At 68.4% G+C, this 57,521-nt stretch carries 54 protein-coding genes (1 of these 54 running past the window's edge); 45 read left to right on the top strand and 9 right to left on the bottom strand.

The annotated features are described in order from the left end of the window. Both dapB and E3T40_RS11275 read left to right on the top strand, forming a co-directional pair. Positions 1-617, top strand: the 3' portion of a protein-coding gene (dapB, locus tag E3T40_RS11280; RefSeq protein ID WP_104170122.1) for a 4-hydroxy-tetrahydrodipicolinate reductase. The gene continues 166 nt to the left of window position 1, outside the view; 617 of the gene's 783 nt are visible here — the last part of the coding sequence; the start codon falls outside the window, past its left edge; the stop codon is at positions 615-617. Further along, positions 614-1,051 (top strand): hypothetical protein, encoded by a 438-nt coding sequence (locus tag E3T40_RS11275; RefSeq protein ID WP_134543563.1) that lies wholly within the window; start codon positions 614-616, stop codon positions 1,049-1,051. Before dapB ends, E3T40_RS11275 begins: the two co-directional genes overlap by 4 nt. Before the next feature lie 262 nt (positions 1,052-1,313). On the opposite strand, the gene E3T40_RS11270 is transcribed toward E3T40_RS11275, so the two are convergent. The 4 genes from E3T40_RS11270 to E3T40_RS11255 all read right to left on the bottom strand — a co-directional run bounded on the left by E3T40_RS11270 (position 1,314) and on the right by E3T40_RS11255 (position 3,723). Then, complete coding sequence (locus tag E3T40_RS11270) at positions 1,314-2,204, bottom strand: TIGR01777 family oxidoreductase (protein WP_134543561.1); 891 nt, start codon at positions 2,202-2,204, stop codon at positions 1,314-1,316. A 16-nt stretch (positions 2,205-2,220) separates the two neighbouring features. Beyond that, complete coding sequence (locus tag E3T40_RS11265; protein WP_104170119.1) at positions 2,221-2,646, bottom strand: OsmC family peroxiredoxin; 426 nt, start codon at positions 2,644-2,646, stop codon at positions 2,221-2,223. Positions 2,647-2,744: 98 nt separating this feature from the next. Beyond that, on the bottom strand, positions 2,745-3,269 hold the full coding sequence (locus E3T40_RS11260) for a DUF4395 domain-containing protein (RefSeq protein ID WP_104195283.1): 525 nt from the start codon (positions 3,267-3,269) through the stop codon (positions 2,745-2,747). Further along, positions 3,250-3,723 (bottom strand): thioredoxin family protein, encoded by a 474-nt coding sequence (locus tag E3T40_RS11255; RefSeq protein WP_104170117.1) that lies wholly within the window; start codon positions 3,721-3,723, stop codon positions 3,250-3,252. The genes E3T40_RS11260 and E3T40_RS11255 overlap by 20 nt, the downstream gene beginning before the upstream one ends. 78 nt (positions 3,724-3,801) lie before the next feature. On the opposite strand from E3T40_RS11255, the gene thyX reads away from it, so the two are divergent. From thyX to dapF, 13 genes are all read left to right on the top strand, one after another. Continuing rightward, a complete protein-coding gene (gene thyX / locus E3T40_RS11250; RefSeq protein ID WP_104170116.1) occupies positions 3,802-4,539 on the top strand; it encodes an FAD-dependent thymidylate synthase in 738 nt (245 codons plus the stop codon). Positions 4,540-4,590: 51 nt separating this feature from the next. Beyond that, complete coding sequence (dapA, locus tag E3T40_RS11245) at positions 4,591-5,568, top strand: 4-hydroxy-tetrahydrodipicolinate synthase (RefSeq protein ID WP_104101302.1); 978 nt, start codon at positions 4,591-4,593, stop codon at positions 5,566-5,568. 28 nt (positions 5,569-5,596) lie between these two features. Continuing rightward, on the top strand, positions 5,597-7,273 hold the full coding sequence (locus tag E3T40_RS11240; protein WP_194088387.1) for a ribonuclease J: 1,677 nt from the start codon (positions 5,597-5,599) through the stop codon (positions 7,271-7,273). Between the two features lie 124 nt (positions 7,274-7,397). Next, a complete protein-coding gene (locus E3T40_RS11235) occupies positions 7,398-10,343 on the top strand; it encodes a DNA translocase FtsK (RefSeq protein WP_134543555.1) in 2,946 nt (981 codons plus the stop codon). 3 nt (positions 10,344-10,346) lie between these two features. Continuing rightward, positions 10,347-10,946: a CDP-diacylglycerol--glycerol-3-phosphate 3-phosphatidyltransferase gene (gene pgsA, locus E3T40_RS11230; RefSeq protein WP_104170113.1), complete on the top strand. Its 600-nt coding sequence runs from the start codon at positions 10,347-10,349 to the stop codon at positions 10,944-10,946. Further along, positions 10,939-11,496 carry a CinA family protein gene (locus E3T40_RS11225; RefSeq protein ID WP_104170112.1) on the top strand — a complete coding sequence of 186 codons (558 nt, stop codon included), beginning with the start codon at positions 10,939-10,941 and terminating at the stop codon, positions 11,494-11,496. Before pgsA ends, E3T40_RS11225 begins: the two co-directional genes overlap by 8 nt. Positions 11,497-11,685: 189 nt before the next feature. Continuing rightward, positions 11,686-11,991: a helix-turn-helix domain-containing protein gene (locus tag E3T40_RS11220; RefSeq protein ID WP_104195278.1), complete on the top strand. Its 306-nt coding sequence runs from the start codon at positions 11,686-11,688 to the stop codon at positions 11,989-11,991. 9 nt (positions 11,992-12,000) lie between these two features. Next, complete coding sequence (locus E3T40_RS11215) at positions 12,001-12,222, top strand: DUF3046 domain-containing protein (protein ID WP_104101179.1); 222 nt, start codon at positions 12,001-12,003, stop codon at positions 12,220-12,222. Between the two features lie 259 nt (positions 12,223-12,481). Then, positions 12,482-13,615 carry a recombinase RecA gene (gene recA, locus E3T40_RS11210; RefSeq protein WP_134543553.1) on the top strand — a complete coding sequence of 378 codons (1,134 nt, stop codon included), beginning with the start codon at positions 12,482-12,484 and terminating at the stop codon, positions 13,613-13,615. 3 nt (positions 13,616-13,618) lie between these two features. Next, on the top strand, positions 13,619-14,404 hold the full coding sequence (locus E3T40_RS11205; RefSeq protein ID WP_134543550.1) for a regulatory protein RecX: 786 nt from the start codon (positions 13,619-13,621) through the stop codon (positions 14,402-14,404). A gap of 61 nt (positions 14,405-14,465) precedes the next feature. Then, the gene (gene miaB / locus E3T40_RS11200; protein WP_134543548.1) at positions 14,466-16,169 is read left to right on the top strand and encodes a tRNA (N6-isopentenyl adenosine(37)-C2)-methylthiotransferase MiaB; all 1,704 of its coding nucleotides are present in this window, start codon (positions 14,466-14,468) and stop codon (positions 16,167-16,169) included. Between the two features lie 4 nt (positions 16,170-16,173). Further along, positions 16,174-17,163, top strand: coding sequence for a tRNA (adenosine(37)-N6)-dimethylallyltransferase MiaA (gene miaA / locus E3T40_RS11195; protein WP_233194198.1), 990 nt, complete (start codon positions 16,174-16,176; stop codon positions 17,161-17,163). A gap of 10 nt (positions 17,164-17,173) precedes the next feature. Beyond that, on the top strand, positions 17,174-18,055 hold the full coding sequence (gene dapF, locus E3T40_RS11190) for a diaminopimelate epimerase (protein ID WP_104195275.1): 882 nt from the start codon (positions 17,174-17,176) through the stop codon (positions 18,053-18,055). A 33-nt stretch (positions 18,056-18,088) separates the two neighbouring features. Here the strand turns inward: dapF and E3T40_RS11185 are convergent, their stop codons facing one another. Beyond that, positions 18,089-18,700, bottom strand: coding sequence for a class I SAM-dependent methyltransferase (locus E3T40_RS11185; RefSeq protein ID WP_104195274.1), 612 nt, complete (start codon positions 18,698-18,700; stop codon positions 18,089-18,091). A 41-nt stretch (positions 18,701-18,741) separates the two neighbouring features. Between E3T40_RS11185 and hflX the strand changes: the two genes are divergently transcribed. The 3 genes from hflX (at position 18,742) to metE (ending at position 23,910) form a co-directional block, all read left to right on the top strand. Beyond that, positions 18,742-20,280, top strand: coding sequence for a GTPase HflX (gene hflX / locus E3T40_RS11180; protein ID WP_134543545.1), 1,539 nt, complete (start codon positions 18,742-18,744; stop codon positions 20,278-20,280). Between the two features lie 295 nt (positions 20,281-20,575). After that, on the top strand, positions 20,576-21,571 hold the full coding sequence (locus tag E3T40_RS11175; RefSeq protein ID WP_104170103.1) for a methylenetetrahydrofolate reductase: 996 nt from the start codon (positions 20,576-20,578) through the stop codon (positions 21,569-21,571). Further along, the gene (gene metE, locus E3T40_RS11170) at positions 21,568-23,910 is read left to right on the top strand and encodes a 5-methyltetrahydropteroyltriglutamate--homocysteine S-methyltransferase (protein ID WP_134543542.1); all 2,343 of its coding nucleotides are present in this window, start codon (positions 21,568-21,570) and stop codon (positions 23,908-23,910) included. Before E3T40_RS11175 ends, metE begins: the two co-directional genes overlap by 4 nt. Positions 23,911-24,143: 233 nt before the next feature. On the opposite strand, the gene lexA is transcribed toward metE, so the two are convergent. Beyond that, the gene (gene lexA, locus E3T40_RS11165) at positions 24,144-24,848 is read right to left on the bottom strand and encodes a transcriptional repressor LexA (RefSeq protein WP_134543539.1); all 705 of its coding nucleotides are present in this window, start codon (positions 24,846-24,848) and stop codon (positions 24,144-24,146) included. Positions 24,849-25,131: 283 nt separating this feature from the next. Here lexA and E3T40_RS11160 point away from each other — a divergent pair, with 283 nt between their 5' ends. The 8 genes from E3T40_RS11160 (at position 25,132) to E3T40_RS11125 (ending at position 35,207) form a co-directional block, all read left to right on the top strand. Next, a complete protein-coding gene (locus tag E3T40_RS11160) occupies positions 25,132-25,488 on the top strand; it encodes a LysM peptidoglycan-binding domain-containing protein (RefSeq protein WP_134543536.1) in 357 nt (118 codons plus the stop codon). A 49-nt stretch (positions 25,489-25,537) separates the two neighbouring features. Then, positions 25,538-26,617 (top strand): histidinol-phosphate transaminase, encoded by a 1,080-nt coding sequence (locus E3T40_RS11155; protein ID WP_369828400.1) that lies wholly within the window; start codon positions 25,538-25,540, stop codon positions 26,615-26,617. Positions 26,618-26,643: 26 nt separating this feature from the next. Beyond that, positions 26,644-27,267 carry an imidazoleglycerol-phosphate dehydratase HisB gene (gene hisB, locus E3T40_RS11150; protein WP_104101207.1) on the top strand — a complete coding sequence of 208 codons (624 nt, stop codon included), beginning with the start codon at positions 26,644-26,646 and terminating at the stop codon, positions 27,265-27,267. Continuing rightward, positions 27,264-27,896, top strand: a complete 633-nt coding sequence (gene hisH, locus E3T40_RS11145; protein ID WP_104170099.1) for an imidazole glycerol phosphate synthase subunit HisH — start codon at positions 27,264-27,266, stop codon at positions 27,894-27,896. The genes hisB and hisH overlap by 4 nt, the downstream gene beginning before the upstream one ends. 57 nt (positions 27,897-27,953) lie before the next feature. Next, a complete protein-coding gene (priA, locus tag E3T40_RS11140; protein WP_134394610.1) occupies positions 27,954-28,700 on the top strand; it encodes a bifunctional 1-(5-phosphoribosyl)-5-((5-phosphoribosylamino)methylideneamino)imidazole-4-carboxamide isomerase/phosphoribosylanthranilate isomerase PriA in 747 nt (248 codons plus the stop codon). After that, positions 28,684-29,484 carry an SseB family protein gene (locus E3T40_RS11135; protein WP_134543533.1) on the top strand — a complete coding sequence of 267 codons (801 nt, stop codon included), beginning with the start codon at positions 28,684-28,686 and terminating at the stop codon, positions 29,482-29,484. Before priA ends, E3T40_RS11135 begins: the two co-directional genes overlap by 17 nt. Positions 29,485-29,701: 217 nt before the next feature. Continuing rightward, the gene (locus E3T40_RS11130; RefSeq protein WP_134543530.1) at positions 29,702-34,435 is read left to right on the top strand and encodes an ATP-dependent helicase; all 4,734 of its coding nucleotides are present in this window, start codon (positions 29,702-29,704) and stop codon (positions 34,433-34,435) included. After that, positions 34,428-35,207 carry a DNA-formamidopyrimidine glycosylase family protein gene (locus E3T40_RS11125; protein WP_104101222.1) on the top strand — a complete coding sequence of 260 codons (780 nt, stop codon included), beginning with the start codon at positions 34,428-34,430 and terminating at the stop codon, positions 35,205-35,207. Before E3T40_RS11130 ends, E3T40_RS11125 begins: the two co-directional genes overlap by 8 nt. A 135-nt stretch (positions 35,208-35,342) precedes the next feature. On the opposite strand, the gene E3T40_RS11120 is transcribed toward E3T40_RS11125, so the two are convergent. Further along, positions 35,343-35,690, bottom strand: a complete 348-nt coding sequence (locus E3T40_RS11120; RefSeq protein ID WP_104101224.1) for a DUF1844 domain-containing protein — start codon at positions 35,688-35,690, stop codon at positions 35,343-35,345. A gap of 286 nt (positions 35,691-35,976) precedes the next feature. Between E3T40_RS11120 and infC the strand changes: the two genes are divergently transcribed. The 18 genes from infC (at position 35,977) to E3T40_RS11030 (ending at position 54,030) form a co-directional block, all read left to right on the top strand. Next, positions 35,977-36,603 (top strand): translation initiation factor IF-3, encoded by a 627-nt coding sequence (gene infC, locus E3T40_RS11115; protein ID WP_104101226.1) that lies wholly within the window; start codon positions 35,977-35,979, stop codon positions 36,601-36,603. Continuing rightward, on the top strand, positions 36,596-36,790 hold the full coding sequence (gene rpmI, locus E3T40_RS11110) for a 50S ribosomal protein L35 (RefSeq protein WP_104101228.1): 195 nt from the start codon (positions 36,596-36,598) through the stop codon (positions 36,788-36,790). The genes infC and rpmI overlap by 8 nt, the downstream gene beginning before the upstream one ends. Positions 36,791-36,817: 27 nt before the next feature. After that, positions 36,818-37,204 (top strand): 50S ribosomal protein L20, encoded by a 387-nt coding sequence (gene rplT / locus E3T40_RS11105; RefSeq protein ID WP_104101231.1) that lies wholly within the window; start codon positions 36,818-36,820, stop codon positions 37,202-37,204. A gap of 152 nt (positions 37,205-37,356) precedes the next feature. Then, a complete protein-coding gene (locus tag E3T40_RS11100) occupies positions 37,357-38,157 on the top strand; it encodes an RNA methyltransferase (RefSeq protein ID WP_104170095.1) in 801 nt (266 codons plus the stop codon). A gap of 67 nt (positions 38,158-38,224) precedes the next feature. Further along, the gene (locus tag E3T40_RS11095) at positions 38,225-39,013 is read left to right on the top strand and encodes an amino acid ABC transporter ATP-binding protein (RefSeq protein ID WP_104101236.1); all 789 of its coding nucleotides are present in this window, start codon (positions 38,225-38,227) and stop codon (positions 39,011-39,013) included. Between the two features lie 37 nt (positions 39,014-39,050). Next, positions 39,051-39,920 (top strand): glutamate ABC transporter substrate-binding protein, encoded by an 870-nt coding sequence (locus E3T40_RS11090; RefSeq protein ID WP_104170094.1) that lies wholly within the window; start codon positions 39,051-39,053, stop codon positions 39,918-39,920. 135 nt (positions 39,921-40,055) lie between these two features. After that, complete coding sequence (locus tag E3T40_RS11085) at positions 40,056-40,703, top strand: amino acid ABC transporter permease (protein ID WP_104170093.1); 648 nt, start codon at positions 40,056-40,058, stop codon at positions 40,701-40,703. Continuing rightward, entirely contained in the window at positions 40,700-41,623 is a 924-nt protein-coding gene (locus E3T40_RS11080) for an amino acid ABC transporter permease (RefSeq protein WP_134543527.1), read from the top strand. Before E3T40_RS11085 ends, E3T40_RS11080 begins: the two co-directional genes overlap by 4 nt. Before the next feature lie 20 nt (positions 41,624-41,643). Beyond that, positions 41,644-42,684, top strand: coding sequence for a phenylalanine--tRNA ligase subunit alpha (gene pheS / locus E3T40_RS11075; protein ID WP_134543525.1), 1,041 nt, complete (start codon positions 41,644-41,646; stop codon positions 42,682-42,684). Next, complete coding sequence (pheT, locus tag E3T40_RS11070; protein ID WP_134543522.1) at positions 42,684-45,218, top strand: phenylalanine--tRNA ligase subunit beta; 2,535 nt, start codon at positions 42,684-42,686, stop codon at positions 45,216-45,218. Before pheS ends, pheT begins: the two co-directional genes overlap by 1 nt. A 151-nt stretch (positions 45,219-45,369) precedes the next feature. Beyond that, positions 45,370-46,413 carry an N-acetyl-gamma-glutamyl-phosphate reductase gene (gene argC / locus E3T40_RS11065; protein WP_134543520.1) on the top strand — a complete coding sequence of 348 codons (1,044 nt, stop codon included), beginning with the start codon at positions 45,370-45,372 and terminating at the stop codon, positions 46,411-46,413. Further along, positions 46,410-47,582, top strand: coding sequence for a bifunctional glutamate N-acetyltransferase/amino-acid acetyltransferase ArgJ (gene argJ / locus E3T40_RS11060; protein WP_104170088.1), 1,173 nt, complete (start codon positions 46,410-46,412; stop codon positions 47,580-47,582). Before argC ends, argJ begins: the two co-directional genes overlap by 4 nt. Continuing rightward, positions 47,579-48,514 carry an acetylglutamate kinase gene (argB, locus tag E3T40_RS11055; protein ID WP_104170087.1) on the top strand — a complete coding sequence of 312 codons (936 nt, stop codon included), beginning with the start codon at positions 47,579-47,581 and terminating at the stop codon, positions 48,512-48,514. The genes argJ and argB overlap by 4 nt, the downstream gene beginning before the upstream one ends. A 32-nt stretch (positions 48,515-48,546) precedes the next feature. After that, positions 48,547-49,740 carry an acetylornithine transaminase gene (locus E3T40_RS11050; RefSeq protein WP_134543517.1) on the top strand — a complete coding sequence of 398 codons (1,194 nt, stop codon included), beginning with the start codon at positions 48,547-48,549 and terminating at the stop codon, positions 49,738-49,740. Positions 49,741-49,778: 38 nt separating this feature from the next. Further along, complete coding sequence (gene argF, locus E3T40_RS11045; protein WP_104170085.1) at positions 49,779-50,708, top strand: ornithine carbamoyltransferase; 930 nt, start codon at positions 49,779-49,781, stop codon at positions 50,706-50,708. Positions 50,709-50,772: 64 nt separating this feature from the next. Then, positions 50,773-51,972, top strand: a complete 1,200-nt coding sequence (locus E3T40_RS11040; RefSeq protein ID WP_104170084.1) for an argininosuccinate synthase — start codon at positions 50,773-50,775, stop codon at positions 51,970-51,972. Between the two features lie 7 nt (positions 51,973-51,979). After that, positions 51,980-53,422, top strand: coding sequence for an argininosuccinate lyase (gene argH / locus E3T40_RS11035; RefSeq protein ID WP_134543514.1), 1,443 nt, complete (start codon positions 51,980-51,982; stop codon positions 53,420-53,422). Then, on the top strand, positions 53,419-54,030 hold the full coding sequence (locus tag E3T40_RS11030; protein ID WP_134543511.1) for a DNA-3-methyladenine glycosylase: 612 nt from the start codon (positions 53,419-53,421) through the stop codon (positions 54,028-54,030). The genes argH and E3T40_RS11030 overlap by 4 nt, the downstream gene beginning before the upstream one ends. A gap of 229 nt (positions 54,031-54,259) precedes the next feature. Here E3T40_RS11030 and E3T40_RS11025 read toward each other — a convergent pair whose 3' ends face one another. Together E3T40_RS11025 and E3T40_RS11020 are read right to left on the bottom strand one after the other, a co-directional pair. Further along, positions 54,260-54,946, bottom strand: a complete 687-nt coding sequence (locus E3T40_RS11025; RefSeq protein ID WP_134543508.1) for a hypothetical protein — start codon at positions 54,944-54,946, stop codon at positions 54,260-54,262. Further along, entirely contained in the window at positions 54,943-55,605 is a 663-nt protein-coding gene (locus E3T40_RS11020) for a winged helix-turn-helix transcriptional regulator (RefSeq protein WP_134543505.1), read from the bottom strand. Before E3T40_RS11020 ends, E3T40_RS11025 begins: the two co-directional genes overlap by 4 nt. 146 nt (positions 55,606-55,751) lie before the next feature. Between E3T40_RS11020 and tyrS the strand changes: the two genes are divergently transcribed. Further along, the gene (gene tyrS, locus E3T40_RS11015; protein ID WP_233199087.1) at positions 55,752-57,053 is read left to right on the top strand and encodes a tyrosine--tRNA ligase; all 1,302 of its coding nucleotides are present in this window, start codon (positions 55,752-55,754) and stop codon (positions 57,051-57,053) included. Positions 57,054-57,521 lie beyond the last annotated feature (468 nt).

The following is a 57,521-nucleotide window of genomic DNA, read 5'->3' as shown; positions in this document are numbered from 1 at the left end:
GGGTCAGTCAAAGCGTGGTCGACTTCGCGGTGGACCACGGCCTGCGCGTGCTCGTGGGCACCTCCGGCTGGTCGCAGTACCGCATCGACGCCCTCTCCGCCCGCCTCGCCGGGCAGAATGAGATCGGCGTCGTCATCATCCCCAACTTCTCGATGGCGTCGGTCATCGCGACCGGCCTGTCGGTGCTCGTCGCCCGCTTCTTCGACTCGATCGAGATCGTCGAGGCCCACCGGGCCGGCAAGGTGGACTCTCCGTCGGGCACGGCCGTGCGCACCGCCGAACTGATCGGGCGGGCCAGGGCCGAAATCGGGCCGGTGTCGGCGCCGCACACCGACCAGCGCGCCCGTGGCCAGCAGGTGTCGAGCATCCCCGTGCACAGCCTGCGCCTCGACGGCATGCTCGCCCGCCAGGACGTGTTCTTCGGCGGTGCGGGGGAGACCCTCACGATCAGCCACAACACTCTGTCGGCCGCATCCTACGAACGTGGCATCCTGCTGGCCCTGGCGGCCACCCGCACGGCCGTCGGCGTCACCGTCGGGCTCGACCAGATCATCGATCTCGGACTGGGTGCGCCGACGACGGCCACAACTGCCCACCCGGGTGAGGCCGCCGTATGAAGGGCCGGCTTGCCGCCGGCCTGATGGCCCTGCTGCTGGTCTTCTACCTGGTCCTCGTCGGCTGGCGAGCGGTGTTGTTCCTGCAGAGCGGCGAAATCATCGGCATCGTGATCGGGGTGGCGCTTCTCGTGCTCCCGTTGGTCGGAGTCTGGGCGCTGGTCGCCGAACTCCGGTTCGGGCGCAACTCCGAGCGGCTCGTGCGCCGGCTGGAGGCCGAGGGCGGGCTCCCCGTCGAAGAACTGCCGATCAGGCCGAGCGGACGCCCCATGCGGGACGAGGCTGACGCCGAATTCCCGATCTTCCGGGCGGCCGTCGATGCCGCCCCCGACGACTGGCGCGCCTGGTTCAGGCTTGGCCTGGCCTACAACTCCTCGGGGGACCGCCGTCGCGCCCGCGGCGCCATCCGTACCGCGATCTCCCTCGAGCGCGCCTAGCCTCCACCGGTGCGTGAGCCCGCCGAAATGCGGTGACCCGGCCCTCGAACCAGCTCACCGGCATCCATCACCGCGCGCTAAATGTGGAGTTTTTCGCGACACGCCGCCGAAGCAACCGAAAAATGCGGCGTGTCCCGATTTTCTCCGAGTTTACGTCGCGACGGATGCCTTCGGCCCGCTGCGACCGCGCCCGAATCCCCGACCGCGCCCGAACCCCGGGCGGGGTGGCGCCTCGGCCGTCCAAGGCCGCGAACCGTCAGATCTACGGGCGGCTGAGCATCCAGGCCACGGCCTCGGCCGCGGTTTTGTGGGTGAAGACGAAACCGTCTGTGTGCAGCCTCTCCGGCACGATCTGCTGGTCGGCGAGCAGCAGTGCGCGAGCGGCATCCTGCAGTGCGAGCGTCAGCACGAATTCCGGCACCGGCACCAGGAACGGGCGGTGCAGCCCGGCTGAAACGGCCCGGATGACGTCGTTCGCGGTGGCCGGTGTCGGGCCGACCAGGTTGACCGGACCCGACAGCGTCGAGGTGAGCAGGTGCACGACGGCCGCGGCCTCGTCGTGCAGGCTGATCCACGGCCAGTGCTGGGTGCCGCGGCCGAGCGGGCCGCCCAGGCCAAGCTTGATGATCGGCAGAAGCGGCTTCAGGGCGCCGCCGCGGGCGATGACCAGCCCGGTGCGGAGGGTGACGACACGGGTCGACTCCGGCGCACGTGCGGCCTCGGCCTCCCAGTCTCTGGTAACTTTCGCCAGAAAATCGTTGCCGGCCGGGGAGTTCTCGGTGAGCACCTCGCTCGGACGGTCGCCGTAGATGCCCACGGCCGACGCATTGAGCAGCACGGCTGGCGGTGTCGCCTGCCGGCCCATGGCATCCGTCAGCGTGCGTGTGGCCTGCACCCTCGAGTCACGGATCTCCCGGCGATAGGCCTTCGTCCACGGCAGACGGGCGATGGATGCCCCCGACAGGTTGATCACGGCGTCGGCGCCGTCGAGGGCGCCCTGGTCCATGCTCAGCGCGGCCGGGTCCCAGCGGAATTCATCGGCCCCGCGCGGATCGCGGCGCACCAGGCGGGCCACGGTGTGGCCGGCCGCGCGCAGCTGTGCGCTCAGCTCGGTGCCGATCAGTCCGGACGCACCGGAGACGAGAACTCGCATTGTGTGCGGGCCGCGCCTACGCCAGCTCGGCTTCGATGGTGATCGGGATGCCCGCGAGCGCCTTCGAAATCGGGCAGTTGGCCTTGGCGTCCTCGGCGTAGACCGCGAACTCCTCTTCGGTCAGGCCGGGGATCTTGGCGCTGACCAGGAGGTGGCTACCCACCACGCCGACGCCGGCTTCGAAGGTCACAGCCGCGGTGGTCTGGATGCTGTCGGGAGTGTGTCCGCCGGCGCTGAGGCCGTTGGCCAGGGCCATCGAGAAGCAGGCCGCATGGGCGGCTCCGAGGAGCTCTTCCGGGTTGGTGGTGTTCGGGGTGCCGACGGACCGGGCCTGCCAGGTGACCGGGAACTCGGCAGTCTTGGAGGAGTCGAGGGTGACGATACCGCTGCCGGACTTCAGATCGCCGGTCCAGACAGTTGTTGCTTCGCTGGTGAGTGCCATGGTGTTGCCTCCTGAGGTGAAGCTTCAGCCTAACTGTCGCCTCGGCTCACATGGGGTTCACTCTCAGCCAATGATCAGGGATGGAGCCGCGGCGGCCGTCAGCTCCCGGCCACCGGCGTCGGCCCGCGTCCGAGGATGCCGGCACGCATCAGGAGCAGGTACAGCTGGCAGCCGAGGCAGTAATCGAACACGGCGTTCAGGAACGCCGCGACGAACGCGACGGCGGCAGCGACGCCCACAGCGGGCGTCAGCCCGGCCAGACCGAGCACCACGCCGGTCACGGTGACCAGCAGCCCTACCCCCTGCGCAAACGTCGGCGGGGCCGCTTTCTCCAGTGCGGTGGGCGGGCCGAGCCGCGGCCGCATGACGGTCTTGAACAGCACGCCGTAAGGGTGCCGCCCGGCGCCGGCGAACGCACCCCAGGCAAAGAGGGCCGCGAGGATCGTGAGGAGGACGAAGGCGGCGACGGATGCCCCGGTCAGCGACAGGAACACCACCACCAGGAGCAGAACGGCCGTGATCGCGGCGCCGAAGCGTGGTCCGCGCGGGTCGAGGTCCGGGCGATCCGGGCGGGCCCGGCGCGCGGAGGGCTGCGGCCGGGGTTCAGCGGGCGAACTGGGCATGGCTGCTCCCGGTGAGGTCGTCGAGTTGCCGGAGGACGCCGGCCCGGTTCGGAACGCCGCCGATCCGGGCGCGCACCTGACCGGTTCCGTCGAGGATGAGTGTGGTCGGGGTCTGCAGGATCCCGAACCGGTTCGCGAGGTCGCGGCGGTGGGTCAGGTCGACGTCCAGGTGCGCGACGCCGGGACGGGACCGGGCCAGGCCGGCGAGGAGCACCTGGGTGCCGGGGCAGCGGGCGCAGTGACTGGTGGAGAACTGCACGAGCGTGGCGTTCGCGCCGAACGGAACCCGGCTGCTGACATCCGCCGGCGTGAGCGCGTCCGGCACACCGAGCGCCTCCGGAGCCGCCGGGGTGACCACGATGGGGCGCCCCTGGCGGGACCGCCAGAAGAGGCCCAGCACGGTGGTGCCCGAGACGAGAACCAGCACGAGAATCAGGGCGGAGATCGGACTCATGCTGCGACGTTACAAGGATCTCGGGTCGGGCGGGTCCGTGTGACGACAGGTTACGCGTGCAGCAGGTATCGTTTAGCCGTGTCTGAAATTGAGTTCCGCTCCGATGTAACCGTCGAACTGGTGCGCGCAAGCGCCCACGACTCCGATGTGCTGTTCGCCGCACGGGTGTCGACTCAGGGGGAGCAGACCCTGACCAAGGCCCTGCTCGAGGAATCGGACGGCGACGCCGCGAGCACGGGTGACGCCGGGCTGATCAACTACCTCATGCGCGACCGCCACGGCTCGCCGTTCGAGCACAACTCGATGACCTTTTACGTGCAGGCGCCGATCTTCGTATTCCGCGAGTTCATGCGGCACCGCATCGCCTCCTATAACGAGGAATCGGGCCGCTACCGCGAGCTGAACCCGGTCTTCTACGTTCCGGCCCCGACCCGCAACCTCGTGCAGGTCGGCAAGCCCGGCGCCTACGACTTCCTGCCCGGCACGGCCGAGCAGGCCGCGCTGGTCGACCAGCTGACCCGCGAGGCCTCCGCGCACGCCTACGCGTCGTATCAACGGATGCTCGAAGCCGGCGTGGCCCGCGAGGTTGCCCGCATCGTGTTGCCGCTCAACATCTTCTCCTCGATGTACGTGACCATGAACGCCCGGTCGCTGATGAACTTTCTCAGTCTGCGTACCAAGCGCGAGGGAACCCACTTCCCGTCGTTCCCGCAGCGCGAGATCGAGATGTGCGCCGAGAAGATGGAAGACCAGTTCGCGACCTTGATGCCCCTCACCTACGCCGCCTTCAACAAGAACGGTCGCGTCGCCCCGTAACGTGACGCCGCGGCGGTGCGCGGCCGCACACTGACCGGTAGCCTGTCCCTCGTGTCTATGTCTCAGAATCCCTTCGGCCAGGTCCTCGTTGCCTTGGTGACTCCCTTCACCGCCGACGGCGAAGTCGACTGGGCGGGCGTTGCCCAGCACATCGACGACGTCATCAACGCCGGAGCGGACGGCATCGTCGTCACCGGCACCACCGGTGAGACGTCTACCCTCACCGACGCGGAGAAGATCCGCCTGGTCGAGGTCGGCAAGGATATCTCGGGCGGACGCGCGAAGATCATCACCGGCGGCGGGTCCAACGAGACCGCCCATGCCATGCAGCTTGCCAAGCAGAGCGAGAAGGCGGGCGCCGACGGCAACATGATCGTCACCCCGTACTACAACAAGCCCACCCAGGCCGGCGTGCTCACCCACTTCCGCATGATCGCGGATGCCACGGATCTGCCCGTGATCCTCTACGACATCCCCGGACGCACCGGTATCCCGATCGAATACAAGACGATCCTGCGGGCCGCGAAGCACCCGAACATCCTCGCCGTCAAAGACGCCAAGGGTGACCTGGCCCAGGTCAGCCGCGTGCTCAACCAGACCGACCTGATGTACTTCTCCGGCGACGACCCCAACGTTCTGCCGCACCTCTCGATCGGGGCGACCGGCCTGATCGGGGTCACGGCGAACATCGCCGCCACCCCGTATCGCCAGATGGTCGACGCCGTGAATGCGGGCGACCTGAAGGCGGCCACCGCCGCGCATCAGCAGCTCGAACCGCTGGTGCGGGCCTGCATGACGCACGTTCCGGGTACGGTCGCGGTCAAGTACATCCTGCACGGCCTCGGTCGAATCAACAGCCCGCGCGTGCGCCTGCCCCTCGTCGGCCCGGAGGAGTGGGAAGCCGCCCAGATCGAAGACGAAATAGACCTGGTCAAGAACATCCCCGGGGTCAACTTCTCCAACTTCCGCCCGGACCGCAATGCCGCGGCCGGCGGCGCCCTGCCGAAGGTCGCCGGAACGACACGCTAACCGCTCCACCGAACCCCGAGGAGGGCCTGTGCCCATCGATGTGTACGACCCGGCCCCGCTCACGGCGGGAACCCTCCGCATCACGCCGATCGGTGGCCTCGGCGAAATCGGCCGCAACATGACCACGTTCGAGATCGACGGCAAGCTGCTGATCGTCGACTGCGGGGTGCTGTTTCCCGAGGAGCACCAGCCGGGCGTGGACCTGATCCTCCCCGACTTCAGCCCCATCCGGGACCGCCTCGACGACATCCTCGCGGTCGTGCTCACGCACGGCCACGAGGACCACATCGGCGCCGTCCCCTACCTTCTGAAGCTGCGTGCGGACATCCCGCTGATCGGTTCGGGCCTGACCCTCGCCTTCATCGAGGCAAAGCTCAAGGAACACAAGATCACGCCGTACACGCTGCAGGTCAAAGAGGGCCAGACGGAACGGCTCGGCCCGTTCAACCTCGAGTTCGTCGCCGTCAACCACTCCATCCCCGACGCCCTGGCTGTGGCCATCAAGACCGCCGGCGGCACCGTGCTGCACACCGGCGACTTCAAGATGGACCAGCTGCCGCTCGACAACCGCCTCACCGACCTGCGCGAATTCGCGCGCCTCGGCACCGAGGGCGTCGACCTGTTCCTGGTCGATTCCACCAACGCGGATGTCCCGGGCTTCACACCCACGGAACGCTCCATCGGCCCCGTCCTCGACGACGTCATCGCCCGGGCTCCCCGACGGGTGATCGTGGCCAGCTTCTCCAGCCACGTGCACCGGGTGCAGCAGGTGCTCGACGCCGCCCACGCGAACGGTCGCCGCGTCGCGCTCCTGGGCCGCTCGATGGTGCGCAACATGACCATCGCCGCCGACCTCGGCCACCTGCGGGTGCCGGAGGGTGTGCTGGTGGACTTCAAGAAGGCCGGCAACATCCAGGGCGACGAGATCGTCTACATGTCCACGGGCTCGCAGGGGGAGCCGATGGCCGTGCTCAGCCGGATGGTCAACCAGGACCACCAGATCGAAGTCGGCCACGGCGACACCGTCATCCTGGCGTCCAGCCTGATTCCCGGCAACGAGAACGCGGTCTACCGGATCATCGACGGCCTGACCAAGCTGGGCGCCACAGTGGTGCACAAGGGTAATGCGAAGGTGCACGTCTCCGGGCACGCCGCCGCCGGGGAACTGACCTACTGTTACAACATCCTGAAGCCGAAGAATGTGCTGCCCGTGCATGGCGAATACCGGCACCTGGTCGCCAATGCCAAGCTCGCGGTGCAGACCGGCGTGCCGGAGGCGAACGTGCTCCTTGCCGAGGACGGCACGGTCATCGACCTGCGGGACGGTGTGGCCACCAAGGTCGGCCAGCTGGACCTCGGCTACGTCTACGTCGACGGCTCCACCGTCGGCGAGATCACCGAGGCCGACCTCAAGGACCGCCGAACCCTCGCCGAGGAGGGATTCATCTCGATTATCATCGTGGTCGACGCCGCCACCGGCAAGGTGATCGTCGGGCCCGAGATCCACGCGAAGGGCTTCGCCGAAGACGCCTCGGTGTTCGACGCCGTGCGCCCGAAAATCGAGGCGGCCCTGGCGGAAGCCGCCGAGCACGGGGTGCGCGACCCGTTCGCGCTGCAGCAGATCGTGCGCCGCACGGTCGGCCGCTGGGTGAATACCGCCTTCCGTCGCCGCCCGATGATCGTCCCTCTGGTGATCGAGGCCTGATCCCGCCGAGGGCGACGGATGCCGCGCGTCCGCCCAGCCCTGATGTCGCGGTCGCTGATCGCCGCCCGCAGGCGTTTTGGCGTGCCTAAGCCCCAATGTCGGGGGATCGAAGTACCGTGGTTGCATGGCTACGAGCACTAAGTCGAACGGTCGCGCCCGCAGCACGCCTGCGCGCGGCACCCCGGCGCGCAAGCCCGCAGCCCGCACCGCCGCTCAGAAGACGGTCAAGTTCACCGCGGTCGAGGTCAAGCCGAGCCTGTTCGTGCGGTCGTGGGTGGCCCTGGCCCACGTGACCGGCGGGGCTGCCCGCGCGCTCGGCCCGGAGAAGCTCTCCAAAGAAGAGCGCCGCGACGGCCTGCCCTTCTTCCTCGTGCTGCTGTCGGTCGCCGGAGCCGTGATCGAGTGGTTCCTGATCAACAACGCGGTCGCCCAGACCCTCGACGCCTGGACCTTCGGCGGACTGTTCGGCCGCGTCGCGTTCGCCCTGCCCGTGATCATGCTGCTCTTCTCCGTCTGGCTGTTCCGCAAACCCAGTTCGGTGCACGACAACGGCCGCATCGGCATCGGACTATCCGTGCTACTCGTTTCGGTGTCGGGTCTCTGCCACATCTTCGGTGGCCAGCCTGCCCCCAGCGACGGCATGGAGACCCTCGCACTGGCCGGCGGCGTCATCGGCTGGATGATCGCTGCCCCCCTGATCTACCTGACCACGGCGATCGGCGCCACCATCGTCGTCATCCTGCTTCTCGCCCTGAGCCTCTTCATCATCACCAAGACCCCGCCCAACCGCATTGGTGAACGCAGCCGGGAGCTCTATGCCTGGCTGTTCGGGGCCCAGCTCCCCGATCCCGAGGAGCGCGCCGCCGCCCGGGAAGCGAAGCATGAGAAGGCCGTTCAGGTCGAACTGGACGGGGTCGACGATGACGACGGAGATGCCGGAGCGCTGCCCTGGTGGCGGCGCAACACGAGCAAGCGCGAGGAGGACCCTGACTTCGGCGGGCCGCTCGGCCCGAACGGCGCCGGTACCCCCGCCGACGATCCGAACGCCGCAGGCCCGCACGGCGCCGACCCGCTGCGCACCCTGCTCGGCGGCGACAAACGAGGCAGCTTCGACACCGCGCTGGAGACGACGCCGCCGACCCCCGGTCCCAACAAGGACCAGTACGGCACCGAGGTGCTCGAAGACCTGCTCCGAGCCGAAGACGCCCTCAAACGTTTCACGGGCGCGATCGACCTGCCGCAGGGCTCGTCGACCGGGCTCCAGGCCGACGACCAGACGGGCTTGACCGAGGTTCTTCCCGGTTTGACCGGAACAGGATTCGACGCACTCGACCCGGCCGCGGCCGGTGGGGCCGCCGGTTCCGCCGACACGCCCCTGTCCCTGGTGCCGGCCCCGGTTCCGCCGGCATCAGACCAGCCCGCCGCGCCCTACCTGCTGCCCTCGGACACGACCCTCACCAAGGGCCCGCCGGCCAAGGCCCGCTCGGCGGCCAACGACGAGATCGTCAAGTCCATCACCGAGGTGCTCCGCCAGTTCCAGGTCGACGCGAAGGTGACCGGGTTCTCCCGCGGCCCCACCGTCACCCAGTACGAGATCCAGCTCGGCCCCGGAGTCAAGGTGGAGCGCGTCACCGCGCTGAGCAAAAACCTCTCCTACGCCGTCGCCTCAAACGAGGTGCGCATCCTGTCGCCGATCCCGGGCAAGAGCGCGATCGGCATCGAGATCCCCAACACCGACCGCGAAATCGTCACCCTCGGTGACGTGCTCCGCTCCCCGGCGGCCTCGAACAGCACCCACCCGATGACCATCGGCGTCGGGAAAGACGTCGGCGGCGGTTTCGTGCTCGCCAACCTCGCCAAGATGCCTCACCTCCTGGTCGCCGGTTCCACCGGTTCCGGCAAGTCCAGCTTCGTCAACTCCATGATCACGAGCCTGCTCATGCGGGCCAAGCCCAGCGACGTGCGCATGGTGCTGATCGACCCGAAGCGGGTCGAGCTGGCTGCCTACGCGGGGGTTCCACACCTGATCACGCCCATCATCACCAGTCCGAAAAAGGCCGCCGAGGCGCTGCAGTGGGTGGTGAAGGAGATGGACATGCGTTACGACGACCTGGCCAGCTTCGGATTCCGCCACATCGACGACTTCAACAAGGCCGTCGTCAACAACGAGATCGTGCTGCCCGCCGGCAGCCTGCGCAGCCTCAAGCCGTACCCCTACCTCCTGGTCGTCGTCGACGAGCTCGCCGACCTGATGATGGTCGCACCGCGCGACGTCGAAGACTCGATCGTGCGCATCACCCAGCTGGCCCGCGCGTCGGGCATCCATCTCGTGCTCGCCACCCAGCGCCCCAGCGTCGACGTCGTCACGGGCCTGATCAAGGCCAACGTGCCCTCCCGCCTCGCCTTCGCCGTGACCAGCGTCACCGATTCCCGGGTCATCCTCGACCAGCCGGGCGCCGACAAGCTGATCGGGCAGGGCGACGCCCTGTTCCTGCCGATGGGAGCCTCCAAGGCCATCCGCGTTCAGGGGGCCTGGGTGAACGAGGCCGAGATCGAACGCGTCGTCAAGCACGTCACTCTGCAGGCCCGCCCCGACTACCGGCCGGATGTCTCCATGGTCGCCCCCCGCAAAGAAATCGACTCCGACATCGGAGACGACCTCGAGGTGCTCCTCGCAGCGGCGGAACTGGTCGTGTCGACCCAGTTCGGGTCCACGTCGATGCTGCAGCGCAAGCTCCGGGTCGGCTTCGCCAAGGCGGGCCGCCTGATGGACCTGCTCGAGTCCCGCGAAATCGTCGGTCCCTCCGAGGGATCGAAAGCGCGCGACGTGCTCGTCTCCGTGGAGCAGCTGCCCGGCGTGCTGGCCCTGCTGCGCGGCTCCGACGCCGAACACCACGCCGCCACGGCCACCGCTCAGGCCGCCGCAGCTCACCAGTCCGCGGCCCAGCACACGCCCGGCCCGCCCGATCCGCGCTACGCCGACGACCCGGTCGCCAAAATGTCGGAGGGGTACCGTGAAGAAGACGCATCTCCCGATGAAGACGCCTGGCAACTGACCGACAGGGACTGACCCATGGCCACACCATCCACGCCGGTCGTCCGGCCCAGCAACTGGAATCTCCCGAATCTGATCACGATCGTGCGCATCCTGCTCGCGCCTGTGTTCATCTATATGCTCCTCGCCGACGCCGGCCAGGACGGCGCGCTGCGCTGGTGGGCGGCCGCCCTATTCATCGTGGCCATCGCCACCGACGGGATCGACGGGGCCATCGCCCGTCGGCACAACCTGGTCACCGACCTCGGCAAGATCCTCGATCCGATCGCCGACAAGGTGCTCACCGGCGGAGCCCTGGTCTGCCTCTCCATCCTCGGCGAACTGTGGTGGTGGGTGACCATCGTCATCCTCGTGCGCGAAGTCGGCATCACGGTGTTCCGGTTCGTCATGCTGAAGGACCGGGTCATCCCGGCGTCACGGGGTGGCAAGCTCAAGACCGTGTTGCAGTCCGTGGCGATCTCCCTCGCCCTCGTGCCCCTCTGGCTGCTGCTGGGCGACTGGATTTACTGGGTCAACTGGACGGCCATGGCCCTCGCCCTCATCGTTACCGTTGTCACCGGCTTCGACTACCTCGTGGCCGCGCGGCGCGAGAACCGGCTCCAGCACGACCATGGCTGATCCGATTCCCCCGGCATTCGACGCGGCCCTGTCACCTGCTGACATACCCGGAGCGACGGATGCCACCGCGCGCCTCGTCGCCGAGCTCACCCGCCGCGGCCTCACTATCGCCGTGGCCGAGTCCCTTACCGGCGGGGCGCTGACAGCCGAACTCATCCGCATCCCCGGCGCATCCGTCGTCGTCAACGGGGGAGTGGTGGCGTACCAGAGTGCGCTCAAGCACACCCTCCTCGGCGTCGACGCGGCTCTGCTCGAGGAGCACGGCCCGGTGCACCCGCAGGTTGCCCTGCAGATGGCAGAGGGCGTGCGTACGCGCCTCGCCGTCGACGGCCGGCCCGCCGACATCGGCATCGCCACGACGGGTGTGGCAGGGCCCGACGGCCAGGGTGGCCACGAGCCGGGAACGGTGTTCCTCGGGCTGGCTCGTGGAGGAGAAATATCGGTCATCCCGCTCCGGCTGCACGGAGACCGTGCCCTCATTCGAGCGGCCTCCGTGGCCGCGGCCGTCGAAGCTGTGTGGCAGCTGTTAGCCCGTGACGCGGTGGAATAGTTCCCCGAATTCCGTGGTTACAACGAGCGTATTCACAAGAAAAGCCCAGTCGATATCGGTAGTGTCAGGGTGTTCAAGGTTGTAGTACTCTTGCGATCCAACACACGCAACCACCCGGCTGAGTGGGCGCCAGAAGTATCAAACGGTACTCGATAAGCAACACATAATCAGTACGAGAAGGAGGTTCCGATGATTCTTGTTCGACAGGAAATCGGCGATGTGCTCAGGGACTTCCGCCTGCAGAAAGGGCGCACACTCCGTCAGGTAGCCAGCAAGGCCAGCGTGGCCCTCGGGTATCTGAGCGAGGTGGAGCGTGGCCAGAAAGAAGCGTCTTCCGAGATTCTGGCTTCCGTTGCAGAAGCGTTGGAGACCCCGATCTCGGTCATCATGCGGGAAGTCGGCGACCGACTGGCCATCATCGAGGGAATCGACAGGTTCCCCGACACTGTGCCCGACGAGCTCGTGGCCAACTACGACGACATGATGGTGCGCTAGTTCCATCCCATGCGACTCAGTGAGTTCCGTCAGGCTCTGAGCGACGAGTTCGGCGAAGGCTACGGCCGCGTCCTCACTCGCGATCTCATCCTGACCCCGTTTGGATGCACCGCCGACCAGGCCCTGGCCGGCGGTGCTTCGGCGCGCGACGTCTGGCTTGCCCTCTGCGCCGAGACGGATGTCCCGAAGGCCCGTTGGTACGGTGCGGGACTGCCCGCCGCCCGCAGCTAGGTTTCGCTCGACACGCCCCGGATTCCGTGGAATTCTCGAATGCGTGTTCGCATTTTGATATGCTCCTCCACAGCAGGAGTCGAAGACGGCTTATCCACTGCCGCTCCCCGTTCCCGGCTCTGTCGGACGTGCCGCGTACAGTCGGTTTGTGTCAGCGACAGAGAGCACATGCCTTGTTGAAAGCGGGTGTCGGGGTCTTCCCGGTGGCCAAACGCGACAGCCTATAGGCGCCGGAATGCACGACCGAAGGAGATCACTCATGGCATCATCAGCAGATCGCGAAAAAGCGCTCGACACCGCTCTTGCAGCAATCGACCGCCAGTTCGGCAAGGGTTCGATCATGCGTTTGGGCAGCGACGAGCGCGCCCCCGTCGAGACGATCTCCACGGGGTCGATCGCGCTAGACGTGGCCCTCGGCATAGGTGGCCTGCCCCGAGGTCGCATCGTGGAGATCTACGGTCCGGAATCGTCGGGAAAGACCACGCTCACCCTGCACGCCATCGCGAACGCGCAGAAGAACGGCGGCATCGCCGCCTTCATCGACGCCGAGCACGCTCTGGACCCTGAGTACGCCCGCAAGCTCGGAGTCGACATCGACGCGCTCCTCGTCTCCCAGCCTGATACGGGTGAGCAGGCGCTGGAAATCGCCGACATGCTCGTGCGAAGCGGGTCCATCGACCTGATCGTGATTGACTCCGTCGCCGCGCTGGTTCCCCGCGCCGAGATCGAGGGCGAGATGGGTGACTCGCACGTGGGCCTGCAGGCCCGTCTGATGTCCCAGGCCCTGCGCAAGCTCACCGGTGGCCTCAGTCAGACCAACACCACCATGATCTTCATCAACCAGTTGCGCGAGAAGATCGGGGTCTTCTTCGGCAGCCCCGAGACCACCGCCGGTGGCAAGGCGCTCAAGTTCTACGCGTCGGTGCGCCTCGACATCCGCCGTATCGAGACCCTGAAAGACGGCACCGAGGCCGTCGGTAACCGCACGCGGGTCAAGGTCGTCAAGAACAAGATGGCACCGCCCTTCAAGCAGGCGGAATTCGACATCATCTACGGCATCGGCATCTCCCGGGAAGGCAGCCTGATCGACTTCGGTGTCGAGCACGGCATCGTCAAGAAGTCCGGCGCCTGGTACACCTACGACGGCGACCAGCTGGGCCAGGGCAAGGAGAACTCGCGCAACTTCCTGCTGCGTGAAGCGGAGATGGCCAACGAGATCGAGAACAAGATCCTCTACAAGCTCGGGATCAGCCCCGAGGGTGCGGCCGCCAAGAAGGCTCAGGCCGCAATCGACGCCGCGGCCGCCCTGGTCGCCGCAGCCGCAGCCAAGGAGGCCGCAGCCGCCAAGGCGGAGTCCCTCCAGGCCAAGCTCGCCGCCCGCAAGGGGGCGTAGCGCATGGTCCACTTCGAGCCGGCCGACGAGGTCGCGTCGCTGAGTGCGGCACGTCGCAAGAGCGCGGCCCGCGGCACCGCCGCGACCCGGCCGGTCGAGCTCGAGACGGCGCCGATCGCCGACGAACAACTGGCGCCGGTCACGTATCTCGGAGACGGTGGTCCGGCGGCGTCGAGCGGCCCCGCAGTCGACAGCGGTGCCGGTGCCGGTGCCGGTGCCGGTGCCGGTGCCGGTGCCGACGCTGGTGTCGGTGCCGACGACGGGGACGACACCCCCGAGGGCGTGGCGTCCCGGGCCGCCGCCGATCGCGAGCACGCCGAGGGGGTGCTGCGCCAGCGGCTGCGCGGCCGGTCCCTGTCGGCGGCCGAGGCCCGCACAGTTCTTGGCGGTACGGAGGTCGCTGAGCACGAGATCGAAGAGATCATCGAGCGCTTCATCGAGTTGTCCTACATCGACGAGGGCCGCCTCGCCGATCAGATCGTGCACAGCCACCACGAGCGCAAAGGCCTGGGGCGCTCCGGTGTGCAGGCGGAGATGCGCCGCCGCGGGCTCGATCAGGACCTCATCCTGGAAAAGCTCGACGAAATGCCCGACGACGAGACGGAACGGGCCATCGAAATAGCCGTCAAGCGGGTGGGGCAGCTCGGGCGGCTCGACGACCAGACCATCGACCGTCGACTCAACGCGTTCCTGATGCGCAAGGGCTATTCCTCGTCCATCGTGCGCGTGGCGGTGAAGGCCGCCCTTGCCTCCCGCGGTGGTTCGCCATCGCGGGTGCGGTTCCAGTAGGGAGCGGGTCGGGGCAACCCGGCCCGGTTTCGGAGGTGCCACGCGTAAGCTGGTACCCACTATGACCAGCAGCACCGCTACGCCCCCATTCTCCAGCGCCGAGACGCTGGACCCGCAGCAGTCGGCCCTGCGCACCTCGGCCCTGCGCACCTCGGCCCTGAGCGCGCCGACTCTGATTGCTCCAAGCCAGGCGGCGCACGATGCTGAGGGCCGGGCCCGCACCTACGAGGTGCGCACCTTCGGCTGTCAGATGAACGTGCATGACTCCGAACGGCTCAGCGGGTCGCTCGAAGCGGCCGGCTACGTGTCGGCCGGCGGGGAGGAAGCCGACATCGTCGTGCTCAACACCTGTGCCGTACGCGAGAACGCCGACAACAAGCTCTACGGCAACCTGGGGCAGCTGGCCTCGGTCAAGCGCCGCCACGACGGCATGCAGATCGCCGTCGGCGGCTGCCTGGCCCAGAAAGACAAGGACGTCATCCTCAAGAAGGCACCCTGGGTCGACGTCGTCTTCGGGACGCACAACATGGGGTCGCTGCCGAGCATGCTCGAGCGTGCACGGCACAACGGCGAGGCCCAGCTCGAAATCCTCGACTCCCTCGAGACCTTCCCCTCGACCCTGCCCACGAAGCGCGATTCGAGCTACAGCGGCTGGGTCTCCATCTCCGTCGGTTGCAACAACACCTGCACGTTCTGCATCGTGCCCGCGCTGCGCGGTAAGGAGAAGGACCGCCGTCCCGGCGAGATCCTCGCCGAAATCCAGGCCCTCGTCGACGACGGGGCAATCGAGGTCACCCTGCTCGGCCAAAACGTCAACTCCTACGGGGTTGAGTTCGGCGACCGTCTCGCCTTCGGCAAGCTGCTGCGCGCGGCCGGCAAGATCGAGGGGCTGGAACGCATCCGTTTCACCAGCCCGCACCCGGCTGCCTTTACCGACGACGTGATCGACGCCATGGCCGAGACGCCTTCGGTCATGCCGCAGTTGCACATGCCGTTGCAGTCCGGCTCGGACCGTATCCTCAAGGCCATGCGCCGCTCCTACCGGTCGGCGCGGTTCCTCGGCATCCTCGACCGCGTGCGCGCGCGGATGCCGCACGCGGCCATCAGCACGGACGTCATCGTCGGCTTCCCCGGCGAGACCGAGGAGGACTTCCAGGAGACCCTGCGGGTCGTGGAGCTGGCCCGGTTCGCCACCGCCTTCACCTTCCAGTACTCCATCCGGCCCGGGACCCCCGCCGCGACGCTGCCCGACCAGGTCCCCAAGGAGATCGTGCAGGATCGTTACGAGCGCCTCGCCGCCCTGCAAGAGCGGATTTCCTGGGAGGAGAACCAGGCTGTGGTCGGTCGAGAGGTCGAACTGCTCGTCGCCAACGGCGAGGGCCGCAAGGACGCCGACACCCGTCGACTCAGCGGCCGCGCCCTTGACAGCCGGCTCGTGCACTTCGACGTGCCGGAAGGCTCGGAACTGCCCCGTCCGGGCGACCTCGTGACCGTCACGGTCACCCAGGCGGCCCCCTTCCACCTGATCGCTGACTCCGTCGACGGGGCTCCGCTGCGCATCCGGCGCACCATCGCCGGCGACGCCTGGGACCGCCTCGAAGCCGAGTCCTGCGGCGTGCCCGGTCACGGCGGAGCAGTCGGCGGGTCTGGCTCGGTCTCCCTCGGCCTGCCGACCCTGCGCCTACCCGACCGGGCCGTGGGCTCGCCCGCGGTGACCAGTTACAGCACCACGCCGATCTACGACGTCACCGACGGGGAGCGCTAGGCAGGTGCCCGGCCCGAACCCGGTGACCGGCGCCGACCCGACGCTGATCGTTGTCGTCGGACCCACCGGCACCGGCAAGTCCGACCTCTCGCTCGACCTCGCCGAACGTCTGGCCGAGGCCGGTCGGGGGGCGGAGATCGTCAACGCCGACGCCATGCAGCTGTACCGCGGCATGGACATCGGCACCGCCAAGCTCACCGTGCTGGAGCGCCGCGGCATCCCGCACCACCTGCTCGACGTGCTGTCGGTCACCGACGAGGCCACCGTCGCCCGCTACCAGACGGAGGCTCGCGCCGCGATCACCGACATCGTGGCGCGCGGCAACGTGCCCATCCTGGTCGGCGGCTCCGGGCTCTACGTGTCCGCCGTGGTCTACGACTTCCAGTTCCCCGGCACGGATGCCGTGCTGCGCGCCCGACTCGAAGCCGACCTGATCGAGCAGGGGCCTGGCGCCCTGTACACCCGGTTGAAGGCCGTGGACCCGGTCGCCGCCGCCCGCATCGGCGCCGGCAACGGTCGGCGCCTCGTGCGCGCCCTCGAGGTCGTTGAGCTGACCGGGGGGCCGCACACCGCCGCCCTGCCCGACGAGCCGGTCTACTGGATGCCCGCGGTCACAGTGGGCCTCCGCGCCCAGCGCGCGGAGCTCACCCCCCGCCTCGACGCCCGGGTGGAGGGCATGTGGGCCCGCGGGCTCGTCGAGGAGGTGCGCGGGCTGATCCCGAGCGGAATCGAGACCGGTGTCACGGCCAGCCGGGCCATCGGCTACGCCCAGGCCCTTGGGCAGCTGACGGGCAGCCTCCGCCGGGCGGAGGCCATCCAGGAGACGCAGCAGTTCACCCGCCGTTACGCGAGACGGCAGGTGAGCTGGTTCAAGCGTTCCCCGCACACCCACTGGATCGACTTCGACGCGCCGGATCGGGTTGACCGGGCGCTGACCCGCCTGGCCGACCCGGAGCAGCCGGCCGAGCACTGGGCGGCCGACCCGGCCTCCTAAACTGGACGGCATGGGTATTGATCTGAACTTCACCAAGGGCCACGGCACCGGGAACGACTTCGTGCTTTTCTCTGATCCCGACGGGCAGATCGACCTCACCCCGAGCCAGATCCGGGCCATCTGCGACCGCCGATTCGGCATCGGTGCCGACGGTATCATCCGCGCGGTGCGCTCCACGAGCCTGGCCGCCGGTGCGATCGCCCTCGCCGAGGACGACGCGGCCGAATGGTTCATGGACTACTGGAACGCCGACGGCACGGTGTCCGAGATGTGCGGCAACGGCATCCGCGTCTACACCCGCTTCCTGGTGGAGCAGGGCCTGACCACGCTCGACCGCGGCGACACGCTCTGCATCGGCACCCGCGGGGGAGTGCGCGACGTGCAGCGCGGCGCAACCGGCTACCAGGTCGACCTCGGCCGGTGGCGCCTCGACGGTATCGAACCGCTCGTTCGGGCGAAGGACCTGCCCGTGGCCCGCCCCGGTCTCGGTATCAACGTGGGCAACCCGCACGTGGTCGTGGCCCTGGCCGACGACGACGAGCTCGCAGGCGTCGACCTCACCTTCGTGCCGCAGCTCGACCCTGACCCGGCGGCCGGGGCGAACATCGAGTTCGTGCTTCCGGGCGATCCGCTCGTCGTGAACGGTGTCGGCCGCATCCGGATGCGCGTGCACGAGCGCGGCAGCGGCGAAACACTCTCCTGCGGTACGGGGGCGGCCGCGGCGGCCCTCGCCACCCGGCACTGGGCCGGCGCGGGTGCCCCGAACCAGTGGCAGGTCGAGGTCACCGGCGGCACGCTCGGCGTGCGCATGTTCCCGACCGAGGACGGCGAGCACGTCTCACTGTCGGGTCCGGCGGAACTCGTGTTCGACGGGGTCTTCCGCCTCGGCTGAGTATTAGCTCGGGGCGATGGGCCGCGACGCGGTCTAGTCCTGGCGTTTCACCCGCAGGACCCGGAAGCCCTTGCTGATGGAGTGCCGTGAGGTGCTGTATTCGGCGGGCAGGTCGCCGTCGAGCCAGCGCTGCAGGGAGTCGGAGCCGAGGTTGCGCTGCACGACGAGCCAGGCATCCGAACCCGGCTCCAGGCGCGGCAGCCAGGTACGCAGCATGGTGTGCAGTTCGGTTTTGCCGACCCGGATCGGGGGATTCGACCAGATGGTGCGGAACGTCACGTGGGCGGGCATCTGATCGGGCAGCACCGCGGTGATGTTGGTGAGGCCGAGCTTCTCCGCGTTCAGCCGCACCAGGTCGAGCGCCCGCTCGTTAACGTCGACGGCCCAGATCGTGGCGCGGGGTGAGGCGAGGGCCAAGTGCAGGCTGATCGGACCCCAGCCGCAGCCCAGGTCGAGGAAATCGCCGCCGGGCGGCGGGGTCGGCGCGTTGTTCAAGAGCACCTGGGTGCCGGTGTCGATGTGCTCCGGGCTGAAGACCGAATTGGCTGTGGTCAGTTCGCGTTCTTGGCCTCCCAATCGAACGGTCACCTGGCGGAGTTTCAGGGTGCTGTCGGGTGCCGGGGTGAAGTAGTGGTCGGAAGGCATAGAGGGAACTTACCGTGCATCGAGGAAGTATTGTTAAAGGAATGACTGAGTCACATCTGCCCGACGACACCGACGACGTGGTCGCCCGCGTTCTTGCCAGCGCTGATAGCAAGGCTGCCGGCTATTCGCTGTTCCGCAGCGGCTCCGCGCAGGCTCTGCAGGCCGAATCCGGCCCGTCGCACGACGACGAGGGCCACGACGGCGTGCAGCAGGACCGCGAGGACCGCAACGCGCTGCGCCGCGTGCCCAGCCTCTCCACCGAACTCGAGGACGTCACCGAGGTCGAGTACCGCCAGCTCCGGCTGGAGAACGTCGTTCTGATCGGCCTGTACACGCACGGGACCGTCGCGGACGCCGAGAACTCCATGCGCGAACTCGCCGCGCTGGCCGAGACCGCCGGCGCCACCGTTCTCGACGGCCTCATGCAGCGCCGGGCGAAGCCCGACGCCAGCACCTACCTCGGCAAGGGCAAGGCCGAAGAGGTGGCCGGCATCGTCAAGGCGATGGGCGCCGACACCGTCATCGCCGACACCGAGCTGGCGCCCAGCCAGCGGCGCGCCCTCGAGGACGTCGTCAAGGTGAAGGTCATCGACCGCACCGCCGTGATCCTCGACATCTTCAGTCAGCACGCCAAGAGCCGCGAGGGGAAGGCCCAGGTCGAACTCGCCCAGCTCGAATACCTGCTTCCCCGCCTGCGCGGCTGGGGCGACTCGATGTCCCGCCAGGCCGGAGGCCAGGTGGGCGGCGCCGGTGCAGGCATGGGTTCGCGCGGCCCCGGCGAGACCAAGATCGAGCTGGACCGCCGGCGCATCCACACCCGGATGTCCCGCCTCCGCAAGCAGATCCTCGAGATGAAACCTGCTCGCGAGGCCAAGCGGGCCAACCGCAAGCGCAACGCCGTGCCATCCGTCGCCATCGTCGGTTACACCAACGCCGGCAAGTCGAGCCTGCTCAACCGCATCACCCGGGCCGGCGTACTCGTCGAGAACTCCCTGTTCGCCACCCTGGACGCCACGGTGCGCAAGTCGACGACGGCCGACGGGCTGCTCTACACGCTGACGGACACCGTCGGGTTCGTGCGGAACCTGCCCCACCAGCTGGTGGAGGCGTTCCGGTCCACCCTCGAGGAGGTCGCCGACGCCAACGTCATCGTGCACGTCGTCGACGGCTCGCACCCTGACCCGGCGAGCCAGCTTGCCACAGTGCGCGAGGTCATCGCCGAGGTCGGCGCCCGGGAGATCCCGGAGGTCGTCGTCTTCAACAAGAGCGACCTGATCAGCGATGATGACGGGCTCGTGCTGCGCGGACTCTGGCCGAAGGGCATTTTCGTCTCGGCCCGCACCGGCGAGGGCATCCAGGAACTGCTCGCGACCATCTCGGACCTGCTGCCGCGGCCGTCGATCAGGCTCGAGTTGCTCATCCCCTACGAGCGGGGAGACCTGATCGCGGTGCTGCACGATCAGGGCACGGTGCTGTCCACCGAGTACGCCGAGACCGGCACCCGGGTTACGGCTCTGGTGACTGATGAGATCCGGGCGCTGTTCGAGCCGTTCGCCGTGCGTCCGGCCGTCACCGGCTGACCGCCGCCGGCTTCGCTCCGCGTACCTTGGCAGGCCTTCGCCTGCCGATGTCCGCACTCCTCCGGCCTGCCTGAGCCGCTCCGGCGCCAGCTGATGACATATTCGGTCACAGACCTGCCGGGCACCGGGCGTGCTTGTTAGAGTCTTCTCAATCGTTGCCGCCGGTCTCCTGACCGGCGGCATGGAGCGACAGCCGAGCCCGGCACCCGCCCGCGAACGTCCGCCTGGCTTGCCGGGCGGTCCGCGGCCGCCCGGCCCCCGGTGACTGACACTGGCAACTGTCGAATGAGGAGCAATGCCCCACACCTCGGATCCTGCGTGCCGGAAAATCCCGTTCTCATTCGAGTTGTATCCGCCCACCTCGGATGCCGCCACCTCCGTGCTGCACGCCACTATCGAGCGGCTGGCCGCGGCCGGCCCGGAATTCATCTCGGTCACCTACGGTGCGAACGGCTCCTCCCGGCGCTCCTCCCTGGACGTGCTCACCCACATCCTGCGCACCACCACCGTGGACCCGCTGGCCCACCTCACCTGCGTGGGCTCGTCCAACGCGGAAGCGAGCCAGCTGATCCGGGAGTTTCTGGACGCCGGGGTGCGGAGCTTCCTGGCCCTGCGTGGCGACCCGCCGGAAGGCATTCGGGAGGGTGAGGCCTTCCTCGGCGACCTGGGCAGCGCCGCGGAACTGGTGCAGCTGATCCATCGGGTGCAGGCCGAGCGGGTGCCGTACCGCGAGGCCGTGATCCCTGGACTCCCTGCCGCCCGCACGATCAAGCGGGAACGGGAGAAGGTACGCATCGCCGTGGCCGCCTTCCCGAACGGCCACCCGCGCTCCCGGTCGGCCACCCAGGACATCGACGCGCTCCTGGCCAAGCAGGCCGCCGGCGCCAACCTGGCGATCACGCAACTCTTCTTTCACGCCGACCACTACCTCAGCTTCATCCTGCGAGCCCGTGCCGCCGGGGTCGAATTCCCGATCCTGCCCGGGATCATGCCGGTCACGAGCCCGGCCCGCCTGCGCCGCATCCTCGAGTTGTCCGGTGAGGAACTGCCGTCCGAGCTGGCGATCGCGCTCGAGGTGGAGCCGACGAAGGAAGGCCAGCGTGAGATCGGCATCCGTCAGGCCACCGAACTGGCCCGGGAACTCATCGCCGGCGGTGCCCCCGGGCTGCACCTCTACGCCTTCAACCAGCACGAGACCGTGCTCGCCGTGCTCGACGGCTGCGGTCTGCTCACCCCCACCCTGCCTGCTTCCGCACAGCCTGCCCCTCACCCCGTCAAGGAGAACCGATGACCCACTCTTCCGCCTTTTCCGCCTTTCCCGCCGGCACCATCCTGGGCTACCCGCGCATCGGGCCGCGCCGCCAACTGAAGAAGGCCGTCGAAGCGTTCTGGACCGGATCGGTCAGCGCCGACGAGCTCGAGGCGACCGCGGCCGCCCTGCGTCAGAGCACCAGGGAGCGCCTCGTGCTGCTGGGACTCGGCCGGGACGACTCGTCCATCCCGGAATCGTTCTCCTACTACGACCAGATGTTGGATGCCCTGTGCACGGTGGGCGCCGTCCCCGCCCGGTTCGCGCATCTGCGGGGCGCGGACGGCCACCTCGACCTGGCCGGCTACTTCACCCTCGCCCGCGGCGAAGGGGAGAATCCGCCGCTGGAGATGACCAAATGGTTCGACACCAACTACCACTACCTGGTGCCGGAGATCGGCCCCGAGACCGAGTTCACCCTCGCCGGCACCCGCCTGGTGCGCGAGTTCGAGGAGGCGAAGGCGGCCGGATTCCTGACCCGGCCCGTCATCGTCGGCCCGGTCACCTTCCTGCTGCTGAGCAAGCCCAGCGACGAGGCCCCGGCCGGATTCAGTCCGCTTGACCGCCTCGACGACCTTGTGCCGGTCTACGCCGCCCTCCTGCAGCGGCTGCGCGCCGCCGGAGCCGAATGGGTGCAGCTCGACGAGCCTGCCCTGGTCAGCGAGAGCATCGACACCCCGAGAACGGATGCCCTCGCCGGCCTCCGCTTCGCCTACAACACCCTCGGCGCCCTCGCCGAGCGTCCCGCCCTGTTCGTCGCCGCGCCGTACGGCAGCCTCGACGACGCCCTACCCGTTCTTGCCATCACCCCGGTGGAAGCCATTGGGCTTGACCTCGTGCGGGGAAGCGTGCCGGCGGAGACCCCCGGACTGGACACGACCACTCTCGTGGCCGGCATCATTGACGGCCACAATATCTGGCGCGGCGACCTGGCCGCCGCCTTCGACACGGCGGCCGGCCTGGTCCGCCTCTCGCCGCGGATCTCGGTTTCCACCTCAACCTCGCTGCTGCACGTTCCCCACGACGTCGACGATGAATCGGCGCTGGACGACGACCTGAAAAGCTGGCTGGCCTTTGCGGATCAGAAGGTCGCGCAGGTTGCCACACTCGCCCGCGGCCTCAGTCTGGGTCGCCGTGCCATCGAGACCGACCTCTCTGCGGCCTCCGCGGCCCTCGACGCGCGGGGGGTGGCTCCCGGAGTCCACGATGGCGCCGTTCGGGTGCGCGCCGACGCGCTCGCTCCGGGCGACTTCACCCGGGGCGCCTACGCAGACCGAGTGGCAGCCCAGGAGATGGCCCTCGGGCTGCCGTTCCTGCCGACGACCACGATCGGATCCTTCCCGCAGACCGGGGACATCCGTCGGGCCAGGGCGCAGCTGGTACGGGGGGTGCTGAGCACCGCGGAATACCGGGACCTGATGCGCGCCGAAATCCGTCGGGTCGTCGCGTTGCAGGAAGACATCGGCCTCGACGTGATCGTGCACGGGGAGCCGGAACGCAACGACATGGTGCAGTACTTCGCCGAGAACCTGGACGGCTTCGCGGTCACCGAGAACGGCTGGGTGCAGTCCTACGGCAGCCGGTGCGTGCGCCCGTCGATCCTCTGGGGTGACGTGTCCCGACCGCGGCCCATCACGGTCGAGTGGTCGGCGTTCACGCAGGGGCTGACGCCCAAGCCCGTCAAGGGGATGCTCACCGGTCCGGTCACGATCCTCGCGTGGTCGTTCGTGCGCGACGACCAGCCGCTGGGCGAGACGGCCAGGCAGGTGGCCCTGGCCCTCCGGGACGAGATCGCCGACCTGGAGACGGCCGGCATTCAGATCGTCCAGGTCGACGAGCCCGCGCTGCGGGAGCTGCTGCCGTTGAAGCAGAAGGACCAGGCGGAATACCTCGACTGGTCGGTGGGGTCCTTCCGCCTGGCGACGGCCGGTGCGGCCGTGGCCACCCAGATCCACACCCACCTCTGCTACTCGGAGTTCGGGGTGGTCATCGACGCGATCCGCAACCTGGACGCCGATGTGACCAGCATCGAGGCGGCACGCTCTCGCATGGAGGTGGTGGGCGATATCCGGTCCCAGGGCTTCGACCACGGTATCGGCCCGGGAGTGTGGGACATCCACTCGCCGCGTGTGCCGAGCGTATCCGAACTCACCGACCTGCTCGAGCGCGCCGCGGCAGCCATCCCGGCCACCCGGCTCTGGGTGAACCCCGACTGCGGCCTCAAAACCCGCGGCTACGCCGAAACCGTCCAGTCCCTGCACAACATGCTCGCCGCCACCCGCATCCTCCGCGCCCGCCTGACCTCCTCCGTCTCCGCCTGACCCCGCCTCCACCCACACAAAAGCCGGGCACGACACCAAAAACAGTGTTCGTGCCCGGCCCACAAGACCCGGATCACAAGACCCGACCGAAATAACCATGGTGACTCAACGCACGCGCGTCTCCACGACGCTGGTCGAAACCGTCGAGACCAAGAGTCGGACTGAAGTGCTGAAGTGCTGAAGTGCTGAAGTGCTGAAGCGCTGAAGTGCTGATGTGCTGTAGTGCTGATGCCCTAAACCGACCGCAGCACTGCCACAACCTTCCCCAGAATCTCGGCGTGATCGCCGACGATGGGTTCGAAGTTGGTGTTGCGGGGCAGTAGCCAGGTGTGCCCGTCGCGCTGGCGGAAGACCTTGACGGTTGCCTCGTTGTCGAGCATGGCTGCAACGATTTCACCGTTTTCGGCGGTCTTCTGCTGCCGCACGACGACCCAGTCGCCGTCCATTATGGCGGCGTCGATCATCGATTCGCCCGACACCTTGAGCATGAACAGGTCGCCCTTGCCCACCAGCTGGCGGGGTAGCGGGAAGATCTCGTCGATCTGCTGTTCGGCGGTGATCGGGATGCCGGCGGCGATTCGACCGACGAGCGGAACCATGGCGGCGTCGCCGACCTGCACTCCGGTGTGGAAACTCTCCGAGGATCCGGCCGTCGTGTCTTCGGGCGACTGCGGAATCTCGATGAGCACCTCCAGTGCTCGGGGACGGTTCGGGTCTCGGCGGAGGTAACCGCTCAGTTCCAGCTGGTTGAGCTGGTGGGTGACGCTCGACAGTGACGACAGGCCGACGGCGTCGCCGATCTCGCGCATGCTCGGCGGATAGCCGCGTTGGCTGACCGAGCGCTGGATGACGTCGAGGATGGCGAGCTGCTTCTCGCTGAGGCTCTTGCGCCGTCTGGTGCCGCCCTTGTCGCGGGGACCGCTGGTGTTCTGTGCCACGTTCGTCGCTCCTCGTTTTGATTGATGCGCTGGCGGCAAACAGCGAATGCCGCCGATTCACGCGAATGTCGGGGGTGCCTGATTGAGTGTCAATCAACAATCGAAACTGTATCCGCGTTGAGCCCATTAAACAAACATGTATTCGAGTGGGTCGGAGTAAATATTTCAGAAACTACCGAATAAAGCTTGATTGTTCGAATAATCGAATATACATTCGGAACATAAGTTCGCATCCGGCTCTCCCGGCCGAGAGTCGGATGCGTCTTCTCACAGGAGGTATGACATGAGCACTGCACTTGAACGAGGCGCCCCCATCGCGACCGGACGCACCCGGCTCCGACTCACCCGGCGCGGTCGCGTCGTTTTCACGTCCCTGGCTGCCTTTCCGCTCGTAGCCGTGGCCCTGGTCGTCACCCTCAACGGAGGCATCGCCGCCGCCGAGAACTCGACCGTCGCTCGCGTGGCCACGGCCTTCGACTACGTCACTATCAAGTCGGGGCAGTCGCTCTGGCAACTTGCCGAGACAATCGCGCCCACGTCCGATCCGCGCGAGGTGATCGCCGAGATTGTGAGCCTCAACCAGCTGCCGTCCGACAGCGTGCAGCCCGGTCAGCGGCTGGCGCTTCCGAACGACCTGTGAACTACCCGCGGCGAGCCCCCGCCGGTCTCACCCCGGTAACATGGGGGGAGTGACCAGTCTCAACGATCTTCCCCTTCGCGATAATCTGCGCGGACTCACTCCCTATGGGGCGCCGCAGTTGCACGTGCCGGTGGCTCTCAACGTGAACGAGAACACCCACGGCATCCCGGCTGAGGTGGCGCAGGACATCGTGGCGGCGTTGGCTCTGGCGGTCACGACCGTGAACCGATACCCCGATCGGGAGTTCACCGAGCTGCGGGATTCCCTCGCCCGTTATCTTGGTCACGGCCTCACCCGAAAGAACATTTGGGCCGCCAACGGTTCCAACGAGGTTCTTCAGCAGGTGCTGCAGGCCTTCGGCGGCCCGGGTCGGTCCGTGCTCGGCTTCGCGCCGACCTACTCCATGTACCCTCTGCTCGCCTCCGGCACCGGCACCCGCTGGATCGCGGGTGGTCGTGACGCAAAGTTCGAACTCTCCCCGGCCACGGCGCTCGAGTGGGTCGACCGGGTTGCCCCTGACGTCGTCTTCCTCTGCTCGCCGAACAACCCCACCGGCACGCCCCTGTCCCTGGAAACGATCGAGGCCGTCTACGATGCGAGCGACGGCATCGTCGTCGTCGACGAGGCGTACGCCGAGTTCGGGACGGATGACGCGCCAACCGCCCTGAGCCTGCTTCCCGGCCGGGAGCGCCTGCTGGTGTCCCGCACCATGAGCAAGGCGTTCGCCTTCGCCGGTGTGCGCGTCGGCTATCTGGCCGCCGATCCCGCTGTGACGGATGCCCTCCGCCTGGTTCGTCTGCCCTACCACCTGTCCGCGCTCACCCAGGCTGCCGCGGTCGCCGCGCTCGTCCACACGCCCGCGATGCTTGCCATGGTCGACGACATCCGCGGGCAGCGGGACCGCATCGTGAGCGAACTGGCCCGGCTTGGCTACACTCCGCTGCGCAGTGCGAGCAACTTCGTGCTGTTCGGCGGCGTTGAGGACCCTCGGGCCACCTTCGAGGCGCTGCTGGCGGAAGGCATCCTTGTGCGCGACGTCGGCATCCCGGGCCACCTGCGGGTCAGCGCCGGCACCGAGGCCGAGACCACGGCGTTCCTCGACGCCCTCGAGGCGCTTGGGCGGTCGTGAACGGCTCGGGCCAATAAACTAGCCGTATGAGCTTCTCTTTCGCGACCACCTCGCCTCGTTTCGCCCACCTGCAGCGCGAGACCAGCGAGTCGAGCATCGACCTGTCGCTCAATCTCGACGGCACCGGTGAGTCGGACATCCAGACGTCGGTCCCGTTCTTCGATCACCTGCTCACGGCCTTCGCGAAACACTCGTTGACCGACCTCACCGTGCGCGCCCGCGGCGATATCGAGATCGATGTGCACCACACGGTCGAGGACGTCGGCATCCTGCTCGGCCAGGCGATCAAGCAGGCTCTCGGGGACAAATCCGGCATCTCCCGCTACGGTGACGCCGTCGTGCCGCTCGACGAGGCCCTCGTACAGGCCGTCGTCGACATCTCCGGGCGCCCCTACCTCGTGCACCAAGGCGAGCCGGCCGGTTTCGAGTTCCACCTGATCGGCGGCCACTTCACCGGCTCCATGGTGCGCCACGTGTTTGAGGCTATCGCCTTCAACGGCGGCCTCACGGTGCACGTCACCGTGCAGGGCGGCCGCGACCCGCACCACATCGCCGAAGCCGAATTCAAGGCGTTCGCCCGCGCGTTCCGCCAGGCGAAGGCGCTCGACCCGCTGGTGTCCGGCGTCCCCTCGACCAAGGGTGCGCTGTGACCAGCGTCGTTGTCCTCGACTACGGCACCGGAAACGTGCACTCCGCCGTCAAGGCACTCGAACTCGCCGGGGCCGAGGTGACGCTGACCAGCGACCGCCGTCAGGCGCTTGAGGCCGACGGGCTCGTCGTGCCCGGCGTGGGCGCGTTCAGCGCCGTCATGCAGGCTCTGAAGGCGGTGCACGGCGACGAGATCATCGACCGCCGGATCGCGGGCGGACGCCCGGTGCTGGGCATCTGCGTGGGCATGCAGATCATGTTCGAGCACGGCGTCGAACGCGGCGTGGACACGGAGGGGCTGGGCGAATGGCCCGGCACCGTGACGCAGCTGACGGCGCCGGTGCTGCCGCACATGGGCTGGGACACGGTCACGCCGGGGGAGGGCTCGACGCTGTTCCATGGCCTCGAGCAGGAGCGCTTCTACTTCGTGCACTCCTACGCCGCCCAGGAATGGTCCCTCGACGTCATGCCACCGTTCCCGAAACCGATTCTCACCTGGTCCGAGCACGGACAACCTTTCCTGGCCGCCATCGAGAACGGACCGCTTACCGCCACCCAGTTCCACCCGGAGAAATCCGGTGAGGCAGGCATCCGTCTGCTCCATAACTGGCTCGGCACAGTCAAGAACTGACCTTGACTTTTCCCTGACTGACCTGGTCGCCGCGACCATTCCCAACCGAGGACACCCATGACTGTGAATACCCCTTCCCTCCGTCTCGTTCTGCTGCCCGCCGTGGATGTGGCCGACGGCAAGGCCGTTCGCTTGACCCAGGGCGAAGCCGGCACCGAGACCAATTACGGCGACCCCGTCGACGCGGCACTTGACTGGGCCCGCCAGGGCGCCGAGTGGATCCACCTCGTCGACCTCGACGCGGCCTTCGGTCGCGGCAACAACACGGATGTCATCCGCACTGTGATCCGCGAGGTCACGGGCGTGAAGATCGAGCTATCCGGCGGGATCCGCGACGACGCGTCGCTGGACGCGGCCCTGAACGCGGGCGTCAGCCGGATCAACCTGGGCACCGCGGCACTGGAGAACCCGGAGTGGGCGGCGCAGGTCATCGCCCGGCACGGTGACGCCGTCGCCGTCGGGCTCGACGTGCGCGGAACCACCCTCGCCGCCCGCGGCTGGACCAGGGAGGGAGGGGACCTCTGGGAGGTGCTCGCCCGTCTCGAGGAGGCTGGCTGCTCGCGCTACGTCGTCACCGATGTGACCAAGGACGGCACGTTGCAAGGCCCCAACATCGACCTGCTCCGCCAGATGATGGAGCGCACTGACCGACCGGTCGTCGCCTCCGGCGGCATCTCCAGCCTCGACGACCTCCGCGCATTGCGCGAACTTGTACCGCTCGGACTCGAGGGCGCGATCGTCGGAAAAGCCCTCTACGCGGGGGCGTTCACCCTGGGCGAGGCGCTGGATGTCGCGGGCGCGTAACCTCGGCTCCACCGGCCTTCCCGGCGGACCCGGAGGGGGCGACTCCGCCGGGCAACCGTGGGAGGGACGACAGTTTGAGCCCAACATGCACAGCGACGACGACGGGCTCGCGCCCGAGCCGCTGCTGGCGGCCGTGCGCCGCTTCCAGGCTCGGGAGGCCGGCGAAGAGACGGTGGTCGACGCCATCCGTGGCTCACGGCTGCTCGTTCCCCTGGTGACCGAACTCGGCCAATCGGGCACTACCGAAGTTGGCCTCCGCGTCGACAAGACCCAGGAACTGTCGATCATCACCGTGGCCGGGCCTGACGGCCGCACGGTGCTTCCCGTGTTCTCCTCGGTCGCGGCGATGACGGCGTGGAACACGCAGGCCCGGCCGGTCCCGGCCGACGGCGTGCGCGTCGCGCTGGCCGCGGCTCAGGAGAACACCGATCTGGTCGTGCTCGATCCGACCGCGCCCACCGAGTTCGTGGTGCGGCGCCCGGCCCTGTGGGCCATCGCCCAGTCCCTGCCCTGGACCCCCAGCTATGCCAGTCGCGACGTCGCGGATGCCTTTGCCGACTCCGTGGCCACCGAACTGAGTGTGCTCGGGGTTGAGCTGGCCCCCGGCGACCCGGCCGCCCGCCTCGCCGGACCGGAACTAATTGTGCGTCTCGAGCTCGTGGACGGCCTGACCCGCATCGAGCTCGACGCGACCCTCGCCCGGCTCGCGGCTCGCTGGTCATCGAGCGACGTCATCGCCACCCAGGTGGACTCCCTCACCGTGCAGCTGCTGCCCTCCGCCTAGGCGGCCTCTATCATCGTCGGCGGTTCCGGGCCCCGGGCTCCGGGCCCCGGGCTCCGCGCTCCGCGTTCCGCCCGCGCCCCCGCCCCCGCCACGGACGAATTCGACGGAGATTGTGGCAAAATCAGTCCTGGATGTCCGGGAAAGCCCGTTTTAGCTCAGAATCTCCGTCGAATTGGTTCGAGTGGCCCGGCTCAGGCGGATCGACGAGGATAGTCGTATGAACGAGGTTCTGCACCGATTCACTCCGGCCACCCGCGCCTGGTTCGCGCAGGCCTTCGCCGCACCCACCGAGGCCCAGCTCGGGGCGTGGGACGCCATCTCTCGGGGCTCGCACGCGCTGGTGGTGGCCCCCACCGGGTCAGGTAAGACCCTCGCCGCGTTCCTCTGGGCCATCGACCGCCTGGACGCGGATACTGCAGAGGCCGCAGATGTCTCGGAAGCCTCGGCGCGTCCTGACCGGGTCACCGCGCCGGGAACCCGCGTGCTCTACATCTCGCCGCTCAAGGCGCTCGGCGTCGACGTGGAACGCAATCTGCGGGCCCCGCTGGTGGGCATCGTCCAGGCTGCCGAGCGCCTCGGGTTCGCCCCGCCCCGGGTGACCGTCGGCGTGCGGTCGGGGGATACCCCGGCCACGGAACGCCGAAGCCTGGTCAAAACGCCGCCGGACATCCTGATCACCACGCCAGAATCGCTGTTCCTCATGCTCACCTCGGCGGCGCGGGAATCGTTGCGCGCCGTGGACACGGTCATCATCGACGAGGTGCACGCGGTCGCGGCGAGCAAGCGCGGCGCGCACCTGGCCGTCTCACTGGAACGGCTCGACGACCTGCTCGCCCGCCCGGCCCAGCGCATCGGACTGTCGGCTACCGTGCGACCGGCCGCCGAGGTCGCCCGGTTCCTCGGAGGGTCCGCACCGGTGGAGATCGTCGCACCGGTGTCGACCAAACGATTCGACCTCAGCGTGGTCGTTCCCGTCGACGACATGAGCCAGGTCGGCACGGTACCGGTGCGGGAGGGTTCAACGGCCGCCGCCGCCCCACAGACCGGGTCCATCTGGCCGCATGTGGAAGAGGCAATCGTCGACGAGGTGCTGGCGCACACCTCCTCGATCGTGTTCGCCAACTCCCGCCGTCTGGCCGAACGGCTGACCGCGCGCTTCAACGAGATCTACGCCCAACGCCTCGAGGACGAGCTCGTGCCCGCCGCGATGCCGGCCGTGATGACCGAGCGGATGCCTGCCCTCGTGCCCGTCCGCACTGCGGCACCCGGCCCGCCGGCCGCGCTCATGGGCGCCAGCGGCCAGAGCGCCGGGGCCGAGCCGCTGCTTGCCCGCGCCCACCACGGCTCCGTCAGCAAGGAGCAGCGCGCACTGATCGAAGACGACCTGAAAGCCGGGCGGCTGCGCTGCGTGGTGGCGACGTCCAGCCTCGAACTCGGCATCGACATGGGCGCCGTCGACCTGGTCGTGCAGGTGGAGTCGCCGCCGTCCGTGGCCAGCGGGCTGCAGCGAATCGGCCGGGCCGGGCACCAGGTGGGCGAGGTCTCCCGGGGCGTGATCTTCCCCAAACACCGGGCCGATCTCATCCATGCGGCCGTCGCCGCCGAGCGCATGGCCGCCGGCCTGATCGAATCCCTGCAGGTGCCGTCCAACCCACTCGACATCCTCGCCCAGCAGACCGTGGCGGCGACCGCCCTCGAACCCATCCACGCGGAGGAGTGGTTCGACACCGTGCGCCGCAGCGCCCCCTTCCACACCCTCCCGCGGTCGGCCTACGAGGCCACCCTCGACCTGCTTGCCGGCCGGTATCCCTCCGACCAGTTCGCCGAGCTGCGCCCCCGCATCGTCTGGGACCGGGAGACGGGCATCCTCACCGGGCGCCCGGGCGCGCAACGGCTCGCGGTGACCAGCGGCGGCACGATCCCCGACCGCGGCCTGTTCGGCGTCTTCATGGTCGGCGGCGACCAGGCCACCGGCCGCCGGGTGGGGGAGCTCGACGAGGAGATGGTCTACGAGTCCCGGGTCGGCGACGTCTTCGCCCTCGGTACGACGAGCTGGCGTATCCAGGAGATCACCCACGACCGGGTGCTCGTGCTGCCCGCCTTCGGTGAACCGGGGCGGCTGCCGTTCTGGAAGGGCGACGGCCTCGGCCGGCCTGCCGAGCTCGGTGAGGCGATCGGCGCGTTCCTGCGCGAGGTCTCGGCGCTCCCCGACGCGGAGGCCCGGGTGCGCTGCCGGGCCGGCGGCCTCGACGAGCGGGCCGTTGACAACCTCCTGGCCTTCCTCGCCGAGCAGCGCGCCGCGACCGGTCAGGTCCCGACCGATCGCACCCTCCTCGTCGAGCGGTTCCGAGACGAGCTCGGCGACTGGCGGGTGGTGCTGCACTCCCCGTTCGGCCTGCAGGTGCACGCGCCCTGGGCCCTCGCCGTGGGCGCCCGGGTGCGGGAGCGCTACGGGCTCGACGGGGCCTGCGTGGCCAGTGACGACGGCATCGTCGTGCGCATCCCCGACACCGAGTCCGACCCACCCGGAAGCTCCCTCTTCGTCTTCGACCCGACCGAGCTCGAACAGATGGTCACCGACGAAGTCGGCGGGTCGGCCCTGTTCGCCGCCCGGTTCCGCGAGTGCGCCGCGCGGGCACTGCTGCTCCCGCGCTACAACCCGGGCCGGCGGTCGCCGCTCTGGCAGCAGCGCCAGAAGGCCGCGCAGCTGCTCGACGTGGCCCGCACCTTCCCGACCTTCCCGATCATCCTCGAAACCGTGCGCGAGTGCCTGCAGGACGTCTACGACCTGCCCGCCCTCTTGGCCCTCACCCGCCGCATCGACAGTCGCGCCCTGCGCCTGGTCGAGACCCAGACGGATGCCGCGAGCCCGTTCGCGAGCACCCTCCTCTTCGGCTACGTGGCCGCGTTCATGTACGAGGGAGATTCCCCGCTCGCCGAGCGGCGCGCCACCGCCCTCTCGCTCGATTCCAGCTTGCTGGCCGAGTTGCTCGGTCGGGTGGAGCTGCGCGAGCTGCTCGACCCGGCCGTGATCGAGCAGACCGACCTGGAACTGCAGCGGCTGCCGGCCGACCGGAAGGCGCGCGGAGTCGAGGGCATCGCCGACCTGCTCCGCGGCCTCGGACCGCTCACCACGGCGGAGGTGGCCGCCCGCCTCGACCCCGCCGTGTCACCGGGCGCCGCCGAGGGCCTGCAGGTGCTTTTCGACGCCCGGCGCATCATCCCGGTCGGTTTCGCCGGGCAGCAGTGGTGGGCGGCCATCGAAGACGCCGCCCGGCTTCGCGACGCCCTCGGCGTCCCCCTGCCGCAGGGGGTCCCGGCCGTGTTCACCGAGCCGGTGCCGGACCCGCTCGGCGACCTGGTCAGCCGGTACGCCCGCACCCACGGCCCGTTCACTCTCACCGACGTGGCCGCGCGCTTCGGGCTCGGTCCGGCCGTGGCGCTCGTCGCCCTCCGGCGGCTGGCCGGGGCCCGCCGCCTCCTCGAGGGCGAGTTCCGGCCGCACGGCACCGGCAGCGAGTGGTGCGACGCCGAGGTGCTGAGGCGCCTCCGCCGCCGCTCCCTGGCCGCGCTCCGGCACGAGGTCGAGCCGGTCGACCAGGTCACAATGGGCCGGTTCCTGCCGGCCTGGCAGCATGTGGGCGGGCGCCTGCGCGGGATCGACGGGGTCGCATCCGTGATCGAACAGTTGGAGGGGGCGCGCATCCCGGCATCCGCCTGGGAGACGCTTGTGCTGCCTTCCCGCGTCGCAGACTACCGGCCGGGCATGCTCGACGAGCTCACCAATACGGGCGAGGTGCTCTGGGCCGGCGCCGGCACGCTGGCCGGCAACGACGGCTGGATCAGCCTGCACCTGCGCGACACGGCGCCGCTCACCCTGCCGTTGCCCACCCCGCTGGAGACCACTGCGCTCCAGCAGGAGATTCTGACCACCCTGGCCGGCGGCGGGGCCTTCTTCTTCCGTCAACTCGCGGATGCCGTCGGCAGCCAGGACGACGCCGGCCTCGCCGCCGCCCTCTGGGACCTGGTCTGGGCGGGACTGGTGGGCAACGACACCTTCGCCCCCGTACGCGCCCTGCTCTCCGGCGGGCGCGCGGCGCACAGCACCCGCCGGGCCGCCCCGCGAGCCCGGCTGCACGGCGGCCGCATCCCCGCGCGTAGCACCCTCCCGTCCCGCACCGGGCCACCGACCGTATCCGGGCGCTGGTCGATCGTTCCGGTCGCCGATGACTCGCCCACCCGTCGGGCGCACGCCCTCGGCGAGACCCTGCTCGAACGCTACGGCGTCGTCACCCGGGGCGCGGTGATGGGGGAGGGCGTGACGGGCGGCTTCGCCCTCGTCTACCGCACCCTCAGCGGCTTCGAGGAGATGGGGCGGTGCCGGCGCGGCTACTTCATCGAGGGTCTCGGGGCCGCCCAGTTCGCCACGGTCGGCACGATCGACCGGCTGCGCTCCTACGTCGCCGAGGCACAGCATCCGGAACCGGTGGCGATCACCCTCGCCGCCACCGACCCGGCGAACCCCTACGGCTCGGTGCTGCCCTGGCCTCCGCTGCCCGAGGGCACCGGGCACCGCCCCGGACGGAAGGCCGGCGCGCTGGTCGTGCTCGTCGACGGGGCCTTGGTGCTCTACGTCGAACGCGGCGGCAAGACCGTGCTCGCGTTCGACGGAGCGGCCGGGAACGGAGTGGCCGGGAATGGTGCCGACGGGAATGGTGCCGACGGGAACGGTGCCGACGGGAACCGTGAACCCGCCGTCGAAAATGGCGGACCGACTGCGGTCCTGACCCTCGCCGCCGCGACCCTTGCCGGCACGGTCACCGCCGGGCGGGTTCCGAAGCTCGGCGTGGAGACCGTCAACGGCGTGTTCGTGATCGGAACAGCGGTGGGCACCGCCCTGCTCGCGGCCGGATTCGGTGTCACCCCGCGCGGAGTGAAGCTGCATGCCTGAGGGTGACACCGTCTACCGCACCGCGTGGAACCTCGACCAGGCCCTGCACGGAGCCCGGCTCACCCGCTGCGACGTGCGGGTGCCGGCGTTCGCCACCGTCGACCTGACCGGGCAGACCGTGCACGAGGTTCTCAGCCGCGGGAAGCACCTGCTGATGCGCGTGGGGGAGGCCAGCATCCACTCTCACCTGAAAATGGAGGGGTCGTGGCACCTCTACCGTCATGGGAGCGCCTGGCGCCGCCCCGCGTTCCAGGCGCGCATCGTTCTCGAGACGGTGGAGTGGGTGGCTGTGGGCTTCGAACTCGGGCTGCTCGAGGTGGTGCCGCTCAATCAGGAGGCCGCGCTCCTCGACTACCTCGGACCTGACCTCCTCGGCCCCGACTGGGATGCGGCCGAAGCCGTGCGTCGCCTCGAATCACGTCCCGCGCAACCCATCGCGGTGGCGCTCGCCGACCAGGGCAACCTCGCCGGGCTCGGCAACGTTTACGTGAACGAGCTGGGTTTCCTTCGCGGCCTGCTGCCGTCCCGGCCGGTGGCCGAGGTGACGGATGTCCTGGGCCTCGTCGCTCTCGCCCGCCGCCTGATCCTGGCGAACCGTGACCGCACCGAGCGGATCACGACCGGCAATGCCCGGCGCGGCATGCAGAGCTGGGTCTACGGCCGCGCCGGCCAGCCCTGCCGGCGCTGCGGTACCGCGGTCGAGCAGGGCCGGCTCGGCCGCACCGAGCTCGAATTGCGGGTCACCTACTGGTGCCCGCGCTGCCAGACCTGAGCTCGTGGCCCCGTAGCGGCTCTGGCCCGAACCAATTCGACCGCAGAAACCCCCGCCGGAGTCGACGGGGTTTTCCACGGTGCCAGGTCACTTCAGGGAGCCGCACCGCGACCCATCCGAGCCGGCTGTTCGTCCCTAGTTGACCGGCCCGGTAAACTTTTCGCCCGGACCCTGGCCGATCGCGTCGGGGATGGCCGAGGCCTCCCGGAACGCCAGCTGCAGCGATCGCAGACCGTCGCGCAGGCTGCGCGCGTGCATGTCGGCGATGTCGGGGGCCGCGGCGGTGATCAGGCCGGCGAGGGCCGTGATCAGCTTGCGCGCCTCGTCAAGGTCGGTCTGGTTCTCCGGGTCGTCGGCCAGGCCCACCTTGACCGCGGCGGCGCTCATCAGGTGAACGGATGCCGTCGTGATGATCTCCACGGCCGGCACGTCGGCGATATCGCGTGTTGCCTGGGCTGCATCCTGCTCGTTGCTGTTGGTCACTGCATTCCTCTGTTAGACTCGACCGGGCTCCGAGATGCAAGTCTCGGTACGAAAGTGGATAATCTCCCACCCGCGCATACCGCTTCATAAAGGTTACCGGGTAGTTGCACTCCGCCTTCGCGGCGCTGGACTCCAACAGGAATCCGGTCCACGTGGGTAGACAGGGTGTCGTCTGTGATATTCGGGCAGTTTTCTCCGACTATCCAGACGCGTTTTTCCTCTCTTCGTCTCCGGGCGACATCCGTCTCCTGGCTGTAGCCACGATGCATGAGAAGAGGAGAGACGCATCAGCGATCCCCGTACAAATGACCGTATCCGCGTCCCCGAAGTCCGTCTCGTTGGTCCTAACGGCGAGCAGGTAGGGGTCGTGGCCATCGATGTTGCGCTGCGCCTTGCACAGGAGGCCGATCTTGACCTCGTCGAGGTTGCACCGACCTCGAAGCCGCCCGTTGCCAAGATCATGGACTACGGCAAGTTCAAGTACGAGGCTGCGCAGAAGGCCAAGGAGGCCCGGCGCAACCAGGCGAACACGATCCTGAAAGAGGTTCGTTTCCGTCTCAAGATTGATAAGCACGACTACGAGACCAAGCGCAAGCGCGCCGAGGGCTTCCTGAAGGCCGGTGACAAGGTCAAGGCCATGATTCTGTTCCGTGGCCGCGAACAGTCCCGCCCCGACCAGGGCGTACGTCTGCTCCAAAAATTTGCCGAGGATGTCGCCGAGTTTGGTTCCGTGGAATCGAGCCCGACCATTGACGGTCGAAACATGGTCATGGTCGTTGGCCCGCTGAAGAACAAAGCGGAAGCCAAGGCCGAGATCAACGCACACAAGGCTGCCGATCGGGCAGAAAAGGTTGCCGACAAGGCTGACAAAGTTGCTGATAAGGCAGCGAAACTGGAGGAAAAAGATGCCTAAGATGAAGACCCACTCCGGGACGAAGAAACGCTTCAAGGTCACCGGTTCCGGCAAGATCATGAAGCAGCAGGCCGGCCTGCGCCACAACCTCGAGGTCAAGAGCACCCAGCGCAAGTCCCGCCTGAACCACGACCAGGTGCTGGCCAAGGCCGACACCAAGGTCATCAAGAAGCTTCTCGGTCGCTAGACCCGTACCCCGTAAGGAACTAAGAAAATGGCAAGAGTCAAGAGGGCCGTAAACGCCCATAAGAGCCGTCGCGTTATTCTCGAGCGCGCCAAGGGTTACCGCGGTCAGCGCTCGCGTCTGGTCACCAAGGCCAAGGAGCAGCTCACTCACTCCTTTACCTATAGCTACCGTGACCGTCGTGCACGCAAGGGTGACTTCCGTCGCCTATGGATCCAGCGGATCAACGCTGCGTCCCGCGCGAACGGCCTGACCTACAACCGTCTGATCCAGGGTCTCGCCCTGGCCGGCATTCAGGTCGACCGTCGCATCCTGGCCGAGCTGGCCGTCAACGAGCCCGCCACGTTCGCGGCCATCGTCGAGAGCGCCAAGGCAGCACTGCCCGCCGACACGTCGGCACCCCGGGTCGCCGCGTAGCTGTCAGCCGGCACCAGCACTATCACGCACTCTCCACGGGAGCGGGCCCCGCGCCCGCTCCCGTTTTGCGTGCCCGGGGCCGGTTCGCCGGGTCACCGCGTGTGCCCCGAGCGGGAACACAGCCGCCCCGCCCCGGCAAGTAAGCTGGAGGCATGCTAGATAATCCCCGTTCTCCGCGCGTGCGGGCTGTCGCGAAACTGGCGAATCGAGCCGCTCGCTCCGAGGCGGGGCTGTTCCTCCTGGAAGGACCCCAGTCGGTCTCCGAGGCCCTCAACTTCCGGCCCGACCTTGTTGTGGAGCTCTTCGTGACCCCCACCGCCCTCGAGCGGCACCCCGAGATCGCCCAGGTCGCCCAAGAGGTGGGCGCCGAGCTCGAATTCGTCACCGAGCAGGTGCTCGAAACGATGGCCGACACGGTCACGCCGCAGGGTTTCATCGCGGTGTGCCGTCAGTTTCCCACCTCGGTCAAGGACATCTTCGCCAACGAGCCCAAGCTCATCGCCATCCTCGAAGAGGTGCGCGACCCCGGAAACGCCGGCACCATCATCCGTGCCGCGGATGCCGCCGGCGCCGACGCCGTGATCCTCACCGGCCGCAGCGTGGACCTGTACAACCCGAAGGTCGTGCGCTCCTCGACCGGCTCGATCTTCCACCTCCCCGTCGCCGTCAGCGCGACGCTCTCGGACGTGCGCGAACGGGCCCGGTTCGCCGGCCTGCAGATCTTCGCCGCCGACGTCAAGGGCACCGATTTGCTCGCTGCCCGCACCGAGGGGCTTCTGGTCGCTCCGACGGCGTGGCTGTTCGGCAACGAAGCCCGCGGACTGACCGACGAAGATCTCGCCGTGGTCGACCGGTCCATTTCTGTTCCCATCTACGGTCACGCCGAATCGATGAACCTGGCGACGGCCGCCAGTGTTTGCCTGTATGAAAGCGCGTTTGCTCAGCGCAGCTGATTATCACAGCTCGGTAACCACCGGCTTGGTGGTTCTGAGAAACCCTGTTCTAGCCTAGATTTGGGACATGGAGCCTACAGAATCTGCGCCGGCGACGTCCAACATCACGGTGTTGCGCGGTGAGCCTCTCGTCGTGATCAGCGACGTGGACAAGCACTACGGTGACCTTCACGTGCTGAAGAAGATCAACGCCGTGGTCAACCGCGGCGAGGTCGTGGTGGTGATCGGGCCGAGTGGCTCCGGCAAGTCCACCCTCTGCCGGGCCATCAACCGGCTTGAGACCATCGACGCGGGCGTCATCACGATCGACGGCGTCAAGCTGCCGGCCGAGGGCAAGGCGCTGGCCAAGCTGCGCGCGGACGTCGGAATGGTGTTCCAGGCGTTCAACCTCTTTGCCCACAAGACCGTCCTCGAGAACGTCACCCTCGGACCGATCAAGGTGCGCGGCCTGTCGAAGGCCGAGGCCGAGAAAAAGGCCATGGTCCTCCTCGAGCGCGTCGGCGTGGCCAACCAGGCCAAGAAGATGCCCGCCCAGCTCTCCGGTGGACAGCAGCAGCGGGTCGCGATCGCACGGGCCCTCGCCATGGACCCGAAGGTCATCCTGCTCGACGAGCCCACCAGTGCGCTCGACCCCGAGATGATCAACGAGGTGCTCGAGGTCATGATCAACCTGGCCAACGACGGCATGACCATGATCGTCGTCACGCATGAGATGGGCTTCGCCCGCCGCGCCGCCGACCGGGTCATCTTCATGGCCGAGGGCGAGATCGTCGAGGAGACCACGCCCGAACAGTTCTTCACCAACCCCCAGAGCTCGAGAGCGAAGGACTTCCTCTCCAAAATACTTGCCCACTAACCGGTGTGCAGGACGACACAGCAATCAGGAGATACCCATGAGACTCACTAAAGGTCTAATGATTTCGGCCATTGCCCTCGCGAGCGTTCTCACGTTGAGCGGATGTACCGATTCCGCCCAGACGCCCGAGGCCGCACCGGTCGAGGAAACGGTTGAGTTCGAAGCCGGCACCTCCATGGCCGCGTTGAACGAGGCCGGGGCGATCACCATCGGCACCAAGTTCGACCAGCCGCTGTTCGGCCTCAAGGGCCCGGACAACAACCCGGTCGGCTTCGACGTCGAGATCGGCAAGCTCATCGCCGCAAAACTCGGCATCTCCGCCGACAAGATCAAGTGGACCGAGACCGTCTCGGCCAACCGCGAGCCCTTCCTCCAGAACGGCCAGGTTGACCTTGTCGTCGCGACCTACACGATCAACGACACCCGAAAGGAGGTCGTCGACTTCGCCGGACCGTACTACCAGGCCGGCCAGGACCTGCTTGTGCTCGCCGGCAACCCCGACAAGATCACCGGCCCGGAAGACCTCGCCGGCAAGCCCGTCTGCACCGTAAGCGGCTCGACGTCGGAGAAGAACATCGCCGCGTACACCGACAACGTGATCGCGACCGACACCTACTCCAACTGCTTGGGCCCGCTCCGCAGCGGCGAGGTTGTCGCCGTGACCACGGACAACGTTATCCTGGCCGGCCTCGCCGACCAGAACGCCGGTGAGTTCGAGGTTGTCGACAACCCCTTCACCAAGGAGCCCTACGGCATCGGCGTGAAGAAGGACGACACCGAGTTCCGCACCTTCATCAACGATGTGCTCGATGAGGCGTACGAGGATGGCACGTGGGCCGAAGCCTGGGAAGCGACCGCCGGTACCGTGCTCGAGACCCCGACCCCGCCGGCAGTCGACCGGTACTAGTCGCCGAAAGCAGCACCTGCTGATCGGGGCGGCCGCGCCGCACGGGAGGCCGCCTCGACCAGCACCTTTTTCCCGGAACCCGCACGACCCAACCGCACGACATCCAGATAGTCACTACAGAAGAGGAGGTGAGTTGTGGACGCAGTCATCGAAAACCTGCCCCTGTTTCTGGAGGGCTTCAGAAATACGTTGGGCCTTCTGCTTCTGGCCGGCACGGGAGCGCTCGTGTTCGGCATCATCATCGCTGCCATGCGCATCTCGCCCGTCGCATCCCTGCGCGGATTCGCCACCGTCTACACCGAGATCGTGCGCAACACCCCGCTCACGCTGGTGCTGTTCTTCTGCGCCTACATCCTGCCCTACCTCCAGTTCAGCCCAGGCTACTTCGTGCTCGCCACGATCGGACTCACCGTCTACACCTCGCCGTTCGTCGCCGAAGCCCTGCGCTCGGGCGTCAACGGTGTGCACGTGGGTCAGGCCGAGGCCGCCCGCAGCGTGGGTCTGACCTTCACGCAGACCCTCTCGTTCGTCGTCATGCCCCAGGCGGTGCGCATGGTCATCCCGCCGCTCATCAATGTGTTCATCGCCTTGACGAAGAACACCTCGGTCGCCGGCGCCTTCTTCGTCTTCGAACTCTTCGGCGCCGCCCGTAAGATCACCAACGATCGCGGCGATGAGGTGCTCGCGATCTTGCTCGCCGTGGCAGTCTTCTACCTCCTGGTCACCATCTCGCTCGGCCTGATCGCCGGTCGGGTCGAGAAGAAGGTGGCGGTTCTCCGATGACTTCCGTGCTTTACGACGCTCCGGGCCCCAAGACCATCTTCCGTTCCCGGCTGTTCTCCGTGGTGGCCGGCCTCGTCATCGCCGCCGGCCTGGTCTGGCTGATCCTGGCGCTGGGTGCGCCCAAGACCAGCGCCAACGGCGCCGTTCAGCCGGGCCTCTGGGACGTCTCCCGGTGGGACGTCTTCGCCGACCGCGAGGTCTGGCGCACGCTCGGCCGCGGAGCGCTGAACACCCTCCGAATGGCCGGCGTCGCCGCCGCGTTCGCCCTGGTGCTCGGTGTGCTGTTCTCCTTCGGGCGCGTCTCCGACACTAAATGGATTGGGATCCCGACCACGGTCGTGCTCGAATTCGTGCGCGGCATGCCCGTACTGCTGATGATGCTTTTCATCCTCCTCGTCTTCTCCACCGGCTCCTTCTGGGCCGGTGTCGCCGCCCTCTCCGTCTATAACGGCGCGATCATCGGCGAGGCGCTGCGGGCCGGCATCAAAAGCCTGCCTCGCGGCCAGCGCGAGGCTGGGCTGGCCATCGGGCTCACGCCCGTGGCAACCCGGTTCCGGATCGAGTTCCCGCAGGCGTTCCGGCAGATGCTGCCGATCATCATCGCGCAGCTCGTCGTGCTTCTCAAGGACACGTCCCTGGCGTTCGTGGTCGGCTACGAGGAGCTCCTCCGCAGCGGGCTGTACAACCTGACGAACTTTTTCGGCAGCCGGTACTCCTTCTCCTTCTTCCTCGTCGTGCTCGCGATCTACCTGACGATGAACCTACTGCTCTCCTGGCTGGCCCGCGTCATCGCCCGCCGCACCGGCTCCAAGTCCGGCGGCGTCACCACGGACACGAAGGCGCCGCCTGAGAAGCCCCTCGATCCCGAGGTGGTCTACCCCGCTGCGCTCGGCAACCAGATGGGCGCCCGGGGTCTTTAGCGGCACTAAACTTGTGCCTTGTGTCTGACCCCACTGAGATCTCTGAACCAGTCGTGAGCGCGGCCGTCGACGCCGCACTCGCCGCCATTGACGCCGCGAACGACTCCGCGGCCCTGAAAACCGTGCGCACCGAGCACACCGGCGAGGCCTCCCCGCTGGCCCGGCTCAACGCGCTGATGCGCGGCGTGCCGAACAACCAGAAGGCCGCCGCCGGCAAGCTCCTCGGCCAGGCCCGAGGTGCCGTCGCCCAGGCGTTCGCCGCCCGCGAGGCCGCGATCACCGAGGCTGAGGCAACCGCTCAGCTCGCGGCCGAAACGGTCGACGTGACCGCGGCGGCCTCCACCTGGAAGCCCGGAGCGCGGCATCCGCTCACCCTGTTGCAGGAGCGCGTCGCGGATGTCTTCGTCGGCATGGGCTGGGAGGTCGCCGAGGGCCCCGAGCTCGAGAGCGAGTGGTTCAACTTCGACGCCCTCAATTTCGACGAGGACCACCCGGCCCGTGCCATGCAGGACACGTTCTTCATCGACCCACCCGAGGCACACCTGGTACTGCGCACCCACACCTCGCCGGTACAGCTGCGTGCGCTGTTGTCGCGCGAACTTCCCGTTTACGTCGTCGCGCCCGGCCGGGTGTTCCGCACCGACGAACTTGACGCCACGCACACGCCCGTGTTCCACCAGATCGAGGGCATCGCCGTCGACAAGGGCCTGACCATGGCGCACCTGCGCGGCACCCTCGACCACTTCGTGCAGGCCATGTTCGGCCCCGAGGCGAAGGTGCGCCTGCGCCCCAACTACTTCCCGTTCACCGAGCCGAGCGCCGAACTCGACCTGTGGCACCCGACCTTCAAGGACGGCGCCCGCTGGATCGAGTGGGGCGGCTGCGGCATGGTCAACGCCAATGTGTTGCGTTCCGCCGGGATCGACCCGGAGGTCTACTCCGGATTCGCGTTCGGCGTCGGCGTCGAACGGGCATTGATGTTCCGAAATGATGTGAAGGATATGCACGACATGGTCGAAGGCGACGTCCGGTTCAGCCAGCAGTACGGGATGACCGTCTGATGCGCGTACCACTGAGCTGGCTGGCTGAGTTCGTCGACCTGGCCCCGGGCACCACGCCCGAGGACGTGCACGCCGCCCTGGTGAGCGTGGGCCTCGAAGAGGAGGAGATCCACCGCTTCGAGCTGACCGGGCCGATCGTGGTCGGCCAGGTGCTCGAGTTCGTCGGCGAGGAGCAGACCAACGGCAAGACCATCAACTGGTGCCAGGTGCGCGTCGCCGCTGACGGCGAGCTCGCGGCCGACGGCGGCCCGGCCGTGCACGGCATTGTCTGCGGCGCCCACAACTTCGTCGTCGGCGACAAGGTCGTCGTGACCCTGCCCGGCGCCGTGCTGCCAGGTCCGTTCCCGATCGCGCCCCGCAAGACCTACGGCCACGTGTCCGACGGCATGATCGCCTCGGCCCGCGAACTCGGCCTCGGCGACGAGCACGACGGCATCCTGGTGCTCGGCAGCCTCGGCCTCGACCCCGAGATCGGCACGGATGCGATCAGCCTGCTGGGCCTGGACGACACCGCCGTCGAGATCAACGTCACGCCCGACCGGGGCTACGCCTTCTCGATCCGTGGCGTCGCTCGCGAGTACGCGCACGCCACCGGGGCTGCCTTCCGCGACCCGGCGTTCTCCGTCACCGCGGACGCGTCCACGGTCGCCTTCCCGGTCACCATCGCCGATCAGGCCCCGATCCGCGGTCGCGTCGGCGCGAGCGTGTTCGTCACCCGCGCGGTGCGCGGCGTGGACCCCACCCGACCGTCTCCGGCGTGGCTGATCGCCCGCCTGAAGCTGGCCGGCATCCGTTCGATCTCGCTGATCGTCGACGTCACCAACTACGTGATGATCGAGCTCGGCCAGCCGATCCACGGCTACGACCTTGACAAGCTGGCCGGCGGTATCACCGTGCGTCGCGCAGAACCGGGCGAGAAGCTCGTCACCCTCGACGACGTCACCCGCATCCTCAACGCCGAAGACTTGCTGATCACCGACGAGTCCGGACCGATCGGTCTGGCCGGCGTAATGGGCGGTCAGAGCACCGAGATCGGTTCCGCGACCACGAATGTGCTGATCGAGGCCGCGAACTTCGACCCGGTATCGATCGCGCGCACGGCCCGCCGGCACAAGCTTCCCAGCGAGGCATCCCGCAGGTTCGAGCGCGGGGTGGACCCGGCCGTGGCCGCGGTCGCCGCCGCCCGCGTCGTTCAGTTGCTGGTCGAGCTCTCCGGGGGAGAAGCCGACGGCCTCGGCTCCCTGCACGACGCCACGCCCGACGCCGAGCCGATCTTCCTGCCGACCGGCTTCATCTCTGGCCTGATCGGACTCGACTACACCCGCGAGGAGGTGCGCACCTCGCTGGCCGAGATCGGCGCCTCGATCGAGGAGACCGAGATCGGGATGAACGTCACCGCCCCGAGCTGGCGCCCCGACCTGACGGACAAGTGGACCCTGGCCGAGGAAGTCGCCCGCATCGTCGGTTACGACCGCATCCCCTCGGTGCTGCCCGTCGCCCCGCCCGGGCGCGGCCTCACCCACGCGCAGACCCTGCGCCGCCAGGTGGCGCAGACCCTGGCGGCCACCGGCCACACCGAGGTGCTCGCGTACCCGTTCGTGGCGGAGAAGTCGAACAACCTGTTCGGGCTGCCCATCGGCCCTGCTGTTCCGCAGATCCGGGTTGCCAACCCGCTCGACGGAGAGGCGCCGTTCCTGCGCACGTCGATCCTGCCCGGGCTGCTGCAGATCGCACACCGCAACCGCTCGCGCGGCCTCACCGACCTGGCCGTCTTCGAACTGGGCCTGGTGTTCCGGCCGGTGGCGGGCATCCGTTACGGCGGCTCCGTCGTGCCGCCCGGCGCGGTGCGCCCGAGCGCGCAGCTGGAGGCCGAGCTCAACGCGGGCATCCCGCCGCAGCCTCTGTCGGTGGCGGTCGTGCTGACCGGCTCCGTCGTGCGGCACCAGCCGGGGCAGCCCGCCGTGGCTGCAAGCTGGCAGCACGCCCTCGCCGCGGTGCAGCAGGTCGCGCTGGCCGCCGGCGTTCCGATCACGGTTCGCCAGGGTTCGCACCAGGCCATGCACCCCGGCCGCACCGCCGAGCTGTTCGTGACGACGGATGCCGGCACGACCTCGGTCGGCTACGCCGGCGAACTGCTGCCCAGCATCGCCCGCGACGCGGACCTGCCCGCGGTCGTCGCGGTTGCCGAGATCGACCTGACCGCCGTGTTCGCGGAGGCCGGCGCCGAGCTGCGCGCCACACCGATCGCCACGATGCCGGCCGCCACACAGGACCTGTCCCTCGTGGTCGACGCCGGCGTGCCGGCCGGCGACGTGCTCCGCACGCTGCTCGAGGGCTGCGGGCCGCTGCTCGACCACGCCGAACTCGTCGACGATTACCGCGGCACGGGCGTGCCGTCCGGGCGCAAGTCACTGACGTTCGCGCTGCGGTTCCGGGCGCCGGAGCGCACCCTCACCGCCGCGGAGGCCAGCGACGCCAAACTCGCCGGCGTCGCGGTGGCCGCCGCCCGCTTCGGGGCCACTCTCCGCGAGTAGCGCGAATAGCGCGAGTAGCGCGAGTGGCGCGGGCTGGCGCCCGCTCCGCGCGCCGAGTGTCGCCCGTTTTGCCGAGAGTCACCGCCCGGGCGGCGATTATCGGCGCGAACGGCGATTCTCGGCGCGCGGGGCGGCGCGCTAGGTTGGGAACATGTCTTTTTCGGTGGCGGTGGCAGGTGCGAGTGGCTACGCGGGCGGTGAATTGTTGCGTCTGTTGGCCGGGCACCCCGACTTCGAGGTGCGCACGGTTACGGCGCACAGCACTGCCGGGCAGCGTCTGATCGACGCGCAGCCGCACCTGCGCTCGCTCGCGCACCTCACCCTGGTCGACACGACGCCCGAAACCCTCGCCGGGCACGATGTGGTGTTCCTCGCCCTGCCCCACGGGGCATCCGGTGCCCTCACCGCGCACCTTTCCGCCGACACGCTCGTCGTGGACTGCGGTGCCGACCATCGGCTCGAAAGTGAGAGCGACTGGGCGGCGTTCTACGGGGGCGACTACTTCGGCGCCTGGACCTACGGCGTGCCCGAGCTCCCGGTGGTCGGCGGCACGCAGCGCACCCGGTTGGCCGGCTCCCGCCGCGTCGCCGCCCCCGGCTGCAACGCGAGCACGGTGGCGTTGGCGCTGGCGCCGGGCATCCGTGCCGGGGTGATCGAGCCCGAAGACTTGGCCGCGGTGCTCGCGGTCGGACCCTCCGGCGCCGGCAAGAGCCTGACGCTGCAGAACCTCGCAAGCGAGATCCTCGGCTCCGCGAACCCCTACGCGGTCGGCGGCGTGCACCGCCACATTCCCGAAATCCAGCAGAGCCTGCGCTGGGCAGGGGCCTCGAACCCGACCATCTCATTCACCACGGTGATCGTGCCGATGTCGCGGGGCATCCTCTGCACCGCGACGGCCCGTCTCGTGCCCGGTACATCCGGCGCCGCGGTGCGCGCCGCCTGGGAGGCGACCTACGCCGACGAACCGTTCGTGCATGTGCTGCCGGAGGGCCGATTCCCGCGCACTGGCGACGTGCTCGGCGCCAACACCGCGCTGATCGGCCTCGCCGTCGACGAGGCCGTGGGCCGCGTCGTGACGATCACCGCCGTCGACAATCTCACCAAGGGCACCGCCGGTGCCGCCATCCAGTCCGCCAACCTGGCGTTGGGACTGCCCGAAACCACGGGCCTGAGCACGAATGGAGTTGCCCCATGAGTGTCACCGCCCCCGCCGGGTTCGCCGCCGCCGGAGTCACCGCCGGCCTGAAACAGTCCGGCGGGCTCGACCTCGCCGTCGTGCAGAACCTCGGCCCGCTCACCAGCGCGGCCAGCGTTTTCACCAGCAACCGGTGCAAGGCGAACCCGGTGCTCTGGAGCGAGCAGGTCATGAAGGGCGGCCGAGTCAAGGCCATCGTGCTCAACTCGGGCGGCGCGAACTGCTACACCGGCAGCATCGGCTTCCAGACCACGCACGCCACCGCCGAGGCCATCGCCGACCGCTTGGAGATCTCCGCCGGCGAGGTGCTGGTCTGTTCCACCGGCCTGATCGGCGAACAGCTCGACCTGGGCAAGATCACCGCCGGCGTGTGGGACGCGACCCTCGCGCTGCAGGGTGAGAAGGCCACCTCCGACGCCGCCGGCCTGGCCGCGGCGCAGGCGATCATGACCACCGACACCACACCCAAGCAGACCATGCTCGTTTCCGACACCGGCTGGACCATCGGCGGCATGGCCAAGGGCGCGGGCATGCTCGCGCCTGGCCTGGCCACCATGCTCGTGGTGCTGACCACCGATGCCGTGCTCGACTCCGAGCAGCTGGACGTGGCCCTCCGCCAGGCCACCCGGGTCACGTTCGACCGCCTCGACTCCGACGGCTGCATGTCCACCAACGACACTGTCACCCTCCTCGGCTCCGGGGCGAGCGGGGTCACCGCCGACCTGGCCGAATTCACGGATGCCCTCATCGCCATCTGCCAGGACCTCACCCTGCAGCTGCAGGCCGACGCCGAGGGGTCTGCCCACGACGTCGCCATCACGGTGCGGCACGCCGGCACCGAGGCCGACGCCGTCACGGTCGCCCGCGCGGTCTCCCGCAGCAACCTGTTCAAGACCGCGATCTTCGGCAACGACCCGAACTGGGGCCGCGTGCTCGCGGCGGTCGGTACGACGGATGCCGCCTTCGACCCCTACGGCATCGACGTCGCCATCAACGGCGTGCAGGTCTGCACCGCGGGGGAACCCGACCAGCCGCGCGAGCTCGTCGACCTGACCCCCCGCTCGGTCTCCGTGCTGATCGACCTGCACGAGGGCGACGAGACGGCCACCATCTGGACCAACGACCTCACCCACGCCTACGTCGAAGAGAACAGCGCGTACTCGAGTTGAACCCGGTCCACGAAACCCCCGGCGACGAGACGACCCCAGGCGACGAGACGAACAGCCGGGCGGAGGCAGCCGTCAAGGCCGCCACGCTGATTGAGTCGCTGCCCTGGCTCAAGCGGTTCCACGACCAGATCATCGTGGTCAAGTTCGGCGGCAACGCCATGGTCAGCGAGGAACTGCAGCGCGCGTTCGCCGAAGACATGGTGTACCTGCGTTATGCCGGCATCCGCCCCGTCGTCGTGCACGGCGGCGGCCCGCAGATCTCCGCGATGCTCGACCGCCTCGGCATCGCGAGCGAGTTCCGCGGCGGCTACCGGGTGACCACGCCCGAGGCGATGGACGTCGTGCGGATGGTGCTCACCGGCCAGATCAACCGCGAGCTGGTCAGCCGCATCAACCAGCACGGCCCACTGTCGGCCGGGCTGTCCGGCGAGGACGCCGGACTGTTCCAGGGCCGTCGCCGCGGCACCGTCATCGACGGCCTCGGGGTTGACCTCGGCCTCGTCGGCGACGTGATCGGCGTCGACCCCGAGGCCGTGCTCGCCCAGCTCGCCGCCGGCCGCATACCGGTCGTCTCCTCGATCGCACCCGACACGGATGTCCCGGGCCAGTCCCTGAACATCAACGCCGACGCCGCCGCCGCGGCCCTCGCGGTCGCGCTCGGCGCCGCCAAACTGGTCATCCTGACCGATGTCGCGGGGCTGTACAGCGACTGGCCCAACCGCGACTCGCTGGTGTCGGTCATCGACGTGGACTCGCTTCGCTCCCTGCTGCCGGGCCTCGAGTCGGGAATGATCCCCAAGATGACGGCCTGCCTCGACGCGGTCGAGGGTGGCGTCGCGAAGGCGGCCATCATCGACGGCCGGGTACCACACTCGATCCTGCTCGAGGTCTTCACCGGCAGCGGGATCGGAACCGAAGTGGTCCCGGCATGAGGAATACGCACCCAGAATCAAGCACTGCACAGATGGCCGACTCCGGAACCCCCGACTGGCGCGAGCGTTTCAGCGCCGTCATGATGCACACGATCGCACCGCCGCTGGCGATGCTCGTGCGCGGGAAGGGGTGCTACGTCTGGGACGACGAGGGCACGAAGTACCTCGACTTCCTCGCCGGAATCGCCGTGAACTCGCTCGGCCACGCGCATCCGGCTCTCGTCGCCGCGGTCACCGACCAGGTCGGCCGGCTTGCCCACGTCTCGAACTACTTCGCGTCGCCACCGCAGCTGGAACTGGCCGAACGGCTCAAGCGCCTCACCGGTGCGGGACAGGCCGGCCGGGTCTACTTCTGCAATTCCGGCGCCGAGGCCAACGAAGCCGCATTCAAGCTGGCCCGGCTGAACACCGGCGGTGGCAACCGAACCCGCATCCTCTCCCTGCACGACTCGTTCCACGGCCGCACGATGGGGGCGCTCGCCCTCTCCGGCAAGCCGGCCATGCGCGAGCCGTTCCTGCCCGTCCCCGAGGGGGTCGAGCACATCCACGCCACGCTCGAGGGGCTGGATGCCGCGATCGACGAGACCGTCGCCGCCCTCTTCCTCGAGCCCGTGCAGGGCGAGGCCGGGGTGGTCGACCTGCCCGCAGGGTTCCTGCGCCGCGCCCGCGAACTGTGCACCCGAAACGGCGTGCTGCTCATCCTCGACGAGGTGCAGACCGGCGCCGGCCGCACCGGCGAGTGGTTCGCCTACCAGCACGACGGTATCCAGCCGGATGCGCTCACGCTGGCGAAGGGGATCGGCGGCGGCCTGCCCATCGGCGCCCTCGTCACCTTCGGGGCGGCGTCGGAGCTGTTCCAGCGCGGCCAGCACGGCTCGACCTATGCCGGCAACCCGCTCGTCACGGCCGCCGCCAACGCCGTGCTCGGCGCCATCGAGGCCGACGGCCTGGTCGCCAACGCCGCGCGGCGCGGCGAGCAGCTGCGGGAAATCCTCGCCGGGTTCGGCTCCCCCCTCATCGGCGAGGTGCGCGGCCGCGGGCTCCTACTCGGTGTCGGGCTGACCGAACCGGTCGCCACCCGCCTGGCGGCCGCGGCCCACAGCAACGGCTTGATCGTGAACGCCGCAAACGAGTCCACCATCCGTCTGGCCCCGCCCCTCATCGTCGGCGACGACGAACTGGCCGATTTCGAGTGCCGATTCGGGCTCGCTCTGGCCAGCCTCTAGAGTTGAACGATCTATTCCCCAGAAGCGAAAGTGACGCCGTGACCCGCCATTTCCTGCGCGACGACGACATCTCACCGGACGAACAGGCCGAGATCCTCGACCTTGCCCTGGAACTCAAGCGTGACCGATTCGCGGTCAAACCTCTGGCCGGCCCGCAGACCGTGGCTGTCATCTTCGACAAGTCATCGACCCGCACCCGGGTCTCCTTCGCCGTGGGGATCGCCGACCTCGGCGGCAGCCCGTTGATCATCAGCACCGCGAACAGCCAGCTCGGTGGCAAGGAAACCGCCTCCGACACGGCCCGCGTGCTCGAACGCCAGGTGGCCGCGATCGTCTGGCGCACCTACGGCCAGGCCGGACTCGAGGAGATGGCCCTCGGCACCACGGTGCCCGTCGTCAATGCGCTGTCGGACGACTTCCACCCCTGCCAGTTGCTCGCCGACCTGCTCACCATCCGTGAGCACCGCGGCGACCTGGCCGGTCAGACCCTCGCGTTCCTCGGCGACGGCGCCTGCAACATGGGCCAGTCCTACCTGCTCGCCGGCGCGACCGCGGGCATGCACGTGCGCATCGCCTCCCCGGTCGGGTACACGCCCACCGACGAGGTCGTCGCGGATGCCGCGGCGATCGCCCTGCGCACCGGCGGCTCCGTGGAGCTCTTCACCGACCCGGTCGCGGCTGTCACCGGCGTCGACGTGGTCGTCACCGACACCTGGGTGTCGATGGGCAAGGAAGAGGAGAAGGCCACCCGCCTGGGCGACCTCGGTCGCTACCGTGTGGACGCCGCCCTGATGGCCCTCGCCAAGCCCGACGCGCACTTCCTGCACTGTCTGCCGGCTGATCGCGGTTACGAGGTGACCGCCGACGTCATCGACGGCGCGCAGAGCATCATCTGGGACGAGGCCGAAAACCGCCTGCATGCCCAGAAGGCGCTGCTCGTCTGGCTGCTCACCCAGAACAGCGCCTGAACGCCCCGGCGGGCGTCACAGCGTGACCGTAAACTTGAACAGATCGAATTTTTTAGGGAGAACCATGGCTGAACGCGTTGTGCTGGCATATTCGGGCGGTCTCGATACCTCGGTTGGCATCGGCTGGCTGAAGGATGCGACCGGCAAAGAGGTCGTGGCCCTCGCCATCGACGTGGGACAGAGCGGCGAGGATATGGACGTCATCCGCCAGCGCGCCCTGGACTGCGGCGCCGTCGAGTCCATCGTCGTCGACGCGAAGGACGAGTTCGCCAGCGACTACGTCGTGCCGGCCCTCAAGGCCAACGCGCTCTACCAGAAGCGTTATCCGCTCGTCTCCGCGCTCAGCCGCCCGCTGATCGCCAAGTACCTCGCCTCCACGGCCAAGGAGCTCGGAGCGAACAGCGTCGCGCACGGCTGCACCGGCAAGGGCAACGACCAGGTGCGCTTCGAGGCCGCCGTCGCCGCCCTCGCGCCCGAGCTCACCTCGCTCGCCCCGGTGCGCGATTTCGCCCTCACCCGGGACAAAGCCATCGAATACGCGGCGCTGCACAACCTGCCCATCGCACAGTCGAAGAAGAGCCCCTACTCGATCGACCAGAACGTCTACGGCCGTGCGGTCGAAACCGGCTTCCTCGAAGACCCGTGGAACGCCCCGATCGAAGACCTCTATACGTACACGCAGGACCCGGCCGTGACTCGCGAGCCCACCGAGGTCGTCATCAGCTTCGACCAGGGTGTTCCCGTCGCGATCGACGGCGTCGCCGTCACCCCGCTTCAGGCCATCGAAATGATGAACCTGCTCGCCGGCAACCAGGGCGTCGGACGGATCGACATCGTCGAGGACCGCCTCGTCGGCATCAAGAGCCGCGAGGTCTATGAGGCCCCCGCCGGCATCGCCCTGATCGCCGCGCACGAAGAGCTCGAGAATATGACCGTGGAACGTGACCTGGCCCGCTACAAGCGCACGGTCGAGTCCAAGTGGGCCGAACTCGTCTACGACGGCCTCTGGTTCTCCGGCCTGAAACGCGCACTCGACGTGTTCATCGACGAGACGCAGAAGCACGTGACCGGCGACATCCGTCTGAAGATGCATGCCGGCACCGCCGTCGTCACCGGCCGCAAGTCCACTCGGAGCCTCTACGACTTCAACCTCGCCACCTACGACACCGGGGACACCTTCGACCAGTCCATGGCCAAGGGTTTCATCGAGCTGTGGTCGCTGCCGAGCAAGATCTCGGCCCGCCGCGACCTCGCCGGCAAGTAGGGCTGACGTGGCTGGCGACACGGACACATACGAGAACCGCGCGGGCAAGGCGGGCGCCCTCTGGGGTGGCCGCTTCGCCGGGGGACCATCGCCGGAACTGGCGAAGCTGAGCAAGTCGACCCAGTTCGACTGGCCGCTGGCTCCCTACGACATCCGTGGTTCCCAGGCCCACGCGCGGGCCCTGGCCGCGGCCGGTTACCTGACCGCCCCGGAACTCGTCGCCATGATCGCCGGCCTCGACACGCTGATGCAGGCCGTGGTCGACGAGAGCTTCCTGCCCGCGGAATCCGACGAGGATGTGCATTCGGCCCTGGAACGCGGCCTGATCGACATCGTCGGCGTCGAACTGGGCGGCAAGCTGCGCGCCGGCCGCAGCCGCAACGACCAGGTCGCCACCCTGGTGCGGATGCTGCTGCGCGACAAGGCGAAGGGCATCTCCGCCCACGTCATCGACCTGATCGACGCCCTGGCGTCGCAAGCCGAGGCGAACGACGATGCCATCATGCCGGGCCGCACGCATCTGCAGCACGCCCAGCCGGTGCTGCTCGCCCACCACCTGTTCGCGCACTGCTGGCCGCTCGTGCGCGACCTCGAGCGGTTCACCGACTGGAACACGCGCGCCGACTACTCGCCCTATGGGTCGGGTGCCCTGGCCGGCAACACGCTCGGCCTCGACGCCAACCTGGTGGCGGCCGACCTCGGCTTCAGCGCCGTGGTCGAGAACTCGATCGACGGCACCGCGAGCCGCGACCTGGTCGCCGAGTTCGCGTACATCACCGCCCAGGTCGGTATCGACCTGTCCCGTCTGGCCGAGGAGATCATCCTCTGGAACACCCGCGAGTTCGGTTTCGTCACCCTCGACGACTCCTACTCCACCGGGTCGTCGATCATGCCGCAGAAAAAGAACCCGGACATCGCCGAGCTGGCCCGCGGCAAGTCGGGGCGCCTGATCGGCAACCTGACCGGTCTGCTGACCACTCTCAAGGGGTTGCCGCTCGCCTACAACCGCGACCTGCAGGAAGACAAGGAGCCCGTCTTCGACTCGATCGAGACGCTCGAGGTGCTCCTGCCGGCCTTCAGCGGAATGATCGCGACCCTGACCTTTCACACCGAACGGATGGCCGAGCTCGCCCCCCAGGGATTCTCCCTGGCCACCGACGTCGCCGAGTGGCTCGTCAAGCAGCAGGTCACGTTCCGGGACGCGCACGAAATCACCGGTTCGCTGGTGAAGTTCGCGGAGCGAAACGGGCTCGACCTGCACGAGGTGGACGACGCCGCGCTGCTCGCGCTGTCGCCGCACCTCACGCCGGACGTGCGCGAGGTACTCACCATCACCGGTTCGGTGTCCCGCCGCGACGGCCAGGGCGGGACCGCCCCGGTGCGCGTGGCCGAGCAGCGCGCGGCGCTCGTCATCCGGGTGCGCGCGCTGACGGCTGCGCTCGGCATGTGACACTCGCCGACGGCATTCTGGCGCGACCGGCGGTTGAGGTCGCGCCACAGTTGTTGGGCGCGCTGCTCGACCGCGCCGGGGTGCGGCTGCGCATCACCGAAGTGGAGGCCTACCTCGGGCCAGGGCTCGACCCCGGCTCGCACGCCTTCCGTGGCCAGACCCGGCGGAACGCGTCGATGTTCGGCCCGAGCGGCCACGTCTACGCGTACTTCAGCTACGGCATGCACGTCTGTGCGAACATCGTCTGCTCGCCGGGCGGCGAGGCGTCCGCCGTGCTGCTGCGCGCCGGCGAGATCGTCGACGGTGTCGCCGAGGCACGGATGCGCCGCCCCACCTCACGCAGCGACCGCGACCTGGCGCGCGGCCCGGCCCGGCTCACGCTGGCGCTCGGCATCGGGCTGGGAGACGACGGTGCGGACCTCGGTGAGGCGCCGTTCACGCTGACCCTGCCTCCCGAACCGGTCGCTTTCCGCAGCGGACCCCGCACCGGAGTGGGCGGCGCCGGCGGGAGAGCGGAGTATCCGTGGCGATTCTGGATCCCGGGCGACGCGTCGGTGTCGCCGTACCGGCGACATCCGAAGCTGGGCGCTGAGCCCGACTCTCGCTAGGCGCGCGTCGTCGACAGGCTCGCGCCGTGACCGGGACCCGCGCTGGGGCATCCGGCGTCACGCAATTACGGAGATTTTCGGGAAACGCGGGCTTCGGTGGCGTTCCGACCGGCGTGTCGCGAAAATCTCCGAGGTTACGTCAGCGCGATCGGCACGGATGTCCCGGGTCGCGCGGCAGGTTCGGGTCACCGGGTCCCGGCAAGCTCGACCGCCGACCGCCGACCGGCGCCTACGTCAGGGCAATCTGCACCAGGGCGGCGCACGCGCACGCCCAGATCAGGCTCGCCAGCGTGCCGATGATGAACCGCTCCCGGGCCTCGGCCGTGGCCAGCTCGGTGAAGCGGCCGACGCCCTTGATCGCCACGACGACCGCGATGGCCTCCGGGAAGCCCGCCAGGATCGCGCCGGCCACGGCGAGGCGCTCCAGGATTCCGATCATCAATCCACCGCGCAGCACCTCGTGCACGAAAGTGCCGTGCGTTCCGGCCGTCCCCTCACCATCGGATGCACCGGTGGCAACCGGTGCATCCGGTGCGCCGGCATCAACCCCGGACGCGCGGCCCGGCTCCGGCGTCACGGGAGCGCCGCCGTTCTCGACCAGGATCCCGCCGTGCTGGCCTTGGGGCACGGAGTTGTTCGTGGCCAGCCTCAGCGCAAGCAGCGCCGCCGGGCCGCCGCCGACCACGGCGAGACCGAGGGCCACCATGCCGAGGAGCACGCCCGACACGGTCGCGCCTCCGGGCGAGGGGAGGGCGGCGATCATCAGGGCCGCAGCGAGGGCGCCGCCGGAGACCGCGGCGAACTGCGGCTTCTGGTGCCGGAACGCGAGGATGGCGAAGACCAGCGAGCCGGTGGTGACGACCAGGAGGGACATCCAGTAGAGGTAGGCAACGATCGGGAAGGACGAGGAGATCATGCGGCAGGGTCCGTTTCGGTCGTGGCGTGCTCGAGGTTCTCCAGCAGCCTAACGAGTGCGGGCTGGGCGGACTGGTCGACCCTCCAGAGGGCGATTCGGATGCGCTGGCTGACGGCGGCGGGGGAAATGCCGAGCTCGGCGGCGATCTCCACTTGGGATATCCCGCTCGCCAGCAGGTCGATGGCCGCCCAGCCCTCCTGCGAGCGACGCTGGCGAAGGAGCAGCAGATTGGTGATGAGCGCTTCCACCCCGTCGGCGTCGAGCAGCGGAGCAGAGCGGCCAGCAGTACGGCCAGCAGTATGGCCAGCGGCCGGATCAACCTCGAGACTGAACCGGGCCTCGGCCTTCTTTGCCCGCGTCACGGCCGCCCGCGCCGCGACGAACGCACCGCCGGAGGCCTGCCGGGTTGTTTCTGGAAGAGGGGTTCGCACCTCGCCGATGCCGAGCCCGATGCTCCAATGGCCCGCGCGATGCAGCGCGAGAACGGCGGCAAGGGCCGTGCCGGCGTCGGGCAGCAGTAGCTGGATCTCATCGCCGGACGTCTGGTCGGGCGGCAGCGTGAACGCCGGGCCGTACGCGGCCACGAGCTCGGCGATCATCTCGCCGGCCCGATCGCGATCGTTGCGGCTGCCGACCTGGTCGGCCGTGATGACGAACATGGGCGGGACCTCCGACGGAGTTGGCGGGCTGATATGAAGCTTCCACGATGAATCTACACCAATTCAGCTTATAGGCTTAATATTTGCCGATCAAGGTGTGGTCCTGAATTCCCGGGCAGCGAGTCGGGCGCTGATATCCTTGGCTCGTGTCAGATCCAGCCATCCTCGCCCTGCAAGCCAACGACCCGACCTTCGACGACGTCTGGGAGGAGATCTCCTGGCGAGGCCTGGTGCAGGTGTCCACCGACACCACCGAACTGCGTGAGCTGCTCGCCGGCCCGCCGGTCACGTTCTACTGCGGCTTCGACCCGACCGCCCCGAGCCTGCACCTCGGCAACCTCGTGCAGCTGCTGCTCATGCGCCGGCTGCAGCTGGCCGGGCATAAGCCCCTCGGCCTGGTCGGCGGGTCCACCGGGCTGATCGGTGACCCGCGCCCCACGGCCGAGCGCACCCTGAACTCTCGGGATGTCGTCGGCGAGTGGGTGGGCTACCTCCAGGCCCAGGTCTCGCGCTTTCTGAGCTCGGAGGGCGACAACGCCGTCACCCTGGTGAACAACCTGGACTGGACCGCCCCGCTCAGTGCCATCGACTTCCTGCGCGACATCGGCAAGTACTTCCGGGTCGGCAGCATGCTCAAGAAGGATGCCGTGAGCGCCCGGCTGAATTCCGACGTCGGCATCAGCTACACCGAATTCAGTTACCAGGTTCTTCAGGGGATGGACTTCCTCGAGCTCTTCCGCACGTACGGCTGCGTGCTGCAGACCGGAGGCAGCGACCAGTGGGGCAACCTCACCAGCGGCATCGACCTCATCCGCAAGGCGGAGGGGGAGAGCGCCCACGCCATCGGCACCCCGCTGATCACGAACAGCGACGGCACCAAGTTCGGCAAGAGCGAGGGCAACGCGGTCTGGCTCGACCCCACCCTCACCAGCCCGTACGCGTTCTACCAGTTCTGGCTCAACACCGACGATGCCGATGTCCTCAACCGGCTGAAGGTGTTCACCTTCCTCACCCGGTCCGACATCGAGGAGCTCGCGGGTGCCGTGGCGACGGAACCGTTCAAACGCCTCGCCCAGCGCACGCTCGCCGTGTCCGTGACAAGCCTTGTTCACGGCCGTGCCGCGACGGATGCCGCCATCCAGGCCGCGCATGCCCTCTTCGGCCAGGGTGAGCTGTCCGATCTCGACGAGGCCACCCTCGAAGCCGCGCTGCGAGAACTCCCGAACACGACGACCGCCCCGCACGCCCCCGTGGTGCAGCTGCTGGTCGACACCGGACTCAGCATGAGTCTGAGCGAAGCCCGCCGTGCCATCAGCCAGGGTGGGGTCTATCTCAACAACGTGAAGGTGCTGAGCGATGACCAGACCATCGAGGGTGCCGTGCTTCCCGGTGGAGTGGCCGTGCTCCGCCGCGGGAAGAAGACCCTGGCCGGCGTTTTCGTCGTCTGATTCAGAGACGGATGTCGCCTGGTCGTTCCGCCCTGTTGGGGCGTGACACGCCCGGGCGGTTGCTGGTTTTGACGGCCCGGTGTGACGGCCGTAATGTATTCAAACGTACCCCACAGGTGCGGAAAGCCGCAGAGCTTCCCGGCCTCATGTGGAACCACAGTTTTTCGCTTCGTCTCATGCTTGTTCCTGTTTCAGGTGAGTGTGGGGGAGGCCTAAGATGGTAACTCTCTCCGGCTGCGTGTCTGGTCTGGTGGGTGGTTGTTCGAGTCGCTTTGGTGCACTCGGAATCGGCTGCTTTCCGTGATTTGACAGGGTGTGGCCGGGCAGCTAAGTTATACAAGTTGCCTCGAAGCGACAGCCCGTAGGGCTTGAAGTCGAGTGCGTCCGATCCTTGAGAACTCAACAGCGTGCACAATGTCAAATGCCAAAAACCTCGGCCGTAGGGCTCCTTTCTAGGGGGTACCGCGG

Source organism: Cryobacterium sp. TMT1-19, from assembly GCF_004403055.1.
GTDB classification, from domain to species: Bacteria; Actinomycetota; Actinomycetes; order Actinomycetales; family Microbacteriaceae; genus Cryobacterium; species Cryobacterium sandaracinum.
Note: the sequence above shows the minus strand (reverse complement) of the source record. Positions and strands in the feature narration are given on the sequence as shown.

Coding starts and splice junctions, on each gene's coding strand:
- E3T40_RS11275 (WP_134543563.1), top strand. CDS start 614: ATGAAGGGCCGGCTTGCCGCCGGCCTGATGGCCCTGCTGCTGGTCTTC.
- E3T40_RS11270 (WP_134543561.1), bottom strand. CDS start 2,204: ATGCGAGTTCTCGTCTCCGGTGCGTCCGGACTGATCGGCACCGAGCTG.
- E3T40_RS11265 (WP_104170119.1), bottom strand. CDS start 2,646: ATGGCACTCACCAGCGAAGCAACAACTGTCTGGACCGGCGATCTGAAG.
- E3T40_RS11260 (WP_104195283.1), bottom strand. CDS start 3,269: ATGCCCAGTTCGCCCGCTGAACCCCGGCCGCAGCCCTCCGCGCGCCGG.
- E3T40_RS11255 (WP_104170117.1), bottom strand. CDS start 3,723: ATGAGTCCGATCTCCGCCCTGATTCTCGTGCTGGTTCTCGTCTCGGGC.
- E3T40_RS11235 (WP_134543555.1), top strand. CDS start 7,398: ATGGCTACGAGCACTAAGTCGAACGGTCGCGCCCGCAGCACGCCTGCG.
- pgsA (WP_104170113.1), top strand. CDS start 10,347: ATGGCCACACCATCCACGCCGGTCGTCCGGCCCAGCAACTGGAATCTC.
- E3T40_RS11225 (WP_104170112.1), top strand. CDS start 10,939: ATGGCTGATCCGATTCCCCCGGCATTCGACGCGGCCCTGTCACCTGCT.
- E3T40_RS11220 (WP_104195278.1), top strand. CDS start 11,686: ATGATTCTTGTTCGACAGGAAATCGGCGATGTGCTCAGGGACTTCCGC.
- E3T40_RS11215 (WP_104101179.1), top strand. CDS start 12,001: ATGCGACTCAGTGAGTTCCGTCAGGCTCTGAGCGACGAGTTCGGCGAA.
- recA (WP_134543553.1), top strand. CDS start 12,482: ATGGCATCATCAGCAGATCGCGAAAAAGCGCTCGACACCGCTCTTGCA.
- E3T40_RS11205 (WP_134543550.1), top strand. CDS start 13,619: ATGGTCCACTTCGAGCCGGCCGACGAGGTCGCGTCGCTGAGTGCGGCA.
- miaB (WP_134543548.1), top strand. CDS start 14,466: ATGACCAGCAGCACCGCTACGCCCCCATTCTCCAGCGCCGAGACGCTG.
- dapF (WP_104195275.1), top strand. CDS start 17,174: ATGGGTATTGATCTGAACTTCACCAAGGGCCACGGCACCGGGAACGAC.
- E3T40_RS11185 (WP_104195274.1), bottom strand. CDS start 18,700: ATGCCTTCCGACCACTACTTCACCCCGGCACCCGACAGCACCCTGAAA.
- hflX (WP_134543545.1), top strand. CDS start 18,742: ATGACTGAGTCACATCTGCCCGACGACACCGACGACGTGGTCGCCCGC.
- E3T40_RS11175 (WP_104170103.1), top strand. CDS start 20,576: ATGCCCCACACCTCGGATCCTGCGTGCCGGAAAATCCCGTTCTCATTC.
- metE (WP_134543542.1), top strand. CDS start 21,568: ATGACCCACTCTTCCGCCTTTTCCGCCTTTCCCGCCGGCACCATCCTG.
- E3T40_RS11160 (WP_134543536.1), top strand. CDS start 25,132: ATGAGCACTGCACTTGAACGAGGCGCCCCCATCGCGACCGGACGCACC.
- hisB (WP_104101207.1), top strand. CDS start 26,644: ATGAGCTTCTCTTTCGCGACCACCTCGCCTCGTTTCGCCCACCTGCAG.
- priA (WP_134394610.1), top strand. CDS start 27,954: ATGACTGTGAATACCCCTTCCCTCCGTCTCGTTCTGCTGCCCGCCGTG.
- E3T40_RS11135 (WP_134543533.1), top strand. CDS start 28,684: ATGTCGCGGGCGCGTAACCTCGGCTCCACCGGCCTTCCCGGCGGACCC.
- E3T40_RS11130 (WP_134543530.1), top strand. CDS start 29,702: ATGAACGAGGTTCTGCACCGATTCACTCCGGCCACCCGCGCCTGGTTC.
- E3T40_RS11125 (WP_104101222.1), top strand. CDS start 34,428: ATGCCTGAGGGTGACACCGTCTACCGCACCGCGTGGAACCTCGACCAG.
- rpmI (WP_104101228.1), top strand. CDS start 36,596: ATGCCTAAGATGAAGACCCACTCCGGGACGAAGAAACGCTTCAAGGTC.
- rplT (WP_104101231.1), top strand. CDS start 36,818: ATGGCAAGAGTCAAGAGGGCCGTAAACGCCCATAAGAGCCGTCGCGTT.
- E3T40_RS11100 (WP_104170095.1), top strand. CDS start 37,357: ATGCTAGATAATCCCCGTTCTCCGCGCGTGCGGGCTGTCGCGAAACTG.
- E3T40_RS11095 (WP_104101236.1), top strand. CDS start 38,225: ATGGAGCCTACAGAATCTGCGCCGGCGACGTCCAACATCACGGTGTTG.
- E3T40_RS11090 (WP_104170094.1), top strand. CDS start 39,051: ATGAGACTCACTAAAGGTCTAATGATTTCGGCCATTGCCCTCGCGAGC.
- E3T40_RS11080 (WP_134543527.1), top strand. CDS start 40,700: ATGACTTCCGTGCTTTACGACGCTCCGGGCCCCAAGACCATCTTCCGT.
- pheT (WP_134543522.1), top strand. CDS start 42,684: ATGCGCGTACCACTGAGCTGGCTGGCTGAGTTCGTCGACCTGGCCCCG.
- argC (WP_134543520.1), top strand. CDS start 45,370: ATGTCTTTTTCGGTGGCGGTGGCAGGTGCGAGTGGCTACGCGGGCGGT.
- argJ (WP_104170088.1), top strand. CDS start 46,410: ATGAGTGTCACCGCCCCCGCCGGGTTCGCCGCCGCCGGAGTCACCGCC.
- E3T40_RS11050 (WP_134543517.1), top strand. CDS start 48,547: ATGGCCGACTCCGGAACCCCCGACTGGCGCGAGCGTTTCAGCGCCGTC.
- E3T40_RS11040 (WP_104170084.1), top strand. CDS start 50,773: ATGGCTGAACGCGTTGTGCTGGCATATTCGGGCGGTCTCGATACCTCG.
- E3T40_RS11025 (WP_134543508.1), bottom strand. CDS start 54,946: ATGATCTCCTCGTCCTTCCCGATCGTTGCCTACCTCTACTGGATGTCC.
- E3T40_RS11020 (WP_134543505.1), bottom strand. CDS start 55,605: ATGTTCGTCATCACGGCCGACCAGGTCGGCAGCCGCAACGATCGCGAT.